Annotated in this window: 54 protein-coding genes and 1 pseudogene; 31 read left to right on the top strand and 24 right to left on the bottom strand. The window is 51.7% G+C overall.

The features are described 5' to 3' along the window. Positions 1-112: 112 nt before the first annotated feature. The 3 genes from QN379_RS06885 to QN379_RS06875 all read left to right on the top strand — a co-directional run bounded on the left by QN379_RS06885 (position 113) and on the right by QN379_RS06875 (position 2,493). The gene (locus QN379_RS06885; protein ID WP_322234558.1) at positions 113-763 is read left to right on the top strand and encodes a response regulator; all 651 of its coding nucleotides are present in this window, start codon (positions 113-115) and stop codon (positions 761-763) included. Between the two features lie 282 nt (positions 764-1,045). Next, entirely contained in the window at positions 1,046-1,939 is an 894-nt protein-coding gene (locus QN379_RS06880; protein WP_322234560.1) for an SAM-dependent methyltransferase, read from the top strand. A gap of 194 nt (positions 1,940-2,133) precedes the next feature. Beyond that, positions 2,134-2,493 (top strand): hypothetical protein, encoded by a 360-nt coding sequence (locus tag QN379_RS06875; protein WP_322234562.1) that lies wholly within the window; start codon positions 2,134-2,136, stop codon positions 2,491-2,493. 638 nt (positions 2,494-3,131) lie between these two features. On the opposite strand, the gene QN379_RS06870 is transcribed toward QN379_RS06875, so the two are convergent. Beyond that, positions 3,132-3,818 carry a hypothetical protein gene (locus tag QN379_RS06870; protein WP_323506321.1) on the bottom strand — a complete coding sequence of 229 codons (687 nt, stop codon included), beginning with the start codon at positions 3,816-3,818 and terminating at the stop codon, positions 3,132-3,134. Positions 3,819-4,291: 473 nt separating this feature from the next. Between QN379_RS06870 and QN379_RS06865 the strand changes: the two genes are divergently transcribed. The 6 genes and pseudogenes from QN379_RS06865 to QN379_RS06840 all read left to right on the top strand — a co-directional run bounded on the left by QN379_RS06865 (position 4,292) and on the right by QN379_RS06840 (position 10,243). Then, positions 4,292-6,730, top strand: a complete 2,439-nt coding sequence (locus QN379_RS06865; RefSeq protein WP_323506320.1) for a fused MFS/spermidine synthase — start codon at positions 4,292-4,294, stop codon at positions 6,728-6,730. A gap of 229 nt (positions 6,731-6,959) precedes the next feature. Further along, a complete protein-coding gene (locus tag QN379_RS06860) occupies positions 6,960-7,811 on the top strand; it encodes an IclR family transcriptional regulator (protein ID WP_323506319.1) in 852 nt (283 codons plus the stop codon). Further along, the gene (locus QN379_RS06855; RefSeq protein WP_322240327.1) at positions 7,768-8,520 is read left to right on the top strand and encodes a transporter substrate-binding domain-containing protein; all 753 of its coding nucleotides are present in this window, start codon (positions 7,768-7,770) and stop codon (positions 8,518-8,520) included. The genes QN379_RS06860 and QN379_RS06855 overlap by 44 nt, the downstream gene beginning before the upstream one ends. A 60-nt stretch (positions 8,521-8,580) precedes the next feature. Then, complete coding sequence (locus QN379_RS06850) at positions 8,581-9,249, top strand: amino acid ABC transporter permease (RefSeq protein WP_322234570.1); 669 nt, start codon at positions 8,581-8,583, stop codon at positions 9,247-9,249. Further along, positions 9,246-9,917: pseudogene (locus QN379_RS06845) on the top strand (amino acid ABC transporter ATP-binding protein); the annotation flags it as partial. The gene QN379_RS06850 and the pseudogene QN379_RS06845, both read left to right, overlap by 4 nt. Positions 9,918-9,979: 62 nt before the next feature. Then, positions 9,980-10,243 carry a hypothetical protein gene (locus QN379_RS06840; protein ID WP_323506318.1) on the top strand — a complete coding sequence of 88 codons (264 nt, stop codon included), beginning with the start codon at positions 9,980-9,982 and terminating at the stop codon, positions 10,241-10,243. A 34-nt stretch (positions 10,244-10,277) separates the two neighbouring features. Here the strand turns inward: QN379_RS06840 and mnmE are convergent, their stop codons facing one another. The 5 genes from mnmE to rpmH form a co-directional block, all read right to left on the bottom strand. Next, entirely contained in the window at positions 10,278-11,675 is a 1,398-nt protein-coding gene (gene mnmE / locus QN379_RS06835) for a tRNA uridine-5-carboxymethylaminomethyl(34) synthesis GTPase MnmE (protein WP_322234576.1), read from the bottom strand. A 131-nt stretch (positions 11,676-11,806) separates the two neighbouring features. Beyond that, positions 11,807-13,495 carry a membrane protein insertase YidC gene (gene yidC, locus QN379_RS06830; protein ID WP_322234577.1) on the bottom strand — a complete coding sequence of 563 codons (1,689 nt, stop codon included), beginning with the start codon at positions 13,493-13,495 and terminating at the stop codon, positions 11,807-11,809. A gap of 19 nt (positions 13,496-13,514) precedes the next feature. Continuing rightward, the gene (gene yidD, locus QN379_RS06825) at positions 13,515-13,814 is read right to left on the bottom strand and encodes a membrane protein insertion efficiency factor YidD (protein WP_323506317.1); all 300 of its coding nucleotides are present in this window, start codon (positions 13,812-13,814) and stop codon (positions 13,515-13,517) included. A gap of 99 nt (positions 13,815-13,913) precedes the next feature. Then, positions 13,914-14,327, bottom strand: a complete 414-nt coding sequence (locus QN379_RS06820; protein ID WP_416186794.1) for a ribonuclease P protein component — start codon at positions 14,325-14,327, stop codon at positions 13,914-13,916. A 23-nt stretch (positions 14,328-14,350) separates the two neighbouring features. Beyond that, positions 14,351-14,485, bottom strand: coding sequence for a 50S ribosomal protein L34 (gene rpmH, locus QN379_RS06815; RefSeq protein ID WP_061535510.1), 135 nt, complete (start codon positions 14,483-14,485; stop codon positions 14,351-14,353). A 579-nt stretch (positions 14,486-15,064) separates the two neighbouring features. Here rpmH and dnaA point away from each other — a divergent pair. The 3 genes from dnaA (at position 15,065) to gyrB (ending at position 20,672) form a co-directional block, all read left to right on the top strand. Continuing rightward, positions 15,065-16,486 carry a chromosomal replication initiator protein DnaA gene (gene dnaA / locus QN379_RS06810; protein ID WP_322234582.1) on the top strand — a complete coding sequence of 474 codons (1,422 nt, stop codon included), beginning with the start codon at positions 15,065-15,067 and terminating at the stop codon, positions 16,484-16,486. 366 nt (positions 16,487-16,852) lie between these two features. Then, positions 16,853-17,959 (top strand): DNA polymerase III subunit beta, encoded by a 1,107-nt coding sequence (gene dnaN / locus QN379_RS06805; RefSeq protein WP_322234584.1) that lies wholly within the window; start codon positions 16,853-16,855, stop codon positions 17,957-17,959. 229 nt (positions 17,960-18,188) lie between these two features. After that, on the top strand, positions 18,189-20,672 hold the full coding sequence (gene gyrB, locus QN379_RS06800; RefSeq protein ID WP_323506316.1) for a DNA topoisomerase (ATP-hydrolyzing) subunit B: 2,484 nt from the start codon (positions 18,189-18,191) through the stop codon (positions 20,670-20,672). A gap of 87 nt (positions 20,673-20,759) precedes the next feature. Here the strand turns inward: gyrB and QN379_RS06795 are convergent, their stop codons facing one another. The 3 genes from QN379_RS06795 to prs form a co-directional block, all read right to left on the bottom strand. After that, positions 20,760-21,011: a hypothetical protein gene (locus QN379_RS06795; RefSeq protein ID WP_323506315.1), complete on the bottom strand. Its 252-nt coding sequence runs from the start codon at positions 21,009-21,011 to the stop codon at positions 20,760-20,762. Between the two features lie 161 nt (positions 21,012-21,172). Beyond that, complete coding sequence (locus QN379_RS06790) at positions 21,173-22,642, bottom strand: nicotinate phosphoribosyltransferase (RefSeq protein ID WP_323506314.1); 1,470 nt, start codon at positions 22,640-22,642, stop codon at positions 21,173-21,175. Continuing rightward, positions 22,642-23,505, bottom strand: coding sequence for a ribose-phosphate diphosphokinase (gene prs / locus QN379_RS06785; RefSeq protein WP_323506313.1), 864 nt, complete (start codon positions 23,503-23,505; stop codon positions 22,642-22,644). Before prs ends, QN379_RS06790 begins: the two co-directional genes overlap by 1 nt. Positions 23,506-23,709: 204 nt before the next feature. Here prs and QN379_RS06780 point away from each other — a divergent pair, with 204 nt between their 5' ends. Continuing rightward, positions 23,710-24,417 (top strand): NUDIX hydrolase, encoded by a 708-nt coding sequence (locus QN379_RS06780; RefSeq protein ID WP_323506312.1) that lies wholly within the window; start codon positions 23,710-23,712, stop codon positions 24,415-24,417. A 379-nt stretch (positions 24,418-24,796) separates the two neighbouring features. Beyond that, the gene (gene yghU / locus QN379_RS06775) at positions 24,797-25,672 is read left to right on the top strand and encodes a glutathione-dependent disulfide-bond oxidoreductase (RefSeq protein ID WP_323506311.1); all 876 of its coding nucleotides are present in this window, start codon (positions 24,797-24,799) and stop codon (positions 25,670-25,672) included. A 35-nt stretch (positions 25,673-25,707) separates the two neighbouring features. Here the strand turns inward: yghU and QN379_RS06770 are convergent, their stop codons facing one another. The 3 genes from QN379_RS06770 to QN379_RS06760 all read right to left on the bottom strand — a co-directional run bounded on the left by QN379_RS06770 (position 25,708) and on the right by QN379_RS06760 (position 27,869). Continuing rightward, entirely contained in the window at positions 25,708-26,466 is a 759-nt protein-coding gene (locus QN379_RS06770) for a molybdopterin-dependent oxidoreductase (protein ID WP_322240332.1), read from the bottom strand. Continuing rightward, positions 26,466-27,113, bottom strand: coding sequence for a cytochrome b/b6 domain-containing protein (locus tag QN379_RS06765; RefSeq protein ID WP_322234593.1), 648 nt, complete (start codon positions 27,111-27,113; stop codon positions 26,466-26,468). The genes QN379_RS06770 and QN379_RS06765 overlap by 1 nt, the downstream gene beginning before the upstream one ends. 93 nt (positions 27,114-27,206) lie before the next feature. Then, positions 27,207-27,869: a hypothetical protein gene (locus QN379_RS06760; RefSeq protein ID WP_323506310.1), complete on the bottom strand. Its 663-nt coding sequence runs from the start codon at positions 27,867-27,869 to the stop codon at positions 27,207-27,209. A gap of 106 nt (positions 27,870-27,975) precedes the next feature. On the opposite strand from QN379_RS06760, the gene QN379_RS06755 reads away from it, so the two are divergent. Both QN379_RS06755 and QN379_RS06750 read left to right on the top strand, forming a co-directional pair. Beyond that, on the top strand, positions 27,976-28,656 hold the full coding sequence (locus tag QN379_RS06755) for a heavy metal response regulator transcription factor (protein ID WP_322234596.1): 681 nt from the start codon (positions 27,976-27,978) through the stop codon (positions 28,654-28,656). Beyond that, a complete protein-coding gene (locus QN379_RS06750) occupies positions 28,653-30,077 on the top strand; it encodes a heavy metal sensor histidine kinase (protein WP_323506309.1) in 1,425 nt (474 codons plus the stop codon). The genes QN379_RS06755 and QN379_RS06750 overlap by 4 nt, the downstream gene beginning before the upstream one ends. Positions 30,078-30,133: 56 nt before the next feature. On the opposite strand, the gene QN379_RS06745 is transcribed toward QN379_RS06750, so the two are convergent. Together QN379_RS06745 and gcvA are read right to left on the bottom strand one after the other, a co-directional pair. After that, a complete protein-coding gene (locus QN379_RS06745; protein ID WP_323506308.1) occupies positions 30,134-31,084 on the bottom strand; it encodes a cupin-like domain-containing protein in 951 nt (316 codons plus the stop codon). A gap of 89 nt (positions 31,085-31,173) precedes the next feature. Then, positions 31,174-32,064: a transcriptional regulator GcvA gene (gene gcvA / locus QN379_RS06740; RefSeq protein WP_323506307.1), complete on the bottom strand. Its 891-nt coding sequence runs from the start codon at positions 32,062-32,064 to the stop codon at positions 31,174-31,176. 232 nt (positions 32,065-32,296) lie between these two features. On the opposite strand from gcvA, the gene QN379_RS06735 reads away from it, so the two are divergent. After that, complete coding sequence (locus tag QN379_RS06735; protein WP_323506306.1) at positions 32,297-33,139, top strand: DMT family transporter; 843 nt, start codon at positions 32,297-32,299, stop codon at positions 33,137-33,139. A 267-nt stretch (positions 33,140-33,406) separates the two neighbouring features. Here the strand turns inward: QN379_RS06735 and QN379_RS06730 are convergent, their stop codons facing one another. Continuing rightward, positions 33,407-33,679, bottom strand: a complete 273-nt coding sequence (locus tag QN379_RS06730; RefSeq protein WP_323506305.1) for a type II toxin-antitoxin system YafQ family toxin — start codon at positions 33,677-33,679, stop codon at positions 33,407-33,409. Next, positions 33,679-33,903, bottom strand: a complete 225-nt coding sequence (locus QN379_RS06725) for a hypothetical protein (protein ID WP_322234606.1) — start codon at positions 33,901-33,903, stop codon at positions 33,679-33,681. The genes QN379_RS06730 and QN379_RS06725 overlap by 1 nt, the downstream gene beginning before the upstream one ends. A 675-nt stretch (positions 33,904-34,578) precedes the next feature. Between QN379_RS06725 and QN379_RS06720 the strand changes: the two genes are divergently transcribed. Beyond that, complete coding sequence (locus QN379_RS06720; protein ID WP_323506304.1) at positions 34,579-34,818, top strand: hypothetical protein; 240 nt, start codon at positions 34,579-34,581, stop codon at positions 34,816-34,818. 15 nt (positions 34,819-34,833) lie between these two features. Here the strand turns inward: QN379_RS06720 and QN379_RS06715 are convergent, their stop codons facing one another. From QN379_RS06715 to QN379_RS06705, 3 genes are all read right to left on the bottom strand, one after another. Continuing rightward, positions 34,834-35,847 carry an HpcH/HpaI aldolase/citrate lyase family protein gene (locus QN379_RS06715; protein WP_323506303.1) on the bottom strand — a complete coding sequence of 338 codons (1,014 nt, stop codon included), beginning with the start codon at positions 35,845-35,847 and terminating at the stop codon, positions 34,834-34,836. An 80-nt stretch (positions 35,848-35,927) separates the two neighbouring features. After that, positions 35,928-37,157, bottom strand: coding sequence for a CaiB/BaiF CoA-transferase family protein (locus QN379_RS06710; RefSeq protein WP_322234611.1), 1,230 nt, complete (start codon positions 37,155-37,157; stop codon positions 35,928-35,930). After that, a complete protein-coding gene (locus tag QN379_RS06705) occupies positions 37,154-38,155 on the bottom strand; it encodes a CoA ester lyase (protein WP_322234613.1) in 1,002 nt (333 codons plus the stop codon). The genes QN379_RS06710 and QN379_RS06705 overlap by 4 nt, the downstream gene beginning before the upstream one ends. 354 nt (positions 38,156-38,509) lie before the next feature. On the opposite strand from QN379_RS06705, the gene QN379_RS06700 reads away from it, so the two are divergent. Both QN379_RS06700 and QN379_RS06695 read left to right on the top strand, forming a co-directional pair. After that, complete coding sequence (locus QN379_RS06700) at positions 38,510-39,412, top strand: LysR family transcriptional regulator (RefSeq protein ID WP_322234615.1); 903 nt, start codon at positions 38,510-38,512, stop codon at positions 39,410-39,412. Between the two features lie 173 nt (positions 39,413-39,585). Next, positions 39,586-40,080 carry a flavin reductase family protein gene (locus QN379_RS06695; protein ID WP_323506302.1) on the top strand — a complete coding sequence of 165 codons (495 nt, stop codon included), beginning with the start codon at positions 39,586-39,588 and terminating at the stop codon, positions 40,078-40,080. Positions 40,081-40,164: 84 nt separating this feature from the next. On the opposite strand, the gene QN379_RS06690 is transcribed toward QN379_RS06695, so the two are convergent. Then, positions 40,165-41,529, bottom strand: a complete 1,365-nt coding sequence (locus tag QN379_RS06690; RefSeq protein WP_322234619.1) for an LLM class flavin-dependent oxidoreductase — start codon at positions 41,527-41,529, stop codon at positions 40,165-40,167. Positions 41,530-41,802: 273 nt separating this feature from the next. Between QN379_RS06690 and QN379_RS06685 the strand changes: the two genes are divergently transcribed. Genes QN379_RS06685 through QN379_RS06675 form a run of 3 tightly spaced genes read left to right on the top strand, consistent with a single transcriptional unit; the run spans position 41,803 to position 44,485 of the window. After that, the gene (locus QN379_RS06685) at positions 41,803-42,597 is read left to right on the top strand and encodes a citryl-CoA lyase (RefSeq protein ID WP_322234621.1); all 795 of its coding nucleotides are present in this window, start codon (positions 41,803-41,805) and stop codon (positions 42,595-42,597) included. Positions 42,598-42,652: 55 nt separating this feature from the next. Continuing rightward, the gene (locus QN379_RS06680; protein WP_322234623.1) at positions 42,653-43,573 is read left to right on the top strand and encodes an SDR family NAD(P)-dependent oxidoreductase; all 921 of its coding nucleotides are present in this window, start codon (positions 42,653-42,655) and stop codon (positions 43,571-43,573) included. Between the two features lie 12 nt (positions 43,574-43,585). Then, positions 43,586-44,485, top strand: coding sequence for a MaoC/PaaZ C-terminal domain-containing protein (locus QN379_RS06675; RefSeq protein WP_322234625.1), 900 nt, complete (start codon positions 43,586-43,588; stop codon positions 44,483-44,485). A 103-nt stretch (positions 44,486-44,588) separates the two neighbouring features. Here QN379_RS06675 and QN379_RS06670 read toward each other — a convergent pair whose 3' ends face one another. Together QN379_RS06670 and QN379_RS06665 are read right to left on the bottom strand one after the other, a co-directional pair. Further along, positions 44,589-45,842, bottom strand: a complete 1,254-nt coding sequence (locus QN379_RS06670) for a CaiB/BaiF CoA-transferase family protein (RefSeq protein WP_322234627.1) — start codon at positions 45,840-45,842, stop codon at positions 44,589-44,591. A gap of 137 nt (positions 45,843-45,979) precedes the next feature. After that, the gene (locus tag QN379_RS06665; RefSeq protein ID WP_322234629.1) at positions 45,980-46,765 is read right to left on the bottom strand and encodes an enoyl-CoA hydratase/isomerase family protein; all 786 of its coding nucleotides are present in this window, start codon (positions 46,763-46,765) and stop codon (positions 45,980-45,982) included. A 474-nt stretch (positions 46,766-47,239) separates the two neighbouring features. On the opposite strand from QN379_RS06665, the gene QN379_RS06660 reads away from it, so the two are divergent. From QN379_RS06660 to QN379_RS06625, 8 genes are all read left to right on the top strand, one after another. Further along, a complete protein-coding gene (locus QN379_RS06660) occupies positions 47,240-48,112 on the top strand; it encodes a branched-chain amino acid ABC transporter permease (RefSeq protein WP_322234631.1) in 873 nt (290 codons plus the stop codon). Next, complete coding sequence (locus QN379_RS06655) at positions 48,109-49,149, top strand: branched-chain amino acid ABC transporter permease (protein WP_322234633.1); 1,041 nt, start codon at positions 48,109-48,111, stop codon at positions 49,147-49,149. Before QN379_RS06660 ends, QN379_RS06655 begins: the two co-directional genes overlap by 4 nt. Next, complete coding sequence (locus QN379_RS06650) at positions 49,136-49,834, top strand: ABC transporter ATP-binding protein (protein WP_322234636.1); 699 nt, start codon at positions 49,136-49,138, stop codon at positions 49,832-49,834. Before QN379_RS06655 ends, QN379_RS06650 begins: the two co-directional genes overlap by 14 nt. Next, the gene (locus QN379_RS06645) at positions 49,800-50,591 is read left to right on the top strand and encodes an ABC transporter ATP-binding protein (protein ID WP_322234638.1); all 792 of its coding nucleotides are present in this window, start codon (positions 49,800-49,802) and stop codon (positions 50,589-50,591) included. Before QN379_RS06650 ends, QN379_RS06645 begins: the two co-directional genes overlap by 35 nt. A 21-nt stretch (positions 50,592-50,612) precedes the next feature. Beyond that, positions 50,613-51,794 carry an ABC transporter substrate-binding protein gene (locus QN379_RS06640; protein WP_323506301.1) on the top strand — a complete coding sequence of 394 codons (1,182 nt, stop codon included), beginning with the start codon at positions 50,613-50,615 and terminating at the stop codon, positions 51,792-51,794. 70 nt (positions 51,795-51,864) lie between these two features. Further along, on the top strand, positions 51,865-53,049 hold the full coding sequence (locus tag QN379_RS06635; RefSeq protein WP_323506300.1) for an ABC transporter substrate-binding protein: 1,185 nt from the start codon (positions 51,865-51,867) through the stop codon (positions 53,047-53,049). Between the two features lie 69 nt (positions 53,050-53,118). Beyond that, positions 53,119-54,624, top strand: a complete 1,506-nt coding sequence (locus QN379_RS06630; protein WP_323506299.1) for an aldehyde dehydrogenase family protein — start codon at positions 53,119-53,121, stop codon at positions 54,622-54,624. Between the two features lie 111 nt (positions 54,625-54,735). After that, the gene (locus QN379_RS06625) at positions 54,736-55,821 is read left to right on the top strand and encodes an alcohol dehydrogenase (RefSeq protein WP_322234646.1); all 1,086 of its coding nucleotides are present in this window, start codon (positions 54,736-54,738) and stop codon (positions 55,819-55,821) included. A gap of 55 nt (positions 55,822-55,876) precedes the next feature. Here the strand turns inward: QN379_RS06625 and QN379_RS06620 are convergent, their stop codons facing one another. After that, positions 55,877-56,200: a hypothetical protein gene (locus QN379_RS06620; RefSeq protein ID WP_322234648.1), complete on the bottom strand. Its 324-nt coding sequence runs from the start codon at positions 56,198-56,200 to the stop codon at positions 55,877-55,879. Positions 56,201-56,366: 166 nt separating this feature from the next. Continuing rightward, the gene (locus QN379_RS06615; protein ID WP_322234649.1) at positions 56,367-57,425 is read right to left on the bottom strand and encodes an XRE family transcriptional regulator; all 1,059 of its coding nucleotides are present in this window, start codon (positions 57,423-57,425) and stop codon (positions 56,367-56,369) included. Between the last annotated feature and the right edge of the window lie 246 nt (positions 57,426-57,671).

Raw genomic sequence — 57,671 nt, 5'->3', positions numbered from 1 at the left:
AGTTCCTAGGAAATCAATATTAAAACGGATAGTCACAAAATTATCCATTTGATATTTATTTGGAAAATCGAAGCGATCTTTGATTTTCAATGTTTGATTTTAAGGAGAAAGCATGCGAAAGATCCGATTGCGACAACAACAGATAATTTTAGCCGACGATCATCCCGTCATTATTGCCGGCGTGCGTGGCTATATTGATCGCTGTGCAGATCTTTCGGTGGCCGCAATTGCTAATTCGACTGATCAGTTACTGGCGCGATTAAAGGATACTGAATGCGATATTTTAATCACCGACATCTCAATGCCGATGCGCCGTATGAGTGATGGTTTGACACTACTTTCCTACATTAAGCGGCATCATCCGCAGATATGTTTAATCGTTCTTACGATGAATATGATGCCAGCCGTGTTGTATCAAATTATAAAAAGCGGCGCTGACGCTGTATTGCATATGAATGATGAAATTTCATCTATCCGGGATGCAATCGAGGGGACCGCGAATAGCACGCGCTATATCGGTAAATCAGTGCGCGAGATTTTGCGTGGTGGTCCGGTTGGGCAAATGCCAACAAAGCGCGAAACGGAAGTATTAAGAATGTATGCCGATGGCCATACAATGCAGGAGATAGCGCTACGCTTGAACAAAAGTGTGAAAACCATTGCCTTACAAAAAACCTCTGCGATGCGAAAAGTTGGTCTGCGTAATGACGTGGAACTGGGACGCTATTCAAGTGGCGGGATAACCCCTGACAACTTCATTTAATGTATTGCTAACCGACGATTTTTTATTGATGCGGTATGAATTTTGGTTGTCTATAAGTTAAGTTAGGCAAGTTCGTGTCAGCTTAAAAAATTCCTGTGCCGGAGGCTTGATCACTGATTGCGACTGTAGATAAGCAAGCGGATAAGTAAGCGATAAAGTGGGCAACTAATTAAGCAACTAGGTGGGCGACGCGTAAATTGGCTCTCACCCTCGCTGAAATCGCTATACTTGGTCTTATCACCGTCCAATCGTCGTATCGAGCAGCCAGGAAATCAGAATTAAATGAATAGTATCAAGCAAGATTCCGCGTCGAATAGTCAATCACAGTCGCAGTCCAAGCATGAGATTCGACCTGGTCAATCCATTGAACTGTTAAAAGAGTTGCACATCTTGACCCGCGACGGCAAGTTGAATCAGGATAGTCGTCGCAAACTCAAGCAGGTGTATCACCTCTATCAGTTTATCGAGCCTTTATTGCAAGAAATCCAACGTGAGCATGCGAGTGTTCAACTGGTGGATCATGGCGCCGGTAAGTCCTATCTTGGATTTATTTTGTATGACTTATTTTTTAAGACGTTGAAGGACGGCTCGCATATTTACGGCATTGAGACGCGTGAAGAGCTCGTTATAAAATCGCAAGAATTAGCACGCAAATTGGCATTTCCTGGAATGTCGTTCCTTAACTTGTCCGTGGCTGACTCAACCGAGTCGGGATTGCTCCCCGAGCGCGTTGACGTGGTGACCGCATTACACGCATGTAATACTGCGACAGATGATGCAATACAGTTCGGCTTAAAAAAGAAGGCCCGCTTCATGGTGCTTGTGCCTTGTTGCCAGGCCGAAGTGGCCGCGGTATTGAAGAAAAATAAGGGCAAATCTCTCGGCAAGGAAGCGCTTACAGAAATTTGGCGGCATCCATTACACACACGTGAATTTGGAAGCCAGGTGACGAACGTTTTACGGTGTCTTCAACTGGAAGCGCATGGATACCAGGTCAACGTGACAGAGCTTGTCGGTTGGGAGCATTCCATGAAAAATGAATTAATTATCGCGACTTACAAAGATTTACCGCGTGCTCGACCCATACAACGGTTGCAAGAAGTGTTGCAGACTCTCGGGTTGGAAGAAATGCAGGAACGATTTTTTACACTGCCTGTCGGACAAGTTGAAAGCTAACTTTGTTGTAGAGTGACGGGGAATCGTCGAAAGTAATGTATTGGATAAAAGATATTTTATTTTAATCTCGACAATCCCGACGCTCACTAGTATTAGGTTTCATAACCTAGGAACGTAATAGCTTTATCGAATCGCTGTACAGTTTTTTTGGAAAAGTGGCGTTCCCATCGCGCCATTTATTTAAGGAGAGTGAAATGTCGAAAACTAGTGGTTCACATGCAGTCAATGAGTTTACAAAGGCTCCGCCGACCGAAGAGGGATTGACCGAGACCGTACAAAAAATTAATGCCGGGGCCGACGAGTTCGGACTTTTAAGTCATCCCGGACGCGTAGCCCTGGTGCAGAAGGTTACCGAGCAATGGGAGCAGGATTTTGTTGCTGGCTTTCACATTTCAGATGATCTTTCAAAAGCTGGCAAGGAATACGCTGCCATTGAGCAGGGTGATAAATATCCCAGTCTTTCAGATTCCGTGCGTGAAGCCGTATTAAGGCGGTTCGATGATCGCCACGGCGACGGTGGTCCTCGAAGCTGGCAGCAATTAAATGGTTCATAGCCGATAGCTGAGTGCGCTGGTTAAAGACGAAACTTAAACATCGCTAAATAAAATCATGCGAAGAGCAGTCGATATGCTGTCTAAGGCTGGCGCAAATAGCAGGTATTAAAAGAGTCTTTCGTTACGCCACATTACAGCGATAGTCGGCACAATTGCTTGAGTAGTGGAAATGTGTCACATGTGATCATGCACTATTCAGATTGCTGAAAATAAACTATGAAAATGGGAGTAGAGAAATTTCTCAGGGAGGTGAAACACCTCCCCACTTCTTCCCTCTTATCGTTCGACTAAATACCGCTAGCAATGCGGGATCAAAATGGCTTGAACCTCTAAGCGAATGATTTATTTACTCCAGATCGTTATTAAAAATTTAACGTCAACGTTTTAAAGCATGCGATGTCTTTTGGTGCGAACCACGCATCCTCGCTGATACTTACACCCGCTATGCGAATAAGAAGACGCCATTTCACCAGTCATAAAGTGCGGACTTTCTATCTATTTACACGAAGCCGGGCGGGCATCGGGATCGTCGCACCGAAAATGGGCCGCTGAACAACCAGTCAGCAGGGAGCACAGTACTAAAATAGTGAATGTAGCCTTCATAATCGGTTCCCCTTTAGGTTGAGCTGAAGCTGGAATTAGTCCAATCGTCGACATTGGCGCATTTCACATTTGAACAGCGCCTGTTGTCCATTTTGACAGGAAGTTTGATATGTCTCAACACCCGTTGTCCTGGCGATTAATTTAGCACTCATTGTCGGCTCGCAGCCGCTCTGACGTGCTAACCGTTCCACTTGCGCCCCCATTTCGCCTGAAGTTGCTGTACTTGTTGCACTGGTCGTGTTTGGTTGACTGGAGCGGTCAGGTAGCGGCATCGTGATGATTTCTTCCGATGGGCTGAGAGAATCCTTGATTGATACCGGTGCTTCGCTAGCCATATCACCCAATTCGGCTTTGATGCTGGCGACAATATTACGGGTCTGATCGGGGCCGGAAATCAAGCTTTTCGACCGACTGCTTCGTACTTCAATCAAATAAGAAGGCACATTGCGTCCGGCTGGCGATATCGTCACGCTGATCACTTCTGTGCCACTCATCAACCCGGAACTACTTTGAGCGCGAATGCGGCCCTGAGCCTTGCTTTCATCCATTATTGTGAGGTTGCGTGTCACGCTACGGATCGCTGCGGTCCATACGTCGTCGTATGAGCGCGCCTTGGCCGTAAATCTCAGGCCACTGTCGTTCGGTTGAGATTGCCAATCGTTTCCGGTCGTGCAACTGGCTAATAGGAGTACTGCAATGCAAGCTGCAAAAAGTTTTTTCATTTTTCTGCTTTCGATAAATTAGTCGTTTATTCCTGCATTGTTTATCAGGGATAGTTGATCCGGAACAATAGTCCGTCCATGCGGTTCAACATCTTTGCCATAGCGATAGGATAACATCGTGCGTCACAATCTTCGAAAAACACCAATTAAGCTTCCTAAAAATAAACATCTTTCTCAGTTGTTCGTACGTAATTACGGGGGGTGATGCAAAGAATCATGGCATCCCATCTTGGATAATCAGCGCGGTTCCGACCCTATTAGTCCTGTGCTGTAGTCGTATTCTTGCTCCAGATTTGGGAGTAAGGGGAATAAGAAGAGGGCGATCCAATCAAGCTCGCGAGGAATGCGTGTTGCTATGGCATTATCACTTTGCCTTCCCTCTTTTGTATCGAGAAAAAAGAGCAAAGTCGGTGATCATGATGTTGGGAACACTCCGACGTCGATATTTCCAACTATAGGATGCACGCAGTTTCATGACAGCCAACTTGAACTTTCGATTGTCGCGCCGGATGGGCTTGATGTTTTTTATCTCCGGTGCAGCCGCGCTGGTGTATCAGGTGCTTTTTGCCAAAGAGTTGGCGCTCGTGTTCGGCAGCACTGCGGCGGCGACCTTTACCGTGTTAGCAACTTTTTTGGGCGGCATGGCAATTGGCTCTCTGATTGGAGGCGCACTTGCTGCGCGGGTAAAGCGCCCCGTGTTGGTATACGCCTTGGTCGAGTTGGCAATTGGGGTTTATTGTGTCGCCACACCAACACTATTTTCTTTCATTCAATGGATTTATGTGGCGCTGGCTACCGATTTATCACCGGAGGCACCGAGCTTGTTAGTGCTTCGCGTAGGACTCGGTGCGGGGGTGTTATTGGTACCCACAGTGTTGATGGGTATCACGCTTCCTTTATTGGCGCAGGCGCTGAATCCCCTAGGTAACCGTTTGGGTAAAGCGGTGGCCTGGCTTTACGCTTGCAACACGACAGGTGCAGCACTCGGCGCGCTGTTGACCAGTTACGCGGTTATTCCATTTTTTGGGGTGCGCATGACAACAATCATCGCCGCTATCTTGAATCTGTTGGTGGCACTGGCGGCACTCGAACTCGCAAAAAAGCTGCATACGGCATCTCGTGCTCTACCCATTGTTAACACACCAAACAGTGATGTAACGCATCCTGCAAAAGCCGGCGAGCATCAAGACATTGTCCCTGTCGGTTCAGGCATCCTTGCCGGTGCGTTAGTGGCGTTGGGTCTCGGTGGCGTACTTTCCCTCGGGCTTGAGGTGGTGTACGTGCATTTGCTATCCATCGTCGCGGGTAACAGTGTGTATGCATTTGGTCTGATGTTGGCGACTTTTCTTGTCGGCCTGGCAATCGGCGGTGAATGCGGACGACGGTTACTGGAACGCTCTGGCACTGATCGCCCGGCATGGCTTGCCGTGACCCAGATTGCATTAGCAGCGACGGTTTCGCTGGGAGCGTGGGGTTGGGACATGATTCCCGTATGGTTTATTGGGTTTGGTCAGATTCCGGCATTCGCTTCTTTTGAATCGCGTGAGATCGTACGGGGATTGGTGTGCGCGCTGGTCATGATTCCTCCCACGGTCTGCATTGGCGCAAGTTATACACTGGCGATGGACCTTGCTACTTCGTCCACGTCCTCACGGCGTGGTATCACCATGCTCGGGCTGAGCGCGGCGCTCAATACGCTTGGTAACATCGCGGGCGTTTTATTGTTCGGTTTCGTTTTGTTGCCGTGGCTTGGCGGCTTGGTAGTGAGCAAAATAGTCGCTGGAAGTGCGCTCCTGATTGCGGCGGTGGTCACCGTATCTGTTGCCACACATAGAGCGCGACAGCGTTTAGGATCGGGCTTGGCGGTCGTTATCGTGCTGATCTTGATCAGCCCGAGTCGGCTGGATTACAACACGTTGAGTAAAGGTGCCAACGTCTACTTTACCGCGCAAAACTGGGGCACTGTAATTGATCACGCTGAAAGTATTGATGGCGGCTTAACCATGGTAACCCGTCACGCCAACCATGCCATAAATGGTGGCGTGGTGACCACATTGCTGACCAATGGAAAATTTCAGGGAAACGATGCGAAGAAGGGCGAAGTCCAGGCCCAAATAGGCTTTGCTGCCTTACCTTTGTTGCATCAGAATTTGCGAAACAACGCCCTTGTCATTGGTTACGGCACTGGTGCCACGAGCCGGGTTTTACATGACGCCGGATTTGCGCACATCGATATCGCAGAACTTAGCCGTGATGTCGTGGCAATGGCTAATCGCTATTTTTCGGGTGTTAACGGTGGCGTGTCGTATTTGGCGCGGGTCCAGACGCACATTACCGACGGTCGTAATTTATTATTGCTAACGCCCAGAAAGTATGACGTTATTAGTGTTGAAATTACCTCGATCTGGTTCGCTGGCGCGGCGTCGCTCTATAACCGTGAGTTTTATCAACTGGCGCGCTCACGGTTACGTCCTGAAGGCGTTCTGCAGCAATGGGTACAACTGCACCACATGGCGTCGACCGATTTGCTAACCATCATCGCCACGCTCCGCGCTGAATTTTCTTACGTGTCGCTATACGTAGTGGGTGGTCAGGGGATCTTAATCGCTACCAACGATGCTGCCCGGTCACACGCATCACCGGCCATCACGGCTGCGCTCGACACTTCACCGCAGCTCCAGTCAGTGCGTGAATTGGCCGGGCGGCACTTTGCCAGTATTGCCGATGACCTGTTGTTATCGCCAAATATGGTGGATACATTGTTGAACCGCTTCAGCGTGCAGCGTGAGAAATGGATTTCTACCGATAACAACTTAAAGCTGGAATACAACACGCCAAAGGCCAACGCCAATTCGCCTGACCGATCGTTCGAGGCCAATCTGACGCTTTTGCGTACAGTACCAAAACGCTAATCGTTATTGGTTGGTCGTTTAATTACCGGCCATCGCCAGCAAGTCACTGGCTTATCGCAGCAAATTTCCCAATACCTCAAGCTTGTAATAGTGTTTTTCATTATTTTTCTTACACAAAATATGCTGAAGCGCGCTTGTTGATGCCGATGTTTTGATCTGAGGAATATGGCGCTCCCATTATTTGGGAATAATATTTTGAAAGTTGAGAATTTTGGTCAATGATTAGTGCATGAGTGAAACTTTCCTCCCTGGCCCTGACAATCAACCGTCCACTTCATCGCCGAAAGCTGCGGCGACGCGTGAGCGGCCATTAATGGTGCTGTCAGTCATTGCATGGCACGGAAAACCGATTACCGTCAAGGAATTGAAGGAAGCAACAAAACTACCGCAAAGGGCGCTATACCGCCTGCTACTTCCTCTAAAAAAATGGGAATTAATACAAGAGCAAGACAATCTTTACGCTCCCGGTCCACTCAGTGTGCAACTTGCATGGGGCTTCAATCTCACCTCTTATCTCGTCATCAATGCGCGAACCGAGATGGAGAAGTTGATGAAACTGTGTGACGAAAGTGTTGGGCTGATGGTTGCCGTCAATAATCAGGTCGTGTGTCTCGACATGGTGGAGAGCCTGCAATCCCTGCGCTCTTCTTTTTCTAAAGGGCGCTCTCAACCTTTGCTGCGCGGTGCCTCCGCCAAAGCTTTGCTGGCGCATTTGCCGCTGTCGATAGTCGATGAAGTCATTGCTGTGCAGTTATCTAGTCAACCAAAAGAAGAGAGCCGGTTACGTGATGAGTTATCGACAATACGCGCTCAGGGATATGCCGTAAGTGAAGGAGAGGGCGATATGGGCGTTTGGGGTATTAGTACGCCCATTTTTAGCAAGTCAGATCACATGGTCGGCACGATCACATTGATGTCGCCTGCCATCCGCGCCGCGGACCAGCAACAAAAATTGATTGGGGTTGACGGTCAAGACCGCGATCGCGATCAGCGAGCGCTTAAAGTTGTATTGACAGGTATTTCTATAGGGGAAAAAAATGCATCATCGTCGCTTCTTTATCGCACTTTTATTCGCAGTTAATTTTATCGTACCAACGTTGGCTAGCGCCCAATCGCCAGCTGTTATTCGTGTCGTTACCGATTCGACTTTTCCTCCTTTTGAATTTTTCAAGGACGGAAAAAGAACCGGCTTCGACATCGAATTAATAGAAACGCTGGCCAAGATAATGGGTAAGAAAGTCGAATGGACCGACATCGACTTTAAAGGCCTGATTCCGGGATTGATTTCTAAACGCTTCGATGTTGCCGCCTCGGCGATTTATATCACTAGTGAACGACGTAAAGTAGTCGATTTGACGGACCCTTACTATCCTGGCGGGTTAGTCATGGTGGTCAAGAGCGGCGACAACCGCATTCTTAAACCAGACGATCTGAAAGGCAAGAAAGTCGCGGTTCAGGTAGGGACGAAATCGGTGAACTATCTCAAGGAATACTATCCGCAGGCGCAGCGCGTTGAAGTCGAGAAAAATCAGGAGATGTTTAATCTGGTCGAAATCGGACGCGCCGATGCAGCGGTCACAGGAAAACCGGCCGCGTTGGAATACGTCAAAGTACGTCCGAGTTTGAAGGTCATCGATAAGCAGGTCAGCGTCGAATTGTATGGTTTCGCGGTGCGGAAAGACTTGCCGGAATTGACGCTGGCGTTGAACGCTGCACTCAAGAAATCGAAGCTGGATGGCAGTTATGACAAATTGGTCAAAAAATGGTTGGTTATGCCCAGCAAGCAATAACAGCAAGCCAAACAAATTTATAACAAATGAAATGCAGACTGAAATACAGGAGAAATTCCATTGAGCCTTGATTTTTTACCAGTGCTGAGCGGGTGGACTGATTTGGCGCGTGGCGCATTGGTCACGATCGAAATTACGGCAGTGTCGCTGCTGATGGGTTGTGTACTTGGGTTATTGGTCGGAATGGGGCGACTTGATCGGAGCAAACGACTCCGCTATGGATTATGCACAACCTATGTCACGGTCATTCGGGGCACGCCATTGCTGGTTCAATTGTTTCTGCTGTTCTTTGGTTTGCCTGAGCTTAATATCCTGCTACCGGCCTTTGCTTGCGGCATTTTAGGGCTGGGCATTTATTCTGGCGCCTATATTTCGGAAATTGTTCGCGGCGCGATTCAATCGATTGAAAAGGGGCAAATGGAAGCCGCCCGTTCGCTTGGCATGTCTTCCGCCACGGCAATGCGCACCATTATTCTGCCACAAGCCGTCGTGCGCATGATTCCCCCTTTGGGTAACGAGTTCATCGCATTGATCAAGAACTCGGCGCTAGTGTCGCTGCTGACGATCGCCGACCTGATGCACGAAGGGCAAAAAATTATCAGCGTCTCGTATCGTTCGCTGGAAGTGTATTTGGCAATCGCGCTGGTATATCTGGTGCTAACCAGTCTCACCATCGTGGCCTTGCAAAAGATTGAACGTCATCTAAGAGCTGGAGGGGCAGTGCAATGACATCCATCATCAAACTAAATGGTTTAGCCAAATCATTCTCAGGCAATCGTATTTTGCATGGCATCAATCTTGAAGTGAAGCCCTCTCAGGTGATCGTCATCATCGGGCCGAGCGGCTCAGGGAAAAGTACCTTACTGCGCTGCTGCAACGGTTTGGAAGTAGCAGAGAGGGCGATATTGAAATCTGCGGCAAAAAACTGTTGCGCGATAGCCAGATGCTTTCGAACCATGATCTGAACCATCTCAGAGAGCAAGTCGGGATGGTGTTTCAATCGTTTAATCTGTTCCCGCATTTATCCCTACGGGGAAACGTAACGGTTGGGCCGCGCAAAATTCAACGGCATGGATAACCACAGCGCCTAAACGTTAGCCCGTGAACTATTAGCAAAAGTCGGCCTTGCGCACAAGGCCGACGCGATGCCTGCGACCTTATCGGGCGGTCAGAAACAACGGGTTGCGATAGCCCGCGCATTAGACATGAAGCCTGAAGTCATCCTGTTCGATGAGCCAACGTCAGCGCTTGATCCAGAATTAGTCGGAGAAGTGTTGCAAGTCATGAAGGCGCTCGCTAATGAAGGCATGACAATGCTGGTCGTCACGCACGAAATGGGTTTTGCGCGCGAGGTGGCGGACATTGTTGTGGTGATGGCCAAGGCACCGATTTTTGAATTTGATGGGAAGAGCAGGTGGATTCGTCGCTCACTGCGGGGCCAGCGACTGATTTTAATGTCATGACCCGACGACAACAGCCCACGCACAAGTTAATCTGTCTCGCGGTGTCAGGTCAGCTTCGCGTTCCCGCCCCTCATCTTGATCAGATTAACGTTGTGTATGTAATGCGAGGTGGGCTAAATATCGACCATCCAACGCAAGTCATATCACGATTGGCACCCGGCGATGCTGTTTTGCTGACGACACAAGACGACGAACTCATCCTTTCTGCTACGGACGCAGAGGTGATGTTGGTGAGCATTGGAAAAGCGGCGGAACTATAGTCCAGGAAGCGAGATTTACGGCAACCTTGAACAATTACTTACCAATACAAAATCGTGAAAAAATAACGCCTAACAAATCGTCAGGCGTGAAGGCGCCGGTGATACTGTTCAGTTTATCTTGTGCCAATCGCAACTCTTCGGCAAATAAATCCAGCGATTGATCACTGACAGCGTTGTCTAAAGTAGCGTGTTCCGAGGCGAACTTCAGATGTTCGCGGGCGGCTTTGAGCGCGATCAGGTGGCGCTCGCGGGCTAGATAGCGCGACTCGCCGGTTTGTTGCCAGCCAGCAATGCGAAGTAGTTCTATGCGCAGCAGATCCATGCCCAGATTATCTGTTGCAGAGAGGTAAATGTGCGTTGTATCGCCCATCAGATCGACTGCCGGACGATGTCCCGACTCATCGATTTTGTTCCAGATTCGAATCACAGGTACGGCCTGAGGGAAACGCGCGACAATTCGCTCGTCAGCCAAAGCCGGGCCGTGATTGGCGTCCAGCATATGCAGAATGACATCGGCTTTTTCGACCGCCGTCCAGGTACGTTCGATACCAATGCGCTCGACTTCATCGTTGGCCTCTTCTGCATCACGGATACCGGCGGTATCGATAATGTTGAGCGGTATGCCTTCGAGTTGGATGGTTTCTGTCACCTTATCGCGCGTGGTTCCGGCGATTGGTGTGACGATGGCCACGTCCGAGCCAGCCAACGCGTTGAGTAGTGATGACTTACCCACGTTAGGCTGACCCGCCAGCACGATATTCAACCCATCGCGCAGCAATGCGCCTTGGGCGGCCTGACTGAAGACATTATCAAGCGTGCTACGGATATTTTCTAACTGGCCGCGTGCATTGGATTTTTCGAGGAAATCGATTTCTTCTTCAGGAAAATCGAGCGTCGCTTCGACCAACATTCGCAGGTTGATAACCTGCTCCACCAGACTATGAATGACTTTGGAAAAAGCACCAGAGAGCGATTCGGATGCCGATTTGGCCGCCGCTTCTGTGGATGCTTCGATCAGGTCGGCAACAGCTTCTGCCTGCGCTAAATCAAGCTTATCGTTCAGAAAGGCGCGTTGTGTAAATTCGCCCGGTTCCGCCATGCGCAGATCAATTTCCTGGCCCGCTTCGAGGCAACGCGCCAGCAACATCTGCATCACGACCGGTCCGCCGTGACCTTGCAATTCCAGCACGTCTTCGCCGGTATAAGAGTGTGGCGCTTTAAAATAGATCGCCAGCCCTTGATCAATAATACCGCCTTCGGCATTTTTGAATGGTAGATAGGTGGCGTGACGTGGCATCAATTGGGCTTCGTCCACGCCGCAGACGGCTTGTATGATTGTGCCCAATTGTTTGCCGGAGATGCGGACGACGCCGATACCACCGCGGCCAGGGGCGGTAGCAATTGCAGCGATAGGAGAGGAATTTAGTGACATTGATGGATTGTACGTTTGATACTTGGCCGATAGTGGTTCGCAGAAACAAAAAAGCCCGTGAATCAATATTCACGGGCTTTTTTACGACAGTGTGTCGCTAACAATCATGCTCAGCGTACCGCTGCTTTGGTTTAGCTCTTGCTTTCCATGTTTTTGGTAATCACCCATTGCTGCGCAATTGACAGCACATTGTTGGTGATCCAGTAGAGCACCAGACCCGATGGGAAGAAGAAGAACATAACCGAGAAAATCAGCGGCATGAACATCATCACTTTAGCTTGCATTGGATCAGGCGGTTTCGGATTCAGCTTGGTTTGGATGAACATGGAAATGGCCATCACAACCGGCAAAATGTAGAAAGGATCTGGTGCAGCCAAATCATGAATCCAGCCGAGCCACGGCGCATTTCGCATTTCCACACTGGCGAGCAATACCCAATATAGAGAAATGAATACCGGAATCTGAATCACGATCGGGAGACAGCCGCCGAGTGGATTGATCTTCTCGGTTTTATACAACTGCATCATTTCCTGATTCATTTTTTGCGGCTCGCCTTTATGACGTTCGCGGATGGCCGTCATTTTCGGCGTGACTTTTTTCATTTTTGCCATACTGCGATAACTTGCCGCCGACAGCGGGAAGAACAATAGCTTGATCATGATTGTCAACGCGATAATGGTCCAACCCCAATTGCCCAGGACTTTATGGATCTTCGTCATCAACCAGAAAATCGGTTTAGCGATGATCGTCAGCCAGCCATAGTCTTTCACCAGTTCCAGGCCTGGGGCAGTGGCCTCAAGCACAGCCGATTCTTCAGGTCCGGAGAACAAGCGTGAATCCATGGTGACGCTGGCACCCGGTGCAATCGTGCCGAGTGGCAGAACGTTACCAATTGCATACAGATTCGTAGCAACTTTTTTGGTGAAAATTTCGCGTGGTGCGTTTTCTGGTGGAATAAATGCTGAAACAAAATAGTGCTGCATGATAGCGAACCAGCCGTCGTTAGACTTGGTTGCATGCTCTGCTTTCTTCTCCTCTATCTTTTCGAAAGCAAATTTCTGAAACTTGTTCGCTTCGGTATAGACTGCCGCACCAGTGAAGGTGTTGACGAAGCGTTGCTCGCCCTCGGGCTTGTTACCGTCACGTACCAATTGCAGATACAACGAAGGCGTGATTGCTGCAGTGCTTTCGTTGGTGATCGTGTGTTTCACATCAATCGCATAATCGCCGCGTTTAAATGTAAAGGTTTTTGTCAGCTTGACGCCACCCTGCGTGGACTCCAGCACCAGTTGAACCTGGTTACCATTATCCAACGACCGGGCACCGGGCAAAGCAACAAAAGTTGATTTGTGGTTGGGGAAGTTGCCACCGATTAAACCAGTGTCGGCCAGGTAAGTGCGCGTAGGGCTTGAATCGAACAACACTAGATTCTTGGTAGGATCAACCGTGTCGCGTTGTTTGAGCAACTCGAGGCGCTTTAATTGACCACCAATTGTGTCGATCTCGGCTTTGACAACATCGGTAGTGATGGTGATCGTTTCGCCTTTTGAAGCGGCTGCCGTATCAGGCACAGCGCTAGCTGGTGAAGCGGTTCCGGCAACACCGGCAGTTTGTGGCACGTCATTGCCAGCCGCGCCAGGAGTCGTTGCACCAGCAACCGGTGTGGAGCCGGCAGCACCGGCAGCGCCCGCAGCAGGTGCTGTCGGATTCGCGTTCGGAAAAAACATTGACGCGTTGCCATTATGACGTTGCCAGTTATCCCAAAGGAACAGCAGCGACAGGGAAAATACAACCCACAGGACGGTACGTTTGATATCCATAAGAGTAGTTCTCTAAGATTCAGGAATGGCTGCATCCGCATGGTCGTTCAGCGGAAGTTGCAGAGGGTTTGGCAGAGGATGCACAGGATGCGGCGGATGCAGACGGAGAGGACGGTACCGGATCGATTCCACCAGCGTGCCATGGATGACATTTTCCCAGCCGACAGCCGGCCAGAATGCTGCCCTTTAAGGCACCATGTGTACGAATTGCTTCGGCAGCGTAATCGGAACAGCTTGGATAAAAACGACAGTTCTGGCCCAAAAATGGGCTTATTCCCAATTTGTAACATCGCAACAGGAACAGTAAAGTCGCTTTCATGATTGCTTTCCGCATCTCTTTCGGCATCTTATTTTGTAGCACTTTTGAATCTTAAGATGCGCATCGCGTGCCCATCGTCTGTCGTCCGTCGCCTATTTATTAAGCGGCGGTGACAATACATTGTGAGGCGAATAATTTGACTAATTCGCTCCGCAACTCCCGCTTCAGATTTGCAGTCGTGGCAGGACCTGCTTTGGTGTTTACCGGTTTGGATAAACGCACAATACAGTCGATGGGCGGCAAAGATGTCAGGCGAAACAACTCACGCGTAACCCGTTTAACGGTGTTACGCGTAACAGCTCTCGGTGCCAGTCGTTTTGCGGCAACTACGCCTAATCGCGCCTTAGCATCAGGCAAGGGATTGACGCGTGTGTACAAAACAAAATGGGCAGTCCTATAGACTGGGCGCAAACGAAAAACGGATGAAAATTCATCCGTTTTAACGATGCGTCGGTCACGGGGAAAGCTCAGTATAGAACTCGATGAAGAGTTCTCTGAACGGTCGCCTGTCACGCAAGCTGCGCCGAGAATACGGCTTAAGCTGCTAGACGTTTGCGGCCTTTGGCGCGACGTGCATTCAGCACAGCGCGGCCGCCACGGGTTGCCATACGTGCGCGGAAGCCGTGGGTACGTTTACGACGTACGACGGAAGGTTGGTAAGTACGTTTCATTATGGTCTCGCTAATCAGCAGAAATAAATCGGAAATCGGATCTTTACACTTTGCGCGTTGCCAGCCGTTCGAGCTGGTCCGAACCGAATTACTGTTTTAACGCAGTGTCGGAGCAGTCAATTCGAGCAGTTAAGTTTGCAATCTCGCAATTCAACGTGCGGTGAACCTTGGATTAGAACGCATTTTCTGCTTGTTTGTCAATCACTTAGCGTATTTTTGATGCGCAACGCGTTGACCCGACAACGCAGAAAGTAAACGCCGTGCCTGTGGATAACTTTCCTCAGCAAGGGTAGAATAGAAGCTTATTGTGGCATGCGCTCTCTCTATTGGCGATATTTCAGAACCCTATAATGGGCTGAATCTGACTTAATCACTCGCTTATTTACTGCGCGCTTAGTAAAAGCAGCCGTCGATAGAGCAAAAAGAGCCACACAGGAACCGACATTTACCAACGTAAATATTGGTTCGTATAGAACAGAAGTCCCGATCATGGTTGTGGCTAGGATCCAAAGCAGGTATTAAAAGGTCCGGCCTGGAGCGCAATGATCTTCCTTCCACATTCTTTCACTTAGACGATTCATGGAAAATTTCTGGCAAAGTTGCTCCGCTCAGTTGGAGCAGGAGTTGACGCCTCAACAATTTAGTGCGTGGATAAAACCGTTATCCCCGATTGATTATGAGGATGGCAAGCTACGTATCGCAGCGCCAAATCGATTTAAGCTTGATTGGGTCAAAACACAATTCGCCAGTCGCATCACGACGTTGGCGGCAGAATTTTGGGAGGCGCCTATTGATGTTCAGTTCATGCTGGACCCGCGCACCAATGTTGCCCGCAAACCAAGTGTTTCGACGATGCCGGTAGCGCTGGACGGTGCGCATCCGAATTCGTCGCCGACATTTGGACATGGTGGCAGCAGCAACCACTTTGATCGTATGCCTGAAGCGCAGGCAGAATCGAGCGCCGTCATAGCGCGTCGCGACCAATCGCGGATTAACACGGAGTTAAGTTTCGATAGTTTCGTAACCGGCAAAGCCAATCAGCTGGCCCGTGCCGCAGCGATCCAGGTGGCGAATAATCCGGGTGTTTCCTATAATCCATTGTTTTTATATGGTGGTGTCGGTCTTGGTAAAACGCATCTGATTCATGCGATCGGCAACCAGCTTCTAGCGGATAATCCCTCGTCCAAGATTCGCTACATCCACGCTGAGCAATACGTTCGCGACGTAGTGACCGCTTACCAACGTAAGGGTTTTGACGACTTCAAGCGTTACTATCATTCTCTCGATTTGTTGTTGATTGATGATATTCAATTCTTCGGCGGCAAGAGTCGCACGCAGGAAGAATTCTTTTACGCCTTCGAAGCATTGATTGCAGCAAAGAAACAAATCATTATCACCAGTGATACCTACCCAAAAGAAATCACAGGCATGGATGATCGCTTGATTTCGCGCTTTGACTCCGGTTTGACGGTAGCCATTGAGCCACCGGAATTAGAAATGCGTGTCGCTATCTTGCTTAAGAAGGCGGCATCTGAAGGCGTTACCTTCTCGGATGACGTTGCTTTTTTTGTTGCAAAACATCTGCGCTCAAACGTCCGTGAACTAGAGGGAGCGCTGCGCAAGATTTTGGCGTACTCACGTTTTCATGGCAAAGACATCACCATTGACATCGTCAAAGACGCGTTGAAAGACTTGCTTTCCGTACAAAATCGCCAAATTTCTGTCGAAAATATTCAAAAGACGGTCGCGGATTTCTTTAACATCAAGGTCGCCGACATGTATTCCAAAAAGCGCCCTGCGAACATTGCGCGGCCACGTCAGATTGCAATGTATCTGGCAAAAGAGCTTACGCAAAAAAGTTTGCCAGAAATTGGCGAACTTTTCGGTGGCCGGGATCACACCACTGTATTGCACGCCGTACGCAAAATCGCCGGCGACCGGACCAAAAACCCCGAATGCAACCACGAACTGCACGTTTTAGAGCAAACCTTAAAAGGTTAGGGCTACGAATAATGATGCAGTTGGCGAGTTATCCACATTTGTGCCTTTCAGCCTGTGGATAACCTGGAGATTAGTGATGGTAGAGTCCGCGCAAGTGTGGTTTTTTTACAGTGCGAAATACTGCTCCAATCTCATTGAAAAAATGCAAAAGTGCGATTTTAAATCGATAAGTGTGGGTGAATTTCCTGTCGGAAACGTAAAATAGCACCATAAACCGGATGATAATGTACAAGTCTCCGATACTTTTCTTATTGATGTCATTCATAAGTAGTCGAAGTAAGTTACATTGTTAGGTTGGTTCAAGGCCACTCAGAATGGTTAAAATGAAGCGATATTTGTTGAATTTTAGATAATAAGGATATAGCTATGCAATTGGTCAAAACTAACCGAGATACTCTTCTCCGGCCACTGCAGATCGTGAGTGGTATTGTCGAGCGTCGGCACACATTGCCGATTCTGGCCAATATCCTCATTCGCAAGGACGGCGAAAAAGTCTCTTTTCTGTCTACTGACATTGAAGTGCAAATTACGACCAATGCAAATGTTGGCACTGGCTCAGAAGTTGTCGCAACGACTGTTGCTGCACGTAAACTTCTCGATATTCTGCGCGCATTGCCGGAGTCCGGTGAAGTCTCGCTGACACTGAGCAATAAGCGGATGACAGTGCAATCCGGCAAGTCCCGATTTGCATTGCAAACGTTGGCAGCTGAAGAGTTTCCGACCGTCGCCCAAGCTGAGCATTACAACGCCACCGTCACGTTGCCGCAAAAGACCTTGAAGCATCTCTTCAACATGGTCCATTTTTCGATGGCGCAGCAAGATATTCGGTATTACCTCAACGGTTTACTATTGGTGCTGGATGGCAATAATGTCATCGCTGTCGCCACCGACGGTCACCGTCTGGCGTTTTGCCAGGTCGCGACAGAGCAAGAGTTTGCCCGTCAGGAAGTCATCATTCCACGCAAAACCATCATTGAGTTGCAACGCCTGCTGGACGAAACCGATGAGCCGGTTCAGTTGGAAATCGCCAACAATCAGGTCAAATTATCGTTCGCTGACATTGAGTTGATCTCGAAATTGGTTGAAGGTAAATTTCCTGACTATACCCGCGTGGTGCCAAAAGGTTATAAGAACGATTTCACCATCGGCCGCGATCGTCTGCTGCGCTCGTTGCAACGCGCTGCAATTATGACCAGCGACAAGTTCAAGGGCGTGCGTTGGGTTGTCACACCAGGCAGTCTCAAAATCAGCTCAACCAATGCCGATCAGGAAGAGGCGATTGAAGAGCTAGAAATCGACTACGGCGGAGACAGTGTGGACATTGGTTTCAATGTCACGTATTTGCTCGACGTATTGAACAATTTGAAGGGCGAGAACGTTAATATTGCCCTCGGTGACGCTAATTCATCCGCGCTGATCACTGTCCCGGAAAATGTTGATTTTAAGTATGTCGTGATGCCAATGCGGATTTAGTGTCTGCAAAGGATATTGTGGCGTCGTGCCACTTAGCATTATGTGAAATGATGCGATATCGCGTCATATCACAAGTCGCATCGCAAGTTATATCGGGTCGCAAAAAATCGTCAAAGTAATGCCATCGTGACGTTGGGGCTTCGGCCCCTTTGCCACATTTAAGAAATCTGCACGTTGCGGATTTCCGCTTGGATTCACGTTTTTGTAGCAGTCTATTCAGAAGGTAGCCATGTCATCAATCCCACAAGACAACACCAATCAGCCGGTACCAGATACGTACGGCGCGTCCTCAATTCAGATCCTCGAAGGTCTGGAAGCAGTACGAAAACGTCCGGGGATGTACATCGGCGACACTTCAGACGGCACCGGCTTGCATCATCTGGTATTTGAGGTATTAGATAACTCGATTGATGAATCGTTAGCCGGTCATTGCACCGAAATCAACGTCACGATTCACTCTGATAATTCGATTTCCGTCACCGACAATGGTCGTGGCGTACCAACCGGCATCAAGTTTGACGACAAGCACGAGCCTAAGCGCAGCGCCGCAGAGATCGTCATGACCGAGTTACACGCGGGTGGCAAATTCGATCAGAACTCTTACAAAGTTTCTGGCGGTTTACATGGCGTGGGTGTCTCTTGCGTCAACGGTTTATCGAAGCTATTGAAGCTCACGATTCGTCGCGATGGCAAAGTGCATTACATGGAGTTTGTCCGTGGCGTCCCACAAGATCGTGAAATCGAAACCATCAATGGCATGATCGTATCGCCGATCAAAGTCATTGGCGACACCGACAAACGTGGCACCGAAGTTCACTTTTGGGCCGACGAAGAAATTTTCACGCACGTTGAATTTCACTATGAAATTCTAGCCAAGCGTATCCGCGAATTATCGTTCTTGAATAATGGCGTACGCATCAAGTTAACCGACCAACGTTCCGGTAAGGAAGAACTCTTTGCCTTCGAAGGTGGTACGCGTGGTTTTGTGGAATACATCAATAAAAACAAGAGCGTATTACATCCAACGATTTTTCAGGCAACCGGCGAAAAAGAGGGCGTAACAGTCGATGTTTCCATGCAATGGAACGACGCCTACAACGAGCAAGTCTTATGCTTCACCAATAACATTCCGCAACGCGATGGCGGAACCCATTTGACCGGATTACGCGCAGCAATGACGCGCGTGCTCAACAAGTATATCGAAGAACACGATTTCGCCAAACGCGCCAAAGTTGAAACCAGCGGCGACGATATGCGCGAAGGCTTAACTTGCGTCTTATCGGTCAAGGTGCCAGAGCCAAAATTCAGCTCGCAAACCAAAGATAAACTGGTCTCCAGCGAAGTCCGTTTGCCTGTAGAAGAAATCGTCGCCAGAACACTCAACGACTATTTGCAAGAAAAACCAAACGACGCCAAAATTATTTGCGGCAAAATTGTCGAAGCCGCGCGCGCGCGCGATGCTGCGCGTAAAGCGCGTGAACTGACACGTCGTAAAGGCGTCATGGACGGACTCGGCTTGTCATCCAAACTGGCCGATTGCCAGGAAAAAGATCCAGCACTCTGCGAACTTTATATCGTCGAGGGTGACTCAGCGGGCGGATCAGCCAAGCAAGGCCGCGACCGTAAATTTCAAGCGATTCTGCCATTGCGCGGTAAAGTCCTGAACGTCGAAAAAGCACGCTTCGAAAAAATGCTTTCGTCGGAACAGATCACCACCCTGATCGCCACCTTAGGCACGAGTATCGGACCAGACGAATTCAACGCCGACAAACTGCGTTATCACCGCATCATTATCATGACCGATGCGGACGTCGATGGCGCCCACATCCGTACCTTGCTGCTGACATTGTTCTATCGGCAAATGCCACAACTGGTCGAGCGCGGTCACATCTACATCGCGCAACCGCCGTTGTACAAGGTCAAGCACGGCAAAGACGAACGTTATCTGAAAGATGACGTTGAAGAAGTCCAGTACATGATGCAAGTCGCCTTAAACGATGCATCGTTGATTCCAAGTACCGGCACCGATCCAATCAGCGGCCCAGCCCTGACAGAATTGGTCCGTCAATACAACACCGCCAACGCCATCATCACGCGCCTGACCCGCGCCATTGACGGTGCGGCCCTGACCGCCATCATGACCGGCGTCACGCTCCAACTCGACACCGTAGAAAATGCTGAAATTTCAGCGCAGGCGCTCACCAAAGAAATCGGCGATCCTGCGGTCACAGTCGTCGTCAGGTCCGACGAGCTAACAGAAAAACATCAGTTACGTATCCAGCGCATGTATCACGGCAATGTCAAAGCCAGCATCATCGATAGCGATTTTGTCGCCAGTTCGGACTACAAAGTTCTATGCAACGCCGCTGCCACATTCAAAGGCCTCATTGGCCCGGGCGCAATGGTCCGTCGCGGAACCGGCGAAAAAGTCAAAGAATTCGCCATCACCGACTTCCATCAAGCCATGGCATGGCTGCGCGACGAAGCCGAGCGCGGCGTCAGCAAGCAGCGCTATAAAGGGCTGGGCGAAATGAACCCAAGCCAACTATGGGAAACCACCATGGACCCAACCGTACGCCGCTTGCTAAAAGTCCAGATCGACGACGCGATTGCCGCCGATCAAATCTTTATGACGTTGATGGGCGATGACGTGGAACCACGTCGTGCGTTTATTGAGATGAATGCTTTGCAGGCTGGGAATATTGACGTTTGATGTTTTTAGCTATACCCATAAGTTGGCAGTTTGGGATGCATGAACTGCCAAGGTTAGGATGTGAAAAGTTCATCAGACTCCGGACGGTTAATCCTCGCCGGACTTTTCTGACAGGCTGAAAGCCTTGATTGGCAGGTCGTCTTTTCTTTTGAAAAGCGCGTGTATCTCGTCAGTGGTCGGAGGCGCATACCGTCGGCCCGATCCGATGCGAACCGAATCAAGGTGTACCGCAACGTCGCGCAGTTTGTCCACATCGCTGCCTTTCTGTGCTTCCGTTCCAACAGCGGTCAAACGGGCATGCTCACGCGTGTCTGGAAATAAGTGTACGTCATCCTCCAACCTCTTAAATCTGTCGATGACGAACCAATCTTGACGCCAGCAGAGTACAAAAAATTTTGTTCCTTAACTCGTCCAGAGGGCGCATTACTATGTATGCAGAAAATGACATGCAGATTCGCGTTTTAGAGAGACTCGCGTTTTGGGCTCACATTCCGATGATATTAAATCGTGGCGGCCAAACGCTTCCTAACCTCAGTAAGGGTTACCTCATTGAGTAATTTCCCATTTTCAAATACGGGAACAAATTCGCAGTTATTGACTTCATTCCAGCTCACTTGGTCCCGCAAATAAAATTTACCTTGATCATTTTTGAATACTGCTACCAAGCCTTTGGCCGAATTTTTGGTTCCATCCCCGGTCTTGGGTGCTTTGAAAATTTCACGATTTTCACCGGAAATCTTGGCGAAGGTCGCCTTAACTGCGAAACCATCGGTATCGCGAGTTACGTATTGATAGGTGTAACTGCCAATTCCAAAAACCACATTGGTCGAGGAAAAACCTTTGGCTTTGAGTCCCGTACAAATTGCCGTGGCGCGCTCAATAGTGATGGAGTCGCCATAAATCAATCCAACATGGGGATCCAGAATTTTGTAGCCTTGCTTAGTTTTACTGCCGCCAAACACTTCCCACAAACATTCAATCGCGCCCTTGTATTCTGGTGAGCCGATTTTGGCATCGGCATCACCACAAATCATTTTGACTGGGCAACCGGTGTCTGGACGGAACACGACTTTTCCATCTCGCGCTAAAATCTGTTCCTTGAGTTTAACGGTAAAGTCCGTCATCACTTGCCAGAAATCCCAGGAATCCGACACAATACTAACGATCCCAGCCGGATAGATGTCCTGAATCAAGCGCCGGAAGGTTTCAAGTTCATTGTCCATGCCGCCGGCGCACATTACTGAATGCTCAGTTGCTGCAACACTGCCGCCAACCAGTTCTAAATCGCTATTGGCCCCGTAAAATTCTTCCAGAAAATCGATAGCAGGAATGGTGTCTGTTCCTGTAAAACTCAATAAGTGCGCGGCGCCGCTCATTGTGGCCGCTTCAGCACCATACATGCCGCGGAAGCTAAAGTCGTGCCCTTGCCAATTCACGAACTCGGTGCTGCCGTCGGTTTCTAGCGCGTAAGCTGTCAGTATTTTCTTGTATTCGTGCGCGCTAGTGGCGCTGGTGCACATGCCCCATACATTAGTCGAGAGGATGGTTTCCAAATAATTGGTGAGCCAAAAAAACCGCTCGTCTGTATTGAAAATCACAAGACATGGCACTCTTAACGGGTAGATCGAACCCTCGGGCAAGGCCATAATTTTTATAGGCAAGTAGCCCAGGTCGTGCAGATCCGCAATGTGTTGAGTGCCGACATTATTCGGGCCCAAATAGTTATTTATACGGCGAGAAAATCGACGGATGACTTCATCTTTTGGCTGTTTAAAAAAATCCTCTTCCCAGCTTTTGATTAAAAAACTTTTTATAAAATACTGCAATCCAAAAAAAACTAAATGATCGGTGTATTTGCGGCGAGTTGTTCTGGCAGTCAAATTACTGAATACAACTTCAGTATTGTCGGGATATTGACGACGATGATCGACTTTGTAGCCATCGATTGCAGTGGCGGGATTTAAGTTCATTATTTTTTTCCTTGTGCTGACATAAAGTGCCAAATATCTTTTACATTTAAAAATTCCGTTGCGGCGGAATCGTGCAAACTGTTAGTGGTATATATCGCATCAATACCGCTTTCCATTAATTTTTTCTCGTCGGCGGTGCCCTCATAGTGAGACACAGCCAAGATGATTTTTTTGCAGTTTTTGGCTTTTAGTTTTTTCGCCAATTCGATAAAAGTCCTACCGCCAGCACAAATGTCATCGACAATTACTGCCGTCTTGCCACTTAAATCATCGCAATAAATCTCAGTGCCGATAATTGCTCCGTTCCGTACGTCGCGAATCTTGTCCGCCCGGATCACCGGCAATCCACCCAGTTGGCAAGATAATTCAAAGATTTTTTTATTCGATCCGGCATCTGGCGACACAAAAATAAAATCTGATCGAATGCCGTTCACTACGTCTCGGATAAATTGATGGTTTTTGACTACATGGACGTTATTCAAAAGGGCAACAAGCACATCGCTGTGGGGATCAAAAACACAAACCTTTTGATAATGCTGTTGATTGATCAAATCGGCGTAGACCTTCACCGACAGTGGTTCGCCTGCGTTGCAAACGCGGTCCTGTCTTGCACCTGGAAAATAGGGAATACATAAATCGATCACATTTGCGCCCTGGCGGCGAAGTGCATCGGTCAGCAGCAGGAGCTGAACTAACGATTGATCTCCGCGGTAGCGAAACATAATGTCGACATGGGAACTGCTGGGCGTCAAAATTTGGAGGTGATTTTCACCGCTCCTAAATTGAAAGTGCTTAAACGAATCTTCAGCTTGTTGAGGATTTGGTAAAAAATAACGACTATTGAGTGGAGTGTGGCTGCCCATTTGCTAACCCTGTTTTGAAGTAATCAGAGCGCAGTCAATTCTTACTTGTTTGACTATGCTTTCTTTGGTTTTATAGAGGGAGGAATAAAACATGATGAGATATTAATGTCTGTGAGACACAAAGTAAAGTGAAATTTTGCAACTTTTATCTAGCTGCCATTTATGCTATAAGGAAAGTGTCCCAAAGACATAAAAGACGAGAAAATGAATGCCATATTGCAAATAGATAAACCTTTATTCACTGTGGATAGCGTGCTTTTCACTGTGCACGATGGCGTTTTAAAAGTGCTAATGGCCAAACGCGCCGAATCGCCGTTTGCGAGCTATTGGGGGCTGCCTGGTGGATTTATTGATATCAGTTTGGATGAAAACACTGATATGACTGCGCGTCGAAAGTTGTTGAGCAAAACGGGGCTGATACCGAGCTATTTGGAACAATTGCAGGTGATCTCTGGACCTAAGCGTGACCCGCGTGGATATAGCGTTACGCTAGCCTACTATGCGTTGGTAGCACATCAAAACGTTGAGTCTAAAATCTCGTCAGTAGAGAGTACCTGTTGGTTGAATGTCAGTGAATTGCCCAAGCTATTGATTGCTTTCGACCATCGACACATCATTGATATGGCGCAGCAGCGACTTCAGCAGAAAACGCTGTATTCAATGATTCCAGTATTTTGTTTGCCTGAAAAATTCAGCATCGGCCAATTGATCAAGGTGATTGAAGCAATCATCGAAAAGCCTATTCAACGAAAAAGTTTAATGCGTCGAATTGAGGCATCAGAAATGTTTGTAATTTCCAATGAAAAAATATCTTCAGGTGGCCGATTGGCGCAGCTCTATGCATTGAAACCAGGCGCCGACATCGTTAATTTTGAACGCAATTTAAGTGCTTCACATGAGAGAAACAGTTAAAGAAAACCTGATGGTGTTTAACGCGCCTGCCGCTGTCCCAGGATTATCAGACACCAGTGAATTCCCGGACGCTATCGACGTCCTTTCATCTTTGTTCTCAACCGCGCAATGCGATACCGCTAGACGCCGCCACTGATCCGGTTTGCTGTCGACATCTTTGGCGTCCTTGTTTTGCTGACGCCAAAAATTTCTGGCAGATAGGGTGACACAAGGGTTGACGAAGAATACGCAGTCAAACGAACTACCGTGCTATTCGATCCAATGAGGTTCAGCAAGGCATAGCTCAACGAATTGATCGCAAAGGGAGGGCACCTTCATTTACCGGGTACACTAAACAGTATTCCGCGCCCCAACTGCGCGATCTCATAAAGGCTATCTAATGAGCAATGCAAATTTATACATCCCACCCAAAGTTTGGTCCTGGGATCAGGAAAGCGGCGGCAAGTTTGCCAGCATCAACCGCCCTGTCGCTGGTGCCACGCACGACAAGGACCTGTCAGTGGGACGCCATCCGTTGCAGCTTTATTCGCTCGCCACACCCAATGGCGTCAAGGTGACGATCATGCTTGAGGAGTTGCTGGCCTTGGGCCACGTAGGTGCCGAGTACGACGCTTGGCTAATTCGCATCAATGATGGTGATCAGTTTGGCAGTGGATTTGTTGGCGCCAACCCCAACTCCAAGATCCCGGCCCTGATGGATCACAGTGGTGAAACACCGGTGCGGATATTCGAGTCCGGTGCCATTCTGCAATATTTGGCTGAGAAATTTGGTGCCTTCCTGCCTAGCAGTGGCGCGGCGCGCGCCGAATGCCTGTCGTGGTTATTCTGGCAAATGGGCAGTGCGCCCTTTTTAGGCGGAGGCTTTGGCCACTTCTATGCCTATGCACCCGACAAGTTGGAATATCCGATCAACCGTTACGCGATGGAAGTGAAGCGCCAGCTGGATGTGTTGGATCGCCAACTGTCAGAGCACCGCTTCCTGACGGGCGACGACTATACGATCGCTGATATGGCGGTATGGCCATGGTACGGCGCGCTGGTCAAAGGTCAACTTTACGAGGCCGGTGAGTTCCTCAGCGTGCATGCGTACAAGCATGTATTGCGCTGGGCCGATGAGATTGCATTGCGTCCAGCTGTCGTGCGCGGACGCAAGGTTAACCGCGCGTGGGGCGAACCCTCCGACCAACTACTCGAGCGTCATGACGCCAGCGATTTCGACCTCCGCACTGAAGACAAGCTTGCCCCTTCCACCTAGGGCAAGTCTCGCTGAACTGGTACGATGGTGACAGGCTAAGAACCGCTGTACCAGTTGTACCCCTGGTCTTCCCAATAGCCGCCGGGATACTCGTTGGTGACGAAGATCGCTGCAATGTGCTTGGGGTTCTTGAAGCCGAGTTTGGTCGGCACCCGCAGTTTTAACGGATAGCCATACTCGGTTGGTAGCGGTGAAGTGCCAAAATCTAATGCCAGCAAAGTTTGCGGATGCAATGCGGTTGCCATGTCGATGCTGGAGTAGTAGCGGTCGGCACATTTAAAGCCGACATATTTTGCCGTCGTATCAGCACCGATATGGGCCAGGAAAGTGCGAAACGGCACGCCGCCCCACTGGCCGATGGCGCTCCAGCCTTCGATGCAAATATGGCGCGTGATCTGCGACTCCTGTGGTAATGCCCTTAATTGCGCCAGGTTCCAGTTGTCCTTGTTACGCACTAGTCCAGAGACTTCCAGCTTATAGGTATCACCATCGATCTCCGGTGCGGAATCTGCGTCATAAAAAGCATTGAATGGAAACGGCTTGGTGATCATGCTGGCCGGATAGGTTTGCGCCAGATGATTGGCGCGAAACAACATACTTTGCACACGATCATTCCAGCGTGACATTGCCCACAATACCTTGTCGACCTGATCGCCATCCTGCAGGTTGCAGCCGCTTAGTAGCGATAACGCGCCCAGTGACAAACCCGAACGCAGGAACAGGCGGCGCTGCAGTTGCACCAGTTCAGGTTGTAGCTCACTGTTTTTCAGCAGTTTGTTTTTTTTCTCGCTCATCATTGCTGCTCCTGCTTGATAAGTTTTTTGCTGGAGTGGCGGGGTGCCCGTCCGGTTAGCATGGGCAGCAGCGTGCTCGGCACGATCAGCACCAGCGCCAGATGCACCACCACGAAGCCGACGATACCGGCCATGGCGATGAAGTGCACGCGGCGTGCAATGTCATAGCCGCCGAATAGGTCGACCAGACCATCCAACTGCACCGGTTTCCAGATCGATAAACCGGACGCTACCACCAGCACGCCAAGCAGCAACACGCCGATATACATTAGACGTTGCACGGTGTTATAGACGCCTGGCTGATGCGCCAGCTTTAAGGTCAACGCATCTTTTACATCGCGCAGCAGGGCACTGAATCGTAGCGGCAGGAAATGACGGCGGAAATGACCAGCGAGCAGGCCGTAGCCAAGATAGATCAGGCCGTTCACACCCAACAGCCACATCGCCGCCAGATGCCACGCGATCGCGCCGCCCAGCCATCCACCGAGAGTGGCCCAATGCGGAAAACCAAAGCCGAACAGCGGCGAGGCGTTGTAAATCGCCCAGCCGCTCATTACCATACAGACGATGGCGAAGGCGTTGATCCAGTGCACTATGCGCACCAGCAACGGATGAATGATGCGGCGGGGGTTATCGGCAGTCGCCATGAATACACCTTATCAAAAATCGTTACGGTCAGCTGGCCAGCCCGGCTGCCGGGTCGGCGGGTCGCCGGACCGCCGACTTCCCGCGATACAGCTTTACATCGGCGGCACTACGCCGTTGATTCCAACCAGGGCGCGACTTACTACTTCGCTACCATCGGCGGCTTTGGTAACAACAAATACGCCATGGGCGCCAGCAACCAGTAAGCTGCGGTCAGCTTTGTTGAGGCTAACGATTGGGACATCGGCCGGTACCACGATTTTCTTTTCACCATCAGGATACTTGACGGTGATGGTGCGGCCGCTGGTGACGACGACATCGCCGACAGTACCGTTGGTCATGGTACTTTTCTTACCCAAGTCCCATGCGTAATGACCTTCGCCCGACTTCATGCCAGCCGGAAAGACGGTTACTTCCAGCGCCTTCAGCGTGCCGTCAGGTAGCGGTATGGCGGCGCTGCCGATGAAACTGTCTGATTTAATATCAGTGATGGCGGCATGGCTAACCGACATCACCGCCACGTCAGGTGCCAGTTTCAAGGTCAGTTTCTTACCGGCTTTGGTGCTGACTTCGAGAGTATCGGCGGTCACTTTTTGAATGGTGGCGCGCACCCGCACCGGCGCTGCCGTAGCGGTAGTCTGGGCGATGGCGACGCTGCCATAGGCGAGGAAGGTCGCTGCGGCTAGGGCGGGAACAAGCCGACGTAAAAATTGTGCAGTTGTCATGGGAATAGTCTCGGTAGTTGCTGGGAAGTTCATAGTAGGCGTGCCGAAGTGTCTTATCGGTGACAGTTGAATGACAATATTGTCATTATTCGTGGCGCGCGAATTGATAGAATAGTGGCATCACCATCAAGGAATTAGCATGGCTATCCTCGTCATCGAAGACGATCCAAAAACCGGCGACTACCTCAAAAAAGGCCTGCGCGAATCAGGTTATGCGGTCGATTTGATTCGCAATGGCAGCGACGGTTTACACATGGCGCTGGAGAATTCCTACGACCTGGTGGTGCTGGACGTGATGTTGCCCGGCACCGACGGCTGGAAGATCATGACTGCGATCCGCGCTCGCCGTGATTTGCCGGTCATCTTCCTGACCGCGCGCGACCATGTAAACGACCGCATACGCGGGCTAGAGTTGGGCGCTGACGATTATTTGGTCAAGCCATTTTCGTTTACCGAACTGCTGCTGCGGATTCGCACTTTGCTGCGTCGCGGCGTGGTGCGTGAGGCGCATGCGCTGGATTTTTTTCAGGTTGCCGATTTGCAGCTTGATCTGTTGCGCCGCAAGGTCACGCGTCAGGGTGTCGATATCGTCCTCACCAACAAGGAATTTCTTCTATTGCATCTGCTAGTCAAACGCCAGGACGAAGCCTTGTCGCGCACCGTCATCGCTTCCGAAGTGTGGGACATGAATTTTGACAGCGACACCAATGTGGTCGACGTCGCCATTAAGCGGCTACGCGCAAAAATCGACAATCCCTTTGATCACAAACTGATCCACACGGTGCGTAGTATCGGCTATATGTTTTCTGAAAATCCATGAATCTCTGGCGTACCCGCTCACTGACCGTACGCGTCTCTTTTCTGTTCGCGCTGATTGCCTGCGCTATTGTTACCAGTCTCGGCATGTACTTATATTCGTCGGCACGACAGGCGCTGGAAACCCGTGCCGATTATGGGCTGATTGGCAGAGTAGAGCATTTCCGCACGCTGCTGCACGATCTCTACAACGTCAAGCAGATGGAAGATAGACCGACATTGTTTGAAACCATGCTGGGTAGCGAGAATGATGTACTGATGTTTGCCTATCCGGGTCAGGCACCGTTCGTACGTGTCAATCCGGATAATATGACGCCGCCGCCAATGTCGCCGGTGGGCTTGAATCAACCCTTAAAATTACCAGCACTGCAAACAGGTGAACGCGCCGATGGCGTGCGCGTACGCTGGATCTCGGCCGAGGCAGAAGTAGGGAGTGAAGGCACCAAAGTAGTGATCGTCGGTGCCCATGTGATGACGCAAGAATCGCATATGCTTTCTCGATACTATTGGCAGGTGATTGGTGCCGCTGCAACATCGGTGTTGCTGGCAGCGCTGCTCTCTTTCCTGGTGCTGAAGCGCGGCTTCCGGCCGTTGACGTCGATGGCAGCGCGCGCCGCCGAAGTCAGTCCGACCAATATCGCGGTACGCCTGCGCGAAGAGGACGCGCCGCAAGAGTTGCGGCGGCTAGCTGCATCCTTCAATGCCATGCTGGATCGGCTTTCCGACGGCTATGAACACCTGTCGCAGTTTTCGGCCGACCTCGCGCACGAGATTCGTACGCCGATCGGCGCCATGATGGGACTTACTCAAGTGACCCTGAACAAGGTGCGCAGTGTCAGTGAATACCAGCAGGTGCTGGAATCGAATCTGGAAGAACTACAGCGCCTCAGCCGTATTGTGGAAAACATCCTGTTCCTCGCGCATGCCGACCATGCCGGTCTCGCTGTCGAAAAAACACCGCTGGTATTGACCGATGAACTGCTCAAGATCGCCGAGTATTTTGAGGGTATGGCTGAAGAGCGCGATATCAAACTGGTGGTGGACGCCAGCGGCGAGCTGCAAGTCAGTCCGGTGATGTGGCGCCGCGCGGTCAGCAACCTGGCGGTGAACGCGGTACGCTATGCGCAGCCGGGAAGCACCGTGCGGTTAAGCGCCAAGCCACAGGCACAGGGCACATGCGTTGAAGTGGAAAATCAGGGAGACCCGATCCCGCAAGAACAGTTGGACCGCTTGTTCGACCGTTTCTATCGCGGCGACAAATCGCGCAGTGAATTCACGGAATCGAACGGACTCGGGTTGGCGATTGTACGCGCCATCATGTTGGTGCACGGCGGCAGGGCCGAGGTAAGTTGTTCAGCGGCGGGACTGATCCGTTTTAGCCTGTATTTTCCTCAGACGCCGCAGGAAATACCCGCCCGAACCTAAGAAAATGGCTCGCGCTATTGTAGCGCGTGCAACAGTCTGCTGACAGTATTTTGCTATCAGGCCTGGCGCAGAAGGGATGGGTCGCCGTTCAGTGCAAACGGCAGAGCACGGGCCCAGCGATTGGCGGAAAGCGAAAACGTCAGCGAGCGAACCTGGTGATACCACCCGGCTGGCACATACAGGAGCTCGCCAGCATCGACAATGCATTCGATCATTGTCGCCTTACGCGCTAGCGGAAATGTGTCGAAATCCGGTGCTTCTGGGTTAAACGGCGAGCCAAACAGGATGGCATTCGCCTCGCTGGTATAAAGAAATTCATCGTGATGAGGCGGGGATAGAAAAATTCGTTTGGTGCCCCATATCTGCGCAAAAATATTATCGTCGTAGTCGCAATGCAGCGGTGTCACCGTTCCTGAAGGGCCAAGCCAAAAGCGAGGTGGACCCATCTTGCCAAAATATGTCGGCCAGTAGCACAGCTTGTTTAACGCGCGTAACTCCAAATTACCCAAATAAGGCGGCAGATCCTGCGGGTCAGTGGCGACAAGATCAAGATACGCAAGCATAGACATATCCTGCATGGCCCGATCAGACGCGAATGCAGTATTGACATAGTCGCCCACCCTCGCGCGCACTGGCAAGTCGCCAAAGTGGTCGCGCAGCGTTTGCGGTGTGAGAGTGGACAGAGGCCACCTTCGGACAAGTCCCGTGATCACAAATGGTAAGCCTTGTGCGGCACGCCTGCGAAACGCCGCAGTATCAAGTATGCCAATTCGAGGCACCGCGGAAATAGACGGAAGCGCGCGTCCGATGCGCCGTATCGCGTCACGCACTTCTTGTACTGAAGTGATTCCGCGAACCAGCGCATCCTTGCGTTCTTGCGCCTGCTTTTTGGCGATAGCGTCCTCTGGCGTCTTGGCGTTTAATGCAAGCATAGGTGGCAACCGTGACGATACACGCGGTTGTGGCAGTGCTTGATTACTGCTGATCGAATTTTTCTCTGCTGGCATATGTTCCTATACGCTTCTCTTTTGGCTGAAGGTGGTTAGTGATCAAAAGTGATGATTGACCGATGGTCCTACTTTTGGTCCATCTCCATTCACAACGCCGCCCCTTCACTCTCAAGCCATGAGCGGAACAACATAACAAGATCATCTGCGGATTTCCCATCCGGAACATAGGTGCAATAGCTGCGCGATGGCAAACGCGGGCCGGTGAACGGCGCGACAAGTCGGCCAGCGGCGAGATCGTCTGAGACTAGCGCCGTCGGTCCCATTGCGATGCCTATTCCATCGATGGCAGCTTGTAATGTCAGATAGAAGTGGTCGAAGGTCAGCGTGGCGGCGGGCTTGAGCGCCGGTATCTGTGCGCTCACTAACCAGTCCGGCCACAGCCGCGGAAGACTCGACGTGTGCAGCAACGTATGCTGCCGCAAATCCTCTGGTATGCATAGCGGCAGTCGCTGCAAAAGTGCCGGACTGCAAACCGGCATTCTCTCCTCGGACAGAAAAGGTCGCATTGCGTAGCCATAAAAGGTATCCGGACCGCCGCGGATGATGATGTCGTAGATATCTTTTAGACTCTCCACTGACTCGTTCGACGTTTCTACCCTAACGTCCACGTCGACATGCTCAGCGCGGAACTTGGCCAGTCTCGGCACCAGCCAGCGCAGCGTGAATGTCGCGGATGCATTCACGGATAGTGTGCGGGAGGCTGTTGTGGGAAAGCCATATTGTGCGGTTGACCGTGAAAGCTGCTCGAACAAGGGGCCGATTTCCGCTAAATAGGTCTTCGCCGCCGGAGTGAGCACCACGCGCCGGTTGTGTCGTTCAAACAATGGTGCGCTAAGCCACTCTTCCAGCAGGCGCACGTGCTGACTTATCGCACCTTGCGTCACATGCAATTCCGTAGCTGCCTCCTTGAAGCTACCGAGCCGACCTGCGGCCTCAAAGGCACGCAATGCATTGAGTGGAGGCAATATTCGCTTCATTCAGGATAGTTTTTTTAACGTGAACGTCTAATTTATCTGGTTTGTCAGCTTGCTGCAAGATAGATATCCTATTTACATCACGCCTAATTGACGTTAGCAGCAATAAGTCGGCGAACGAAAGTGGAGGGACATCCTTGCGTTAGCGGCTCATTCGCAGCTATCTCGCGCTGATTGATGACATTTTTGCGTGTGGCGTATCTGCTACCACGCTCTTTTTTGTTCAGGAACTCGCATGCTCAGTTACACCGGTGGTCTCGTCCTCTTTGCTGCTTTGCTGCACGCGAGCTGGAACGCGATGTTGCACGGCAACCGTGACCGGTTCCTGTCCATGACGTGGATGAGCATCGCCATCGGAGCGGTCTCCACGGTTGTCGTCCTGTTCATGCCATGGCCGCCCGTCGCAGCGTGGCCGTACATCGTCGCATCGGGGCTTGTGCATATCGCCTACAACGTCAGCCTTGTGCGGTCATATCGCCACGGTGATCTGGCGCAAGCGTATCCAATTGCGCGCGGCTCGTCGCCATTGCTTGTTACGCTTGGCGCGGCGCTGTTCGCACACGAGGCCATTGGCCCTTTGCACGTTCTCGGGATTGTGATGATATCGGGCGGCATCATCGCGCTCGCGCTGCAAGGGCGTCACGTGTCGCGCGCGGGTGTGCTGGCCGCGCTGACAACTGGCGCGACGATCGCACTCTACACCGTGATCGACGGCATCGGCGTGCGCTTATCCGACGGCCACGCGGTCGCCTATACCGCGGCGATGTTCCTGTTCTATTGGATGATGCCGGTGCTGTTCGTCGCAAAGCGGGGGCTTGCGGCGATCTGGACGCCATTACGGACGGCACCCATGTCGGTCAGTTCGTCTGTCGCTGGCGGCCTGGTGTCAATCGCGGCGTATGGCATCGTGATCTGGGCCATGCAGTCCGGTGCGATGGGCGCGGTATCGGCATTGCGCGAGACCAGCGTGGTGTTCGCCGTGCTGATGGGGCGCGTGTTTCTGGGGGAAGCAGTCAATGGCAAGCGCTGGTTTGCGTGCGTGATTGTTGCGGTTGGGGCGATTTGTCTGGGGCTTTGATTGCGGGTATCTGTTGCCATCAACTAATTTACCCCTTAATTGCAGGGATCGGCTTTCCGCTATGTTTGAGCAGGTTTAACTACAAATATTCAGAAGTGGTGGTCCTATCAATAGTGCCTCACGGTCAGAGTCAGCCCATTTTTTGGAACATAAAATTATTTACGAATCTGTTTTGATTTTCTTGCAGAAAGGTCTTCGTTTTCGAATATTTCAAGGAATTTGCTATTGTGACCTCGACCTACAGAAGGGTCGCATTCACAAAGATCATTACTTACTAAAAATGTCGGAATGCGTGCCGGTACGCTCGAAGTAAACCGCCTCAGCGTTTGGGGTGTAAATCAATACCCAATCCGGCTCTATATGAAGGTCACGGTTTGGCTTCCATTCACCTTTTAGAGGATGATCACCCAGTTCTCGCGGAAGGGTATCTCCCGAAAGAATCAAAGTAATGACATCGCGTAGCTTTTGCATATCCTTGCCGCGCTTTTCCGCTTGTTTTACGTCTAGTTTGAATTGTCCGGAATACTTTGGCACCCGCATTAAATACCTAGCTGTTTAAACAGATCGGTCGCATCGGCCGCGCTAAAGATATCTTCGCCTCTTTGGCTTTTACGTAGCGTTTCAGCGGTCAACGCATTAGGGGTTTCATAGTCAGCAATGTAAAGACGCATCAAATCCCGAATAATTTGGGCGGCAGGACGATGACGATCTGCCGCGACAGCCATAAACTGGTCCCGTAATGCGGACTCCATTTTGATTGACATTTGTACTTCTTTAACCATTTTGGCCTCCCTGTGAATGATGAGCATCATCATTATACTAAATACCGTTATGCTACTCAATAGATGCTCTTTAGGTATCTTAAAGGTATCTTATAAAAATGCTTTGCAGCACAATCAAGGCTAATGTTGTCACCATGCACAGCGGGATGAGGAACAACGTGGGCAAGATATGATCCTGATTGAAGTTTCGTCACCGCTATCGGTAAAAGCCCGTATCGCACAAGCTCTGCGATGGATCATTGTATGAAAGTCATCGCGCGACAATCAACCTTCACCAAATAGCGCGTGATGTCCATAATCTCTTGGCCCTATAGAGAAAGGGAACAGGTTTAGAAGCCTGATATATCCAAAGCGCACAGACCGCGAAAGGGTCATTTAACGTACGTTCAACTTGTTGCGCCTTTTACGGGTGGCAATAGTGGTGAGACTTCGGCCTGCCCGTTGCTTTGGATACTGGTCTTCTAACTCCGCTATTTGCCGCCCACCCTAATTGGAAGCAGGCCGCGGAGTAAACATTATCCAAGAAGCAGACATGCCAACCCAACCCAACCCAACCCAACCCAACCCACCTCGTCAACTGCTCCCGAGGCACTCCATCAAGCATTTTCATGGTTACCGCTCCACCTTAGAGCCGATCCACACGCACAATTTATTGCGATGACCACGGATGTCTGCCTAGGCATTCAGACCTGCGTTGATCTCGCGTATTTCAGTACGATGGATAGAGGTAGCGATACAACGCCAATGCTGGATGTTGCAGATACGGACCGCTTGCTGCGCCTAGTGTCTATGTCGTCTCAGATGCTGGCGAACGATGCAGAAAGCCGAATTGATCAACGCAAGCACCGCTCTGACAAAATCCGCTCAGTGACTGATACAACCGATCCTCAACCTTAAAAGCACATCGGATCGTCAGGAAAAGAATCGGTCAATGATTTCCTGTCGCAACGGAAGCCCGCTGGCCCGGGCGCGCTGAAGCACGGTCCAGAAATAACGGTAGGTTGCGCGGTCATGTAATTCATTTTCATGGCTGATTGGTCCCCACGCGACGTCGCTGGCGGCGAGCAAAATATCACTGGCTTTCTGCACCTCCGACGATGCTGGACGCATAGCCGTCACGATCGGCATGATTTGTCCGGGATGTACGCTCCACATGCGCAAAAAACCGAATTCGTGGCGAGCGCGGTGGGCATCCTGTCCCGTTGCTGCGGGGTCGCGTATCGACAACGACACATTGTGGGCTGGCACTACGCCATACGACAAAGCAGCGGCGACGATATCGCATTTGGCACGTACTACCAGCCCGTGTTCGAATTGCTCCGGGCTTCGCATTGCAGAAAACGGGATAGCGCCCTGATGTCCACTGACGAAATCCATCAGCCCAAAATCCAGCACCTGCAAGCCGGGCAACGCGGCGATACCAAATACATCGCGCAAAGCGCCGTGCGTTTCGATCAGAATATGGATGGGAATATCACGATGCAAGCCAACCGCAGCACGGCGTTGTTCGATATAGTCGATCATTCTGGATGCATCGCCGGTGCTGCCTACTTTCGGCAAAGTCAAATAGGCCAGGCTCTCACCGGCCTCACCGATAAGAATATCAATATCATCGCGCCAGAACGGTGATGACGGATCATGGATGCGCGCACCGACCATGCCATGGCGATTGGCCGCCGAATTGATGAGGCTGGCGGCCATGTGAGCGTGCTTTTGTTCCTCTCCCGCAGCGGCGCCATCTTCACAATCACAGGTGACGTCGAATACCGGTCCATAGTCTTGCTGCAATTGCAGCGCTTTGACCATCAGCTTTTCGCTGCCAGCATAGTGTTCGCAGGACGCGATGACCGGTACAGACTTTTCACCTGCAAATAATGCCGTGGCAGGATGCGCGGCAATACTGACGCTAGTTTGGTCAGCTTGCATGGAAGATTCCATCTTTTATTCTTTCGTCGATAAATTAAATATTACGTTTGTGCACTTCGCCATTACGTTCAAAGTCACGTTCAAATCGCCCGCTGTTCGCGCAGCATGGCGATCGCTCGCGCGTCGAGTCCGAGCAAAGTGCGCAAGATGGTGTCTGTATCAGCACCCAAAGCGCCACCGAGGTGACGCAAAACTGCCGGCGTCTCCGACAACATCGGTACCGACACTGGTACCACGATTTCCCCGACGCGGGCGTCATTAACGGTGACCAGATCGCCCCGGGCAGCGTATTGCGGATCTGAAAAGATGTCATCAATACCCATTACCGGACCGCAAGGCACGCCTGCCCCGTCGCATCGCGCTATCACGTCTTTCAAGCTGTGGTCGCCGATCCAGCGTGCAATGGTGGCGTTGATCTCGCCGCGTCCGGCAAGCCTTTGGGGGTTGGTCGCATAACGATCCGGCCGCGCCAACTCAGGTTGTTCCATCAGGATTGCCAGACGTTCGAATATCTTGTCGCTTGAACAGGCCAGTGCCACCCACTTACCTTCTTTGGTCTGCCAGTGGCCATGCGGTACAACGTGCCCGACATCCGCACCCATGCGCGTGCGCACGTGGCCGAATTTTGCATACGCCGGTGCCAGTTCGTCGAGCAGGCGAAATACCGATTCATACAAAGAGACATCGATAACCTGTCCGATGCCGGACTGCTCGACCGTGCGCAATGTCAGTAGAACGCCAATCGCGCCCCACATGCCGCTGATGTAATCCGCTAACGAGGTAGAACCGGGTACCACAGGCGGACCGTCGGCCATGCCAGCCAGTTCGGCCAGTCCGCTGAATCCATGTGCGACGCGAGCGAAACCCGGCCGCTCGCGGTACGGTCCGGTCTGGCCATAGGCGCTTACACGCAGTAGCACAATGCGTGGATTTACCGCACGCAGAACCTCAAATCCGAGGCCCCATTTTTCCATCGTCCCGGGACGAAAGTTCTCCAAAATAACGTCGGATTGTTCGACCAGTTTCAGGAACAGGTCCCGACCCTCGGGAATCCGTAAATCGACTGTTGCAAAGCGTTTATTACGCGCTTCACTGAGCCAGATCAACGTATCCCCGCATTCGGTCGGGGTGCCGAATTTGCGCAGCGGATCGCCAGTGCCCGGTTGTTCGATTTTGATCACTTCCGCGCCAAAATCCGCCAATATCGTGCCGGTGAAAGGGGCGGCGAGAAACGTGGCGATGTCGAGCACGCGTATGCCTTGCATCGGTTGCGATTGACTGTTAGCCCCAGCGTTGCTTACGGTATTCATCGTGCGACGTTCACTGCAGGAGAGGCCTGCTCAATAATATAAGCCGCACGTTGCTGGATCGAACGCGCTAATTTTGCATGCGCCAGATCGATCAATACGCCTTTCGAGCCGAAAGCACCATTGCCTTGGGCCGCTGACAGCGCAAGCTCTTCAAGCACGTTGGAGGCCCAGGATAATTGGGAAGCGGCAGGAGAAAACACCTCGTTTGCGATGTCGACCTGGCTTGGATGGATAGCCCATTTACCTTCAAAGCCCAGCGCTGTCGCGCGCACGGCAGATGCCCGATAACCCTCAACATCGCCAAAGTCTGCATAAGGCCCATCGATCGCCCGCAAACCGTAGGCACGGCAGGCGTTGGCGATGCGCGCTAGAGCAAAATGCCATTGGTCGTTCCAGTGGCGCTGACGCAAGCCATTCTGATCGGGCGCGGTAAGGACCGTATAATTTGGACTAGACGTGCCAAACACCACATCGTTAGTGCGCATATCGACGGTGTAATCGCCGACCCCAAAAATCATCGCCTCAAGCCGGTCGGAGGAGGCCGCGATCTCTTCGGCATGGGCGACACCTTGTGATGTTTCGATCAATACTTCGATACCGACGCGTTTGGCGCGGTTCTGTTCACGTTCGATTGCGGTCAGGATTTGCGCTACAAACTGGACATCAAATGCAGAACCAGCTTTCGGCAGCAATATCATATCCAGGCGTGGACAGTGCGTCACTATATCGATCAAATCGCGCAATGCCCATGGGGTATCGAGACCATTTATGCGCACCGCCACGGTCTTGTTACGCCAGTCGATGTTATTCAGGGCCACAATTGCATTTTTTCTGGCTTCATCCTTGCGATGATCGGCCACCGCATCTTCCAGATCGAGGAATAAGGTATCGACTGCACTATTTGCCGCCTTTACAAAGAATCGTTCGGACGTGGCGGGAACAGCCAGTTCAGAGCGTTGCAGCCGTTTGGTTCTGGGCTGGATGATAGTTGCAGACATATTTTCCTCGAATCGATGAAGGCACTGGGTTTGAAATTGATTCCGGCCGATGCGTAAAAGCTGCCATAGCGTCACTCAGCGGCGGTTAGCAGTGCAATGTGAACAGGCGGACAAGTGCAACAAAATACCGGTCCGGAATCTCATTGCAAGTGTACGAACAGCCGACTTGCTTAGACAAGCGCAATTAACTGATCGATTCTGAAGATTTTCTTAACAATGGGATGGATCGAGGCGTGGATTAGGAACAGGCGCATAAATCACTGTTTCCGCCAACTAAAGACTCTTATCACGCAGGTCATCTAAAACTTCAGTATCAATTACAATAGTGCTAATCCGAGACATTAATAAGAAAAAATGAATATTAATTTGAAGCTGCTTCACTCATTTCTGCTGGTCGCTGACCATAGCAGTTTCCGCGAAGCGGCCGAACGTGCGAATCGATCACTGCCTGCTATCAGCATGCAAATCAAGCAGCTGGAGAGTCAGCTCGGCGTGGTGTTGTTCCATCGCACTACGCGACGCGTCGAATTGACGCGTGAAGGTGAGCATTTGGTCATTAGCGTGAGAAAATCGCTGGCAGAAATCGAAGCGGGACTGATGCAATTGAAAAGCGCCGTGGATATTCAAACTGGCCAAATCACGTTTGGATGCGTCCCCACCGTGGCTAGTACGCGTTTACCCGCGATCTTAGCTGCCTTTGCGGAGGCTTATCCAGGGATCGTGATTACGTTGCGAGAGCTTGCCGCAAAAGAGTTAATGGAGGCCGTGAGACGCCGTGATGTCGACTTCGGGATTGGTCCGAAAACCGAAAAAATGAATGGCTTTAATTTTCAATCGATTCTTGAGGATGAATACTTTGCGCTGGTTCCACCAAATTACAAAACCACGCGCAAGACCCGCATCACAGTTGAAGAGTTAGGGAAGTTGCCACTGCTGAAGTTAAGTGCCGGTTCGGCTTTGCGCGGGCATATTGATATGGTGTTGCAATCGCGCTTTCCTGACCTTGAAACAAAATTTGAAATGATGCAAGTGACGACACTGATCGCCATGGCGGAGGTGGGATTAGGGGTTGCTCTGTTGCCGAAAATTTCTCTTCCTAAGCGTTCGACACTGCGCGCATTGCGGATCGTCGAGCCGGAAATCAGTCGTGAAATCGGTATCATCTCGATCAACGCGCACACGCTTTCTCCTGCGGCCACGCGGTTGGTGTCGTTCGTCGAACGCATGCTTCCGATGGATGACGCGAACGCTAAGTAATCATTACAAACATCCATGTCGTCTTGGTGTTCAGTGTGTTTTCAGTATCCGGTAGATCGCGGCGGGATTTCGAATTATTCAATTAAGCTAATGAATGCCTTACATAATTTGATTAGACTTATTGAATGCACTTTTCTAACATGGATGCATTAACCCAGTTTGAAAGGTATGCGATGGACTCTACCATTTTTCGTCAGGCGATGAGACAGCAGGTTGGTGCCGTTGCGGTGATCGCGGCCGGTGCCGACGGTGGCCGCACTGGCATGACCGCCACCGCCGTTTGCTCCGTGTCCGATACGCCTCCGATGGTTCTGGTGTGCGTCAATAAAAACGCCAGTGCACACGCCCTGATTAAAAGTGCGGGCCATTTTTCGGTCAACTTTCTGTCGGCGCAACAGGAAGATATCGCGGATTGCTTTTCGGGTGGGACCGGTTTGAAAGCCGAAGCGCGTTTTGCATTCGGAACCTGGTCCACGTTGCAGACCGGCGCACCGGTACTCGCCGATACGTTGGCGAGTCTCGATTGCGAACTGATCAATGAACATCAGTACGAGACGCATTCGATTTTCATTGGGCGCGTACGTGCTTGCAGCAAGGGCCTGGAAGACGAACCGCTTGTTTATTTTCGTGGAAAATTTACCAGCTTGCCCGAAGGTGTGGCTTTGTAAGAAGCACAAAATGCGGCAATATGCGGATACGGAATACGCACTTCACGTGACCGCAATTGCGGTCACGATTGCTGAGCGCAGAATCTAGCGATACATCTTTTTCCAGTCACCAGAGTTAGGGCGCGACAAGCCTAGATTTTCCCTCAACGTCGTGCCTGCGTACTCCTTTTGGAACAATCCGCGACGTTGCAGTTCTGGTACCACCAGCTGCACGAATTCTCTGTAGGTTCCTGGCATGTGCGTAGCGGCTAGTACGAAACCATCACATGCACCGCCAGTGAACCATTCTTCGAGCTGGTCGGCGACATCCGTTGGGCTGCCCACGAAGGTTGGCAATTCCTTGGTGGTTCCACGGCCACTAAATTTGAGGAATTCCGCTAGCGTTGGATTCTTTTTGCCACTCGCCAGAATGACCCGATCCAAAATGGCGCGCAATCCCGAAATCGATGAAAGTTCATCATCGGTAAATTGGTCATCCGGCCGCTTGCTTGAGAAATCGAAATTCAGCACTTCGGATAATAGTGCCAGCGAATCGATCGGTTGCACCAGCGCATCAATTGCAGCACGCCGGTCTTCGGCTTCGGCTTTACTGGATGCGACCACGGCATAAATTGCGGGAGCAACCCTCACGCTGTCCGGGTCCCGGCCATGCGCGGCAAGTTTTGCTTTGAATTCCTGATACCGTTTGCGCGCAACCTCGATATTGGGCTGAATGACGAATACCAGCTCGCCCCAGCGTGCAGCAAATTCACTACCGCGCCCACTTTGGCCAGCTTGTATCAATACCGGATGCCCTTGCTCTGAACGTGGTACGGTGAACGGTCCACGCGAGTTGAAAAATTCTCCATGATGGTCGAGGCGGCGCACTTTGTCCGGATCGGCAAACAGATTCGCTGCCTTGTCACCGACCAGCGCCCCTTCATGCCACGTATCCCAGTGACCAAGCACAACCTCAAGAAATTCATCGGCACGGTCATAACGCAAATCGTGTTCCTGATGCTTGCTCACGCCGAAGTTGTTGGCTTCTGAATCGTTGAGCGAAGTAACGACATTCCAGGCCACCCGGCCGCGCGTCATGGCATCCAGTGTGGAAAACACACGAGCGACATGAAACGGTTCGTAATAAGTCGTTGAATAAGTCGCACCGAGTCCTAACTGTTTGGTCGCCAGACCCATCGCGGTGAGCACAACTACCGGGTCCAGTTTTACCGCCCGCACGCCGTTACGCACCGTGTCGGCATGGCTATCGCCATAGACATCTGGCATTGCGAGTCGGTCATCGAAAAACGCGAGATGAAATTTTCCCGCTTCCAGCGTGCGTGCGATGTCTTGATAGTACTCAGGTGTCAGATATCCGGCATTGGTTTCAGGGTGGCGCCAAGAGGCGACCAGATTCGAGCAGTTCTGCGCCTGTAGGAATGCAACCAACGCCATTTGTTTATTAGCCATGTCATCCTTGGATCATAGGTGTCGCATTAGCGCGACGATGATGCATGTTAAAAATAGGCTGCGGCTACGTCCAATCAAATTATGTTAGGGATTGCTCAGTTATCTTGAATAGTTATTTTGGGACGTACGCAACTTCACAGGTGGTAATTAGCCTTATCCATTACTCGTCTTTTTTGAAGTATCGGTAAGATTATTTGATTTGTGACCACTCTATGGTTCTGATAGCATCATTTGACCCTCAATATTGTCAACCTACACCCAGATCGGAACAGCATGAGCAGGAAGAAGAAGGCAATCAGCACCAATATCGGGTGGAGTAACGCCAGCAGCATTACCTTGTTTGGTAAAGACTTTGTTTCCGAGATTCTGGGAAATCTCAATCTGGGCGATATGGGCTTTCTGGAGCTGACCGGCCGCATACCCAATCCCAATGAATCGCGGATGTTCAATGCGATGGTGGTCTCGCTGGTAGAACATGGTCTTACGCCAAGTTCGATCGTCGCTCGCATGACTTATCTGGGCGCACCGGAATCGCTGCAAGGCGCTGTCGCGGCGGGTTTGAATGGTCTGGGGTCCGTGTTTGTGGGCAGTATAGAAGGCGCGGCAAAAATGCTTTCAGAAAGCATGCCCGTGCCCGATGCAGAGGCTGACTTTGCAGCGTTAGCAGTCACAGCAGTGACGTCGTTCCGTGCGCAAAAGCGTATCGTGCCAGGGATTGGACACCCGTTTCATAAACCCATTGATCCACGTACGCCACGACTCATGGAACTAGCCCGCGAGACCGGTTTTGATGGTCCTTATCTTAAGCTAATTGTAGCGATTGCCGAGGAGGCAGCCCAGCGTAGCGGTAAGCTATTGCCGGTTAACGCGACCGGTGCCATTGGCGCATTGTGCTGCGAAATGGGATTTGACTGGAAAATTTGTCGTGGTCTGGGCGTAATGGGTCGCGCTGTTGGACTGGTCGGACACATCCTCGAAGAGTCGCGCAACCCGATGTCTGAAGAGATATGGCATTCGATCGAAGCGCGTGCCACGGCGCATATGAATCCGGATGCTGAGCCGGAGTAAGCGGCGGTCTTCAGAAGATAAATTAAAAGATAAAAAAACAGAAGGAGATCGCGACATGCAAGCAGGTATTTTTGTTAAAGATAAAGTAGTACTGGTAACAGGCGCAGGCGGCGGCATTGGTCGCGACTTTGCATTGGCACTGGGCCGTGAAGGTGCGAAGGTCGTCGTGAATGACCTCGGTGCAACCGTTAAAGGCGAGGGCCGTGACTTGTCACGTGCAATATCGGTAGTCGACGAGATTGTTGCCGCTGGCGGCGAGGCCATTGCCAACGGTGACAGCGTTGCCGATTGGGACGGTGCGAATGCCATGGTGCAGCAGGCGGTGGATACCTACGGCAAGATTGACTGCGTCATCAATAACGCTGGTATTTTGCGTGATAAGTTTTTCTTCAACATGAGCAAGGAAGAATGGCTCGCGGTCATTGACGTTCATCTAAATGGACCATTTTTTGTATCGCGCGCCGCGGCACCGTATTTCAAAAGCCAGCAGTCGGGTTCTTATATTCATATGGTGTCAACCTCGGGCCTGATCGGCAATCTTGGCCAAGCAAATTATTCTGCAGCCAAGCTAGGTCTGGCTGCACTGTCTAAATCGATAGCCATGGATATGGCAAGGTTTAATGTGCGCTCCAATTGCATTGCTCCCTTCGCGTGGAGCCGCATGATCGATGGAATGCCAACTGAGACAGAGGAACAGAAGGCACGCGTAGCGCGGTTGCAGCGCATGGATACCGCAAAGATTGCACCACTGGCTGTCTATCTGGCCAGCGATGATGCCGTCGATGTGTCGGGTCAGGTGTTTGCGGTGCGTGCGAACGAGATATTTCTCATGAGCCAAAGTCGTCCGTTGCGATCCATGCACACCGAAGAAGGCTGGACGCCACAGACGCTCGCCGACCGTGTGATCCCGGCAATGCGTCCAAGCTTTTATAAGCTGGACCGTTCGCAAGATGTGTTCGATTGGGACCCGGTCTGAAAGTGAGTTGTCATGGCGATCAACGTTGATTTCGTAAAAAATTGGTCCTCGCCAGTGGTGCGGCAGACTTACTCGGAAAAGGACGCCATCCTGTATGCGTTGGCATTAGGGTATGGCAGCCAGCCGAATAGTCCTGACGAGCTACGGTTTGTGTATGAAAAAGGGATGCAGGCGGTTCCTACTTTGGCAACGACGTTGTGTTATCCAGGCTTTTGGATCACCGATCCCCGCACCGGTATCGATGCCTCAAAAGCGGTGCATGGCGAACACAAAGTCATTTTTCATGCGCCGCTTCCTGCAAAAGGAAACGTCCGTGGCCAAAGCCGCGTCGTTGATTTGATTGATAAGGGGCCGGAAAAAGGTGCCTTACTTATCTTTGAGCGTGATATTTATAACGATGATACCGGTGTTCTTTTAGCGTCTATTGAGCATCGGACGGTGTGTCGGGCGGATGGTGGATTTTCGACAAATTCCGCCAATTTGCACAGTCCCGTAGCATCTGCGCCTTCGCCATTGTCGAAGTCACCTGCCACCGCTCCATGGCTGCAACGTGACGCCGATTATTCCGTCGACATTGCCTCATTACCACAGGCTTCATTGATTTATAGGCTTAGTGCAGACCCGAATCCGCTACATGCTGACCCGCAAGCTGCACGCGCAGCCGGGTTCTCGCGTCCCATAATGCATGGGCTTTGCACGTATGGAATCGTAGCCAGAGCGATCATGGCCGTCTGTTGCGAAAACAATGCGGATGCCTTAAAGACACTCGGAATTCGGTTTCTGGCACCGGTTTTTCCCGGAGAAACAATTCGTACTGAAATATGGAAAGACAGTGACGTTTTGCATTATCGCTGTCTTCTACCTGATCGCAATACAATCGTGATCGCTACAGGCACGGCTGACATAGCTTGAGCGAGCCAGCGTAGACTAACGAAGCAGAATGAATGCGGATTTGTCCCGGACCGGTTTGATTCGTTGATCTGGCCTCAGGCAGCAGCCTGATGCCAGATATCGGTCAGATCGCCCCATCCAGCTTTAAGTCCTCGCATTCCTGCTCTGTCAATCCAAGTACGTCACGAAGAACTTCAGCGTTGTGCTCACCGAGCTTGGGCGGATCGCGGCGATACGTCGGCGGCGTGCGTGACATCCGGATAGGGCTCGCTATCGCACGCACCTGACGGCCATCCGTCGTGCTAAGGTCGCGCACCATCTCGCGGGCGATGACCTGTGGATTAGCAAAAACCTGTTTTAAATTATTGATCGGACTTGCCGGAACACCGGCTGCATCCAGCAAGGCCTGGCATTCTGCCATTGTGCGTTTGGCCATTGCTGCGGAAACCAGTCCGGATAGGATATTTGCGTTGCGCATACGCAATTCGTTTCTGCAGAAACGGGGATCTTCGGCCACACCCGGCATTTCCATTGCCTTACAAAAGTTTCGAAACTGCCCATCGTTTCCTACAATTAGCATCAGGTCCCCATCACTGCAGGCGAAGCTATCACTCGGGTACACCGATGCCAGTCGATTGCCGGCACGTTGTGGCACATCGCCAGTGGCCAGGTAGTTCATGCCGAGATTAGACAGCGCCGAAACCTGTACATCGAGTAGTGACATGTCGATGTATTGACCCAGGCCAGAACTATGGCGCTCGTTCAGGGCCGCCAAAATGGCGACGGAAGAATACAAGGCGGTCATCAGGTCTGAGACCGCCACACCAGCCTTACGCGGGCCAGCGCCCGGCGTGCCGTCCGGATTGCCGGTCAGGCTCATCAATCCGCCCATAGCCTGCACGATGGTGTCATATCCGGGCCGCGCACTATACGGGCCGGTCTGACCGAAGCCAGTGATGGAGCAGTAGATAAGTTTGGGATTAATCTTTGACAGAGCGGCATATCCTAAGCCGTAACGCTCCAGCGTGCCAACCTTATAATTTTCAATGAGTACATCACTTTCGGCTGCAAGGCGTGCAATCAGCTTACGGCCGCTTTGCGTGGCGAGATTGATGCCGATGGAGCGTTTGCCGCGATTGCAGGACCAGAAATAAGCCGATTCATCGAGTGGTGTCTGCGGCGCACCTGCCACAAAAGGAGGTGCCCATTGGCGCGAGTCGTCGCCGCTGTCAGGACGCTCGACCTTGATCACATCCGCGCCGAGGTCGGCCAGCACCTGCGCCGACAACGGTCCTGCCAAAACCCGTGACAGATCCAGGACGCGCACGCCATCAAGCGCGCCTTTAGCACCGGTGGAGGAATTTTCAGCTTGCTTCATGCTTGCCTTTGCTCGAAGAACTTATAGATGGACCAATTGCCGTCGCAGACCAAAGGCTTAAAAAGGGGTGGGTACTTGATGCAGGCGACCATTAAGCTCGTTGACAATGCATCAGCAGTCGTCGTTTAGCTGCTTATTTAGCGACCTGATGATGGCTTTTTCCACACTGGTTTGCGTTTCTCTACAAATGCAGACAGGCCTTCTTTCGCATCGTCGGTGCCAAAGACGGTACAGGCGAGATTCACCGCTGCCGCCACGCCTTGTCGGTAATCGCCATCAATGGCGCGGGTGAACGCGGTTTTCCCGAGCTTCATCAGCTCTGGTGATTTGTCCGCCAACACCTTTGCCAGCTTGCGTGCTTCGTTTAGTAAATCAGCGGCCGGAGCAATGCGGCTAACCAAGCCCAGTTGCAAGGCTTCCTGTGCATCAAACGATCTACCGGTGAACAGCAGATCGAATGCACGATAGCGTCCCACCAGCCGGTGCAAATGGGTGTAGTGGACAGCGGGTAGCAACCCGATATCCAATTCCGGATAGCCAAAGGTGGCAGTATCCGCTGCAACAATCATGTCGCAGGTGATCGCCACGGACATGCCACCGCCGCGCGTCGTACCCGCAATCGCCGCAATCGATGGCTTGCCCAGATTGAACTGTACATCGCACAACTCGACGTAAAGCTTTTGCACCGCTTCATGAAATTGCGTCGGAGAACTTCTCAGGAAATCACCCAAATCCTGACCAGCGCAAAACCGTCCGGGTATGGCACTACCAATGATGACAGCCCGCACTTCGCTGTCTTGTCCCGCCTGCCTGAGCATTGCCAGAAAACTGTCCATCAATTCCCGCGTAATGGCATTGACCGGCGGATTATTGAACAGAATCTCGGCAATGTTATCCCGAACCTCGTATTGAATGACTGACATGGCTGATTTCCTTTACGTGCGAGAACCGGGATTCAGGTGGAATCGTCTAGTAGCTCTGTGCCGTGATGCGAAATGATAAGTTTAGCGTGACCATGCAACAAGTCAAATAATGCGAAGCATTATTAAACTTAACTAATGAGTCGGGGAAGTCTTTTAGCTCTAAAACGGTGTCTCCGGCTTGCTGATGATGCGCTCTCAAACGCCGATATTGAAAACATAAAAACTGAACAATGCTTCAGATTATTTTATTTGTTTTCGTAAAGGGACGGCAGTAATATTTTGGCACAGGACTCACTGCATCCCAATCGCACTGCGGAATTGGTCCAGAAAACTATAAAAATGAGAAAGGAGACGCTATGTTATGTTCCGCTCGGCTCGCCCGGCATCTTGTGATTCCAGCCCTTTTAGCAAGCGCTTCCGTGAGGCATTCGTCTGCCGTTGCTGCCACTGCGTTTGCCGCGTACCGCAGCTGATATGGAATTATCGCAACTTTTTAATGTGGTTCAGTTGGGTAATGCGCTCGCGCTGTCATCATTGTTGACGATCCTGGCCAGCGGCCTCGCATTGATCTTCGGTTTGCGTGACGTGATGAATTTCGCCCACGGTGCGCTGTACATGCTTGGTGCTTACCTCGGCTACACATTCTCGGGCTTGTTCGGTTTTTGGGTTGCACTCTTGATTGTTCCGATTCTACTGGCGCTGGTGGGACTAGCATTTGAGTATGGTGTCATGCGCGCATTTAAAAATCGTTCGCAGATGGAGGTGGCGCTAGTCACTTTTGGTCTGGCCCTGATCCTGGTCAAGCTGGTGACGCGCATCTGGGGTACTTCACCACTGTCGGTACAAGCACCACTATCACTGTCGAAGGCCATCGACCTTTTCGGTCATCCTTATCCGGCTTATAGAATATTCCTGATTGTGGTGGGATTTGGTACGTGTCTGGCACTGGCTATTTGGCTTAAGTGGACCCGCTCGGGCATGCATGTGCGTGCCGTCAGTCAGCAACCACTGGTTGCTCGCATGATGGGCGTCAATACTGATCGTCTTGGACTCGTTGTGGTATGCCTCGGTACCGGCTTTGCCGGACTGGCTGGCGTGCTGGCCGGACCTTATCTTTCGGTCGATCCCAGTATGGGCGCGAACGTGCTGATCAGTTGTCTGATTATCGTCGTTATCGGCGGGCTAGGCAGTATTGGTGGTGCAATCGCTGCGGCTGTGGTGTATGGATTTATCCAGGTCATCGGCGCGGTCATCTCACCGACACTGGCTGTGCTAGCGCCTTACCTACTGCTATTTTTTGTGTTGCTATGCCGCCCGCAGGGGTTTGGACGAGGAAGGGTCGCATGACGCGCTCAACACCAACATTGGGCGTCGAGGTTAAATTGCCAGCGATCGCCCCGCGCAATACGCTATCCGGATCGCTGAAGGCTGCTTTGATCGTGACGGCACTTGTCATCCTGGGCTTGTTCATTCCCTCGCTCGTCAGCAGCAGCTTTTATCTGGGGCTGATGATCAATACAATCGTGTTGGGAGTTGCCGCGATATCGATTGGATTTCTGGCCCATCAATGCGGGCTCATCATGTTTGGCGCTGCGGGTTTCACCGGCGGCGCTACGTACTTGTTCGGCATTGCAGTGACACAGTTCGGATGGAACGTCACGGCGGCCGCAGTATTTTGTCTGCTTGCAGCTACGCTATTGAGTGTGCTGATCGGTGCATTAGTGGTGCGTGCCCGACCGTTGCCTTTTGCGATGCTGACGCTAGCGCTGGCGCAAATGCTGCGCTCTCTTGTCATGCTGACCGATTTCAGATCCGTCACGGGTGGTGACGATGGACTCACGATGCAATGGGACGGATTGTTCTTTGGCCTGAATCAGGCGCAGCTTTCCCGACCGAGCACTTTCTGGCCGGTGGCATGGCTCGCCTTGTGCGGCGTCATGTTGCTGGCATGGGTGGTCGGTCGCTCGCGCACCGGACAAATCTTGCGCGCAACCCGCGCTAACGAAGAGCGCATGCGGTTTTCTGGCTTCAACACTTACTTGCCACGTGTATTCGCCTTCGCTCTGGCTGGCTTTATTGCTTCCGTTTCCGGTTTGCTGATGGCCTTGAATATGGCTTTTGCATCGCCCGAGCTGCTTGACTTTGCAACCGGTAGCAATACGCTGGTTGCCATGCTTGTCGGTGGCTCAGCCACCGTTGGTGGTCCGGTGTTGGGCGCATTACTCTTTGTAGTTGGACAGGATCGCTTTGGCGCGAGCGGTAACCTTGAGTTACTGACCGGTATAAGCGTAGTGCTGGTTATCGCTGCTTTCCCCGAAGGGATGATGGGATTTATTCGCCGCGGCTTACGTCGCATTACAGGACGCCATCATGTTGCGCATTGAAGATCTCGGCGTTTCTTATGGCAGTGTCAAGGCGCTCGAAGGTATCAACCTCGACATCGCCCAGCGTGGCGTGCTACATGGAATAATCGGCCCCAACGGTGCTGGCAAATCCACGCTGATGGACGCCATCACTGGCCGCTGCAAGTTGACGCGCGGACGCGTATTTGTTGACGGGCAGGATATCACTGACCGCTCCGTCATCTGGCGTCGTCGTCTTGGTATGTCACGCTCATTTCAGCGCACCAGCATCTTTCCCGGCATCAGCGTAGGTGAGCAACTGGAACTGGTAAGCAAGCAACTCTGTGAGACCGACTTGCGCGGCATCGTTGATACGCTTCAGTTGGGCGCAGTCTACGACCAGATCGCTGACAGCATTGCCTACGGCGACCAACGTCGGGTGGATATCGCGCTAGCCCTAATTGGCAAGCCAAGTCTGATGTTGCTCGACGAACCCGCCGCTGGTCTGTCAACTGCCGAGACCATCATATTATTCGAACATCTGGTCAAGATAGTACGGGAGCGAAATGTCACGGCCGTAGTGGTCGAGCACGACGTGGATGCCGTGTTCCGATTTTGCGATTCCATCACCGCGATTGACCTCGGCAGATTGCTGGCGACCGGCTCACCTGCCGAAGTGCGTGCCGATCCACGTGTCATCACCGCCTACCTTGGAACCGAAGCATGAAATCAAATCCGATGATCAGCACGGCTTTCAGGCCGATCCGGCCAGTCCACCGGAGCCCGGCATGAGCTTTATCCGGGTTAGGGGCCTCCGCGCAGGCTACGGCAAATCAGTCGTGCTGCGGGATATTGATCTCGATATTGACGAGGGCGAGGCAGTGGCCGTAGTGGGGAAAAACGGTGCAGGCAAGTCGACCTTACTCATGTCATTTTTTGGCGCTACTACGATCAGTGGCGGCTCCATTGAGGTCGGCGGAAGTCTGCTCAACAAGCTCCCGGCATACGCAGCGGCCAAGCAGGGCGTCACGATTTCACCGCAAGGTCGCATGATCCTCCCGCATCTGACAGTAGGTGAAAATTTATTGCTTGGCGCAGCCTGCGGGCGCAAGGGACATTGGACTGTTGAGACGGTCAACCGCCTGTTTCCAATATTGCAGGAGCGACGCGACAAGATGGGCAACGCGCTTAGCGGCGGCCAGCAACAGATGTTAGCGGTGGGCCGTGCCCTGCTGGGCAACCCGCGCGTGTTGTTGCTGGATGAACCTTCTGAAGGTTTATCGCCAGTGCTGGTGGACGATCTGGCACGGGTATTCAACCAGATTTGCGCCGCTGGGACTGGCATCCTGATGGTTGAGCAACACCTGAATCTGGTACGGCGGATTAGCCAGCGCTTCGTGGTGATGGCTAAGGGCGAAATCATTGATCGTGGTCAGACCGACAATATTGACTCGGCGCAGCACAGCGCTGCGCTGGCTTTTTAACTAAAAAAAATGGGGACAACGATGATAAAAAAGCTGTTGGCAATAGTGGTTGCCACGACGGTGATGCAAGGCAGCGTGTTAGCGCAGGAGACCATCAAGGTCGGATTGGTCAATATCGACTCCGGCCCATTCACCGTTTTGGCACCGTTCGTGCAGGATGGTGCCACGTTTGCCATTGAAACGCTGAATGCGCAGGGCGGCGTACTCGGTCGCAAATACGCGTTGATCACCCAGAATCACGTCGGTACACCTGCCGCAGCGATTGCTGCCGTCAATCGGCTGGTAGAGCAGCAAGGCGTTACGTTTATAGCAGGTTTGAGCAGTTCCAGCACGTCGCTCGGTCTGGCGCCCAAGTTGGCATCCATGAATGCCCTATTTCTGGATACAACCGCTGCCGCGGATGACCTGACAGGAAAAAATTGCCAGCCTAATTATTTTCGCATTGGCGTCAGTGACGGTTACTACATCAAAGGCTTCCGCACCTTGCTCAAGGAGAGCGGCACTAAATCGTGGGATTTGCTCATGGGCGATTACGCGCTCGGTCACGACTATGCCAAACGGTTTTCGGCATTGGTGCAGGAAAAAGGCGGTTCGGTTCAAAAAACACTATTCCCGTCCATGACAGCGCCCGACGTGGGCAGTTATATCTCCCAATTACTGGTCAAGCCGGCCGATGGCCTGATGGTGGTCTATCCGGGAACCGGCGGCATTACGCTGGCCAAGCAACAACAACCGTTCGGCCTGTTTTCCAAGTACAAGTCTGTGCTATCGGTGTATTCCACCAACGACACAATCATCAGCGCCCAAGGCGATACAACGGCTGGCATGGTGTCCACGCAAAGCTATTACTGGTCCATGCCAGGCAGTCGGAATGCGGCTTTCGTCAAGGCGTTCGAGGCACGTTTCAAGCGCAAACCGACCTATCTTGATGCGGACGCTTACATGTCATTTGAAGTCCTGAACGCCGCTATTGCCAAGGCAAAGTCAACCGATTTGGTGGCGGTTCGCACGGCGCTGGCTGGCTTGAAAATGATGTCCATCGTGGGTGATGTCGAAATGCGTGCCGCCGATCATCAACTGTTGCGTCCGCTGGTAGTGGTGCAGGCAGTAAAAGCAGGTGAGGGCAAGGGCGACTTCGTCCTGAAGTCAGTCGAGCCGGTAGCGCAAGCGGCACCCGAGGCAAGCAGCGAATGCAAGATGTAGGAATGCAAAATGACGCACGTGGCCGCAACGCGACCACGCTGTATTTTCTACTTAACAAGGAGACGCAAACATGATAAGAAAAATGTTGGTAATTGCAGCGACAGCAATGGTGATGGTGCAGGGCAGCGCCTTTGCGCAAGAGACAATCAAACTTGGCCTGATTAATTTTGACGCCGGACCATTCGCGGTGTTTGCGCCGTTCGTCAAGGATGGCGCGACGCTTGCGGTGGAAACGCTCAATGCGCAGGGCGGTGCACTTGGACGCAAATATGAACTGGTCACCCAGTATCATTCAGGCGCACCGGCTACCGCAATTGCGGCCGCCACGCGCCTCGCCGAGCAGCAGGGTGTATCTTTTATCGCTGGGCTGAGTAGTTCAAGCACGTCACTTGCGCTGTCTCCAAAGTTATCGGCCATGAACGTGCTGTTCCTCGACTCCACTGCCGCATCGGATGATCTGACCGGCAAGAATTGTCAGAAAAATTATTTCCGCGTCGGGCTCAATGACACCACCTTCATCAACGGCGTGCGCGCCCTGTTAAAAGATAGCGGAACAAAATCCTGGGATCTTTTCATGGGCGACTACGCACTAGGCCATGATTACGCCAAACGCTTTACCGCGCTGGTGCAAGAAAACGGCGGTACTGTCCAGAAAACCCTGTTTGTTTCCCCATCCGTGGCCGACGTTGGCAGCTACATCTCTCAACTACTTGTTAAGCCTGCCGATGGCTTGATGGTGCTGGCACCGGGCACGGCTGGCATAGTTCTGGCAAAGCAGCAGCAACCATTCGGTTTATTTGCTAAGTACAAATCGGTATTTTCGGTATTTTCCACCAATGAAACCATCATCGCCGCGCAAGGGGATGCCACTGCCGGCATGTTGACGCCGCAAAGCTACTTCTGGTCCATGCCGGGAGCACGCAATGCTGCCTTCGTGAAGGCCTTCGAAGCCCGTTTCAATCGTAAACCGACCTTTGTTGATGCCGATACCTACCTTTCTTTCGAACTGTTAAACCAAGCCATACTCAAGGCAAAGTCCACCGACGTCGCCGCCGTGAGGACAGCACTGGCTGGCCTAAAAGCCGCCACTATCGCGGGCGATGTCGAGATGCGGGCAGCGGATCACCAGCTTCTGCGTTCTCTCGTCATCACGCAGGCCATCAAGGTGGGCGACGGCAAGGGCGACTTGACGCTCAAATCGGTGGAATCAATGGCAAAGATCAGTCCCGAACTGAATACCGAATGCAAGATGTAAATTTTCAGGCGGTTGTTTCACTCCGCTGCCCTGAGTTTCAAATGATTACCCTCTCACCTGGTACTAAAAATGGCCAATTTTTCATCAACTACAGCTTCCATCCTGCCCCGCCCTCGCTTCATCGAGACCATGGCAGAAAAGCGCTTGTTCATCGACGGTCGCTGGGTGGCCGCACAATCAGGGCAGACCTTTCCCACTACCGACCCCGCCACTGGCGAGCTGTTGGCAAATATTGCAGATGGTGGCGCAGCCGATATTGAGGCTGCGGTGATCGCAGCGCGGCAGGCTTTTGAAGGGGCATGGGGTAAAACCAAACCGATCGAACGACAACGTTTGCTGTTGCGTCTGGCGGATCTGGTGGAACGTGAATACGCGCAATTTGCGCTACTCGACACCTTGGAAATGGGCATGCCGATTACGCGTAGCACTGCGGGTCAGCAGCGCGTGCTAGGCATGATTCGCTTTTACGCCGGACTTGCCACGGCCATTCATGGTCAGACTATCCAAAATTCGATACCCGGCGCAGTCCTGTCGTACACCGTCAAAGAACCGGTGGGCGTTGTGGGTGCCATCATTCCTTGGAATGGCCCCTTAAGTCAGGCCATCTGGAAGGTCGCGCCGGCGCTGGCAACTGGCTGCACCGTGGTTCTCAAGCCAGCGGAGCAGGCTTGCTTGTCTTCCCTGTTGCTGGCAGAGCTGATCGCGGAGGCTGGATTCCCACCGGGCGCATTTAATGTTGTCACCGGCGCTGGTGAAGCGGGTGCGGCGTTGGCTGCCCATCCCGGCGTCGACAAAGTTGCTTTCACCGGTTCGACCGAAACCGGACAGGCGATCGTGCGGGCATCGGCAGGGAACCTTAAACGCTTATCGCTCGAACTTGGCGGTAAGTCGCCCAACATTGTGTTCGCCGATGCCGATCTTGATGCCGCAGTTATCGGTGCGGCGAATGCGGTTTTCACCAACTGTGGTCAGATTTGCGTCGCTGGCACCCGCTTGTTTGTAGAGCGAAAAATTTACGATGAGTTTATTCATCGGGTCGCGGATATCGGTCGCAAGATGGTCGTCGGAATGCCGCAGGATCGCGCGACCGAAATGGGACCGCTGGCATCGACCCAGCAGCTGGAGCGGGTAATGCGTTACATCGACAGTGGTATTGCAGCGGGCGCCAACCCGATTGTCGGCGGTGCGCGCGCACTGGATGGCGCATTGTCCAACGGTTGCTTCGTGCAGCCGACTGTGTTTGCTAACGCCAAAGACGATATGCAAATCGTTCGCGAGGAAATCTTCGGGCCTGTTGTCAGCGCCATGCCTTTTGACGATATCGAAGAAGTAATCCGGCGTTCAAATAACACACCGTATGGTCTTGGTGCTGGTGTATGGACCCGCGATCTCAGCAAGGCCCATCGGATGGCGGCAGCGCTGCAAGCTGGCACAGTCTGGGTGAATTGCTATCTGCAACTGGATGCCGCGATTCCTTTTGGCGGTTACAAGATGAGTGGCTACGGACGTGAATCAGGCACTGAGCATCTCGACTACTACCTGAGCACCAAGTCGGTAGTGATCAGAACGGACTGAGCCTCTCCATGCAGACCTTGCGTGTTGGTGGAAAAAATGATTCAACGATCAGATCAATCTGCTCGTTGAATCGATTGACGATAAGCGTAAAAATAAAACGAAACCCGTGAAATGACCGATAACAACGCAGAATCAGGTGATGCCATGAATAGCTACCAAATCGTTGAATGGGGCAAACCGCTCCAGTTGCGCCTGCGCGAAAAGCCAGAGCCGCAAGGGGAAGAAGTCCTGGTAAAGATAGCGGCAGCGGGCGTTTGCCATAGTGACTTGCATATACGCGACGGGTTTTTTGACCTCGGAGGAGGGCGACGCCTGACCGCCGAGCAGTTCGGCTCAAAATTGCCATTGACGCTAGGGCACGAAATGGCCGGTACGGTCGCGGCACTCGGCCCCCAAGCGGTAGGCCCGGAAGTCGGAACGCCAGTCGTGGTCTATCCGTGGATAGGCTGCGGGGTTTGCACCGCTTGCCTTGAAGAACGCGATACCGATTGCGAGGCGCAACGCAGTCTGGGAACGCGCCGCGACGGCGGTTTTGCCGAGTACGTCATCGTACCGAAGGGCAGATATGTCGTGCCAACCGGCAATGTCGATCTCAAACTGGCATCCACCTTCGCCTGCTCGGGCCTGACCGCATACGGCGCTCTCAAAAAAATGCCGCACATGTCAGCCAATGATCGCCTGTTGATCATCGGTGCGGGTGGCTTGGGATTGGCATCGATTGCGATTGCGCCTTTAGTGACGGACGCCGTGCTGGTCGTCGCCGATCTTGATCCAATCAAGCTGGCGGCGGCAACGCAACAAGGCGCGCAGCTTGTATTTGATACCCGGACACCCGAGGCCGCCGCCGCCCTCAAACTGGCAGCCGGAGGACCGATTCGCGGGATCATCGATTTTGTCGGATCAAGGGAAACCGCGGAGCTGGCAATGGCCGTCGCAGTCAAAGGCACGGTGATTGTTATTGTCGGGATGATGGGCGGCAGTCTTGAGATTCCGCTGGCGCTGCTGTCCCCGCGCAACCTTACCATCCGTGGTTCTCACGTCGGGACGCTGGACGAATTGAAAGCGCTGCTGCAATTTGCGCAAGAAGGTCGATTGCCCGCGATACCAGTAACAACCCGACCCATGAGCGAGATCAACGAGATTTTAGATGATCTGGAGGCGCGTCGTTTTGTTGGGCGTGTGGTGACGGTGCCTTGAAGGGGGTTGTTGCGCCGGGTGCATACACAAATGCAGCGCGTCGCAAGAAGCGCTGTTATGGTTTGTTTCGCCACTTAGCCAGGCGGGCGTTGCATTCGAATTGAGGCAGCCGTGCGCCCGAGGCCAGCATCGCGTCTAAGCCATTTGCAGCCTGTCTGGCGGATATGATTAGATGTTCTACAAGACGGTCAAGTAGCCAGAGCGCGCCATATACCTGCAAACCGTCTTGCTGAGCTTGTCGTCGCAATTGCCCATCGCCAGTCAGCAAGGGGCGACCTGTGTCTTTCGCCAGAAGGTAACACGACACGTCAGCCAGTGAACTGTTGTTTTGTTCGATGTTGAGCTCAGACAAACGTGAGATGAGCGCACTGTCCAGCACTTCTATTTGAAGGCCTTGCTCAATTACGCTTCATGATCAAAGTCGTTCAACTCAAAAAGTACAAAATCTGTGCAGCAGAGCGTGAAAGGTAATCGAAATAACACGCTCAGAAGCCCTGCATGTCTAAAATCTATCCAAATATTTGTATCGCTAATATAAATTCGCTTCATTCTCGCCCCAGCGGGTCGGACAAACTGGTGTCAAAAGTGCCGACTGGTTGTTGGAGAAATTCTGCAGCGCGCGAGAGGGTGAAAATATCTTCGGCAAGCCCCCAAAAAACGAGCGATTCAAATCGTCTTGGACGCTCTGATAGGAACACACCAGGTTCATTCTTGCGCCAGCCATTCACGCTGAATTGAATGTTGATAGATTTGTACCCAGGCTCGCTGAGCAAACTGAGGTCCTTCAAACGGCGCAAAACGACTTGCATGGAAACGCCATATAACTGTTTGGCATTCAACAATTCGCGTGGATGAACCCGAGAGCGCTGATGGTGACCGAAATCAGTCTTGACGCGTTCTGCCGGATAGAGGAACGCTCCGGCAAATCGATGACAGCAAAGTTCTTTTATTTTTTCGGGCATTGAGGCTGGAAGTGCCATCACCCAGTGGCCGAGTTCGTGCGCTGCAGTAAAACGCATGCGTTCACCCGGACGGCTAGCATTAAGTGCCACCAGCACATGTTCCTCATCTTTGGTAGCCGCGCAGGCGCCATCAAAATCATCACAACCGCTTAAAAGCGCTACCTTGATGCCATGCTCTTCGAGCAGTTCGGTGAGATTGGCGATGGCGTCGCCACCTATCTTCCATTGGTCTCTTAGAGTTGATGCTGCATTTTCTGCGTCCTCAACTGAGATAACGGAGATAGATCGAGGAGCCATGACCGGGACGCTATTATCGGCGGCGTCAAAACATTTTTCGAGTTCGATATAACGTTCAAGATGTTCGCGGATTTGCTCTTCCACTTGCTCCTGACGATATCGCGGCATTTTTGCCAATTTTCGAAATTCCAGCGGAGCGAGAGAAACAGAATCTTTGCGGAAAAAATATTCCGGTTTTACCTCTAACGCTTTGGCCAATTGAATCAGGCGAGTTGAGTTCGGGGTAACTTTCCCCTGTTCGTACTTGCTCAGCCCTTGTTTGGTCACGTCGCCCAATTTTTGGGCTAAGCCATCAAGGCTCAGACCCCGTAAAATTCTGGCGCGTCGAATGCGATCGGCAATCATTGTTATCTCCTATGGTTGACAAAATATATTTTTCTTCTTAATTTGTCAACCACAGTCAGCATAAATCGACTTTGCTGGCTTGCATGAATCCACAATGCGGCAATCAACTTTCACAAAATTTGGCGTGATGCTCTATACTCCTTTAGTCCCTTAGAAAAAGGGGAACTGGTTTGACGACCTGACAACACAGAAGCACACAAACGGCGCAATGCCGGTTTTTTTTCGTGTGTACGTATCGTGCCTCTT

This window comes from Glaciimonas sp. Gout2 (genome assembly GCF_035018905.1).
GTDB lineage: Bacteria > Pseudomonadota > Gammaproteobacteria > Burkholderiales > Burkholderiaceae_D > Glaciimonas.
The sequence above is the reverse complement of the archived record's forward strand: the minus strand, read 5'-3'. Positions and strand labels throughout refer to the sequence as shown.

Bases quoted from the DNA above. Each gene is read 5' to 3' on its own strand.
- QN379_RS06885 (WP_322234558.1), top strand. From the start codon at position 113: ATGCGAAAGATCCGATTGCGACAACAACAGATAATTTTAGCCGACGAT.
- QN379_RS06880 (WP_322234560.1), top strand. From the start codon at position 1,046: ATGAATAGTATCAAGCAAGATTCCGCGTCGAATAGTCAATCACAGTCG.
- QN379_RS06875 (WP_322234562.1), top strand. From the start codon at position 2,134: ATGTCGAAAACTAGTGGTTCACATGCAGTCAATGAGTTTACAAAGGCT.
- QN379_RS06870 (WP_323506321.1), bottom strand. From the start codon at position 3,818: ATGAAAAAACTTTTTGCAGCTTGCATTGCAGTACTCCTATTAGCCAGT.
- QN379_RS06865 (WP_323506320.1), top strand. From the start codon at position 4,292: ATGACAGCCAACTTGAACTTTCGATTGTCGCGCCGGATGGGCTTGATG.
- QN379_RS06860 (WP_323506319.1), top strand. From the start codon at position 6,960: ATGAGTGAAACTTTCCTCCCTGGCCCTGACAATCAACCGTCCACTTCA.
- QN379_RS06855 (WP_322240327.1), top strand. From the start codon at position 7,768: ATGCATCATCGTCGCTTCTTTATCGCACTTTTATTCGCAGTTAATTTT.
- QN379_RS06840 (WP_323506318.1), top strand. From the start codon at position 9,980: ATGACCCGACGACAACAGCCCACGCACAAGTTAATCTGTCTCGCGGTG.
- mnmE (WP_322234576.1), bottom strand. From the start codon at position 11,675: ATGTCACTAAATTCCTCTCCTATCGCTGCAATTGCTACCGCCCCTGGC.
- yidC (WP_322234577.1), bottom strand. From the start codon at position 13,495: ATGGATATCAAACGTACCGTCCTGTGGGTTGTATTTTCCCTGTCGCTG.
- yidD (WP_323506317.1), bottom strand. From the start codon at position 13,814: ATGAAAGCGACTTTACTGTTCCTGTTGCGATGTTACAAATTGGGAATA.
- rpmH (WP_061535510.1), bottom strand. From the start codon at position 14,485: ATGAAACGTACTTACCAACCTTCCGTCGTACGTCGTAAACGTACCCAC.
- dnaA (WP_322234582.1), top strand. From the start codon at position 15,065: ATGGAAAATTTCTGGCAAAGTTGCTCCGCTCAGTTGGAGCAGGAGTTG.
- dnaN (WP_322234584.1), top strand. From the start codon at position 16,853: ATGCAATTGGTCAAAACTAACCGAGATACTCTTCTCCGGCCACTGCAG.
- gyrB (WP_323506316.1), top strand. From the start codon at position 18,189: ATGTCATCAATCCCACAAGACAACACCAATCAGCCGGTACCAGATACG.
- QN379_RS06790 (WP_323506314.1), bottom strand. From the start codon at position 22,642: ATGAACTTAAATCCCGCCACTGCAATCGATGGCTACAAAGTCGATCAT.
- prs (WP_323506313.1), bottom strand. From the start codon at position 23,505: ATGGGCAGCCACACTCCACTCAATAGTCGTTATTTTTTACCAAATCCT.
- QN379_RS06780 (WP_323506312.1), top strand. From the start codon at position 23,710: ATGAATGCCATATTGCAAATAGATAAACCTTTATTCACTGTGGATAGC.
- yghU (WP_323506311.1), top strand. From the start codon at position 24,797: ATGAGCAATGCAAATTTATACATCCCACCCAAAGTTTGGTCCTGGGAT.
- QN379_RS06770 (WP_322240332.1), bottom strand. From the start codon at position 26,466: ATGAGCGAGAAAAAAAACAAACTGCTGAAAAACAGTGAGCTACAACCT.
- QN379_RS06765 (WP_322234593.1), bottom strand. From the start codon at position 27,113: ATGGCGACTGCCGATAACCCCCGCCGCATCATTCATCCGTTGCTGGTG.
- QN379_RS06760 (WP_323506310.1), bottom strand. From the start codon at position 27,869: ATGAACTTCCCAGCAACTACCGAGACTATTCCCATGACAACTGCACAA.
- QN379_RS06755 (WP_322234596.1), top strand. From the start codon at position 27,976: ATGGCTATCCTCGTCATCGAAGACGATCCAAAAACCGGCGACTACCTC.
- QN379_RS06750 (WP_323506309.1), top strand. From the start codon at position 28,653: ATGAATCTCTGGCGTACCCGCTCACTGACCGTACGCGTCTCTTTTCTG.
- QN379_RS06745 (WP_323506308.1), bottom strand. From the start codon at position 31,084: ATGCCAGCAGAGAAAAATTCGATCAGCAGTAATCAAGCACTGCCACAA.
- gcvA (WP_323506307.1), bottom strand. From the start codon at position 32,064: ATGAAGCGAATATTGCCTCCACTCAATGCATTGCGTGCCTTTGAGGCC.
- QN379_RS06735 (WP_323506306.1), top strand. From the start codon at position 32,297: ATGCTCAGTTACACCGGTGGTCTCGTCCTCTTTGCTGCTTTGCTGCAC.
- QN379_RS06730 (WP_323506305.1), bottom strand. From the start codon at position 33,679: ATGCGGGTGCCAAAGTATTCCGGACAATTCAAACTAGACGTAAAACAA.
- QN379_RS06725 (WP_322234606.1), bottom strand. From the start codon at position 33,903: ATGTCAATCAAAATGGAGTCCGCATTACGGGACCAGTTTATGGCTGTC.
- QN379_RS06720 (WP_323506304.1), top strand. From the start codon at position 34,579: ATGACCACGGATGTCTGCCTAGGCATTCAGACCTGCGTTGATCTCGCG.
- QN379_RS06715 (WP_323506303.1), bottom strand. From the start codon at position 35,847: ATGCAAGCTGACCAAACTAGCGTCAGTATTGCCGCGCATCCTGCCACG.
- QN379_RS06710 (WP_322234611.1), bottom strand. From the start codon at position 37,157: ATGAATACCGTAAGCAACGCTGGGGCTAACAGTCAATCGCAACCGATG.
- QN379_RS06705 (WP_322234613.1), bottom strand. From the start codon at position 38,155: ATGTCTGCAACTATCATCCAGCCCAGAACCAAACGGCTGCAACGCTCT.
- QN379_RS06700 (WP_322234615.1), top strand. From the start codon at position 38,510: ATGAATATTAATTTGAAGCTGCTTCACTCATTTCTGCTGGTCGCTGAC.
- QN379_RS06695 (WP_323506302.1), top strand. From the start codon at position 39,586: ATGGACTCTACCATTTTTCGTCAGGCGATGAGACAGCAGGTTGGTGCC.
- QN379_RS06690 (WP_322234619.1), bottom strand. From the start codon at position 41,529: ATGGCTAATAAACAAATGGCGTTGGTTGCATTCCTACAGGCGCAGAAC.
- QN379_RS06685 (WP_322234621.1), top strand. From the start codon at position 41,803: ATGAGCAGGAAGAAGAAGGCAATCAGCACCAATATCGGGTGGAGTAAC.
- QN379_RS06680 (WP_322234623.1), top strand. From the start codon at position 42,653: ATGCAAGCAGGTATTTTTGTTAAAGATAAAGTAGTACTGGTAACAGGC.
- QN379_RS06675 (WP_322234625.1), top strand. From the start codon at position 43,586: ATGGCGATCAACGTTGATTTCGTAAAAAATTGGTCCTCGCCAGTGGTG.
- QN379_RS06670 (WP_322234627.1), bottom strand. From the start codon at position 45,842: ATGAAGCAAGCTGAAAATTCCTCCACCGGTGCTAAAGGCGCGCTTGAT.
- QN379_RS06665 (WP_322234629.1), bottom strand. From the start codon at position 46,765: ATGTCAGTCATTCAATACGAGGTTCGGGATAACATTGCCGAGATTCTG.
- QN379_RS06660 (WP_322234631.1), top strand. From the start codon at position 47,240: ATGGAATTATCGCAACTTTTTAATGTGGTTCAGTTGGGTAATGCGCTC.
- QN379_RS06655 (WP_322234633.1), top strand. From the start codon at position 48,109: ATGACGCGCTCAACACCAACATTGGGCGTCGAGGTTAAATTGCCAGCG.
- QN379_RS06650 (WP_322234636.1), top strand. From the start codon at position 49,136: ATGTTGCGCATTGAAGATCTCGGCGTTTCTTATGGCAGTGTCAAGGCG.
- QN379_RS06640 (WP_323506301.1), top strand. From the start codon at position 50,613: ATGATAAAAAAGCTGTTGGCAATAGTGGTTGCCACGACGGTGATGCAA.
- QN379_RS06635 (WP_323506300.1), top strand. From the start codon at position 51,865: ATGATAAGAAAAATGTTGGTAATTGCAGCGACAGCAATGGTGATGGTG.
- QN379_RS06630 (WP_323506299.1), top strand. From the start codon at position 53,119: ATGGCCAATTTTTCATCAACTACAGCTTCCATCCTGCCCCGCCCTCGC.
- QN379_RS06625 (WP_322234646.1), top strand. From the start codon at position 54,736: ATGACCGATAACAACGCAGAATCAGGTGATGCCATGAATAGCTACCAA.
- QN379_RS06615 (WP_322234649.1), bottom strand. From the start codon at position 57,425: ATGATTGCCGATCGCATTCGACGCGCCAGAATTTTACGGGGTCTGAGC.